This is a genomic window from Streptomyces sp. NPDC026500 (genome assembly GCF_055567635.1).
In genome coordinates, this window is sequence record NZ_JBVHQB010000021.1 from 114,890 (window position 1) to 171,848 (window position 56,959).

Below are 56,959 nucleotides of genomic sequence, written 5' to 3' on the forward strand. Positions count from 1 at the left end.
CGCTTCCCAAGGGCATCGACGAGAACCGCATCCTGGAACTGATGGACCCGGACAAGGACGCGGACGGCCTGCACCCGATGAACCTCGGGCGTCTCGTCCTCAACGAGCCCGCCCCGCTGCCCTGCACCCCCAACGGCGTCCTCACGCTCCTGCGCCGCTACGGCGTGGAGATCAAGGGTGCCGAGGTCGTGGTCGTCGGCCGCGGTGTGACCATCGGGCGTCCGATGCCGCTGCTGCTGACGCGGCGCAGCGAGAACGCCACGGTCACCCAGTGCCACACCGGTACCCGTGACCTCTCCGCGCACCTCAAGCGCGCCGACATCATCGTCGCCGCCGCGGGCTCCGCGCACCTCATCAGGGCCGAGGACGTGAAGCCGGGCGCCGCCGTCCTGGACGTCGGTGTCTCGCGCAGCGCCGAGGGCAAGATCGTCGGAGACGTCCACCCGGACGTCGCCGAGGTCGCCGCCTGGATCTCCCCGAACCCGGGCGGTGTCGGCCCGATGACCCGCGCCCAGCTGCTCGTCAACGTGGTGGAAGCGGCGGAACGCAGTGTCGGCTGACGGCAGCACCCACGAGTCCGAGGACGGCGCGGCGCGCGGCGCGCGAGGCGCCGGGACCGAGTCGGCCGTACGGGAGGCGGAGAGCGCCCTGCGCGACGCCGTCACCGGGGCGCGGGCCTCCGCGTCCACCTCTGCCTCCGCTTCCGCGGGAGCAGGGGCAGGGGGCGAGTCCGTGGCACGGGGCGCGGACGGCCGGGCCACCGAGCCCGGGGTGCGTGCCGGGGCCGCCGGGCGGACCGAGTCCGAGAAGGAGAGCGAGATCGAGGCCGAGTTGAAGACCGAGGTCGGGTCCGGGTCCGAGGCGGAAGCTGAGGTCGCGCCCGGGTCCGCGCCCGGGGCCGAGGCCGAGGCCGATGAGCTGGACGGGGCGACCGACGCGATCAGCGCGCCCGATGCCGAGGGGAGGCCGCGGCGCACCACGCGGCGCTTCCCGCTGTTCACTCGCGACACGGCACGCCCCGAAGGCGGCGGCCGGGCGGCGTCCGGGGATGCCCCGGCGCCCGCGCGTCAGTGGCCCATCCTCACCGTGCTGTCGGCCGTCGCGCTCGGCCTGCTGCTCACCGCGCTCGACGTGTTCCGCGTCGGCACGATCCTGATCGGCGCCGCGCTGCTCGCGGGTGCCGTGATGCGCTGGATGCTGCCCAGCGTGGGCATGCTCGCGGTCCGATCCCGTTTCACGGACATGGTCACGTACGGCGTCCTGGGCATCGCCATCGTGGTGCTCGCGCTGATGGCCCAGCCCAACCCGTTGCTGGAGATCCCGTTCCTCGACGACACCTTGCACTTCACGGTCCGCTGAGTCGCGGACGACCCGCGCGTGCGTGTCGGCTCGCCAACGCGTGCCGACGGCCCGTCCTCTCCTTCGGGGGAGGGCGGGCCGTGTTGTCTCACCTGACGCCCACGTGCCGGGTTCGAGTTCAGGTCGGCTTCGGCTTCGGGGATGACGGCGGCCCGTCCTCTCCCCCGAGTCAAGGACGGGCCGCTGTCGGGCGAGTGTTCCGCCCTGGGACAACCCTTGTGCACGGGAACGGGCTGTTCAACAGCCGGCAGTCCGCTGTGGCACGGAAGTGACCATTCCGCCACGGTGTGCGCGTTGTGCGACGGGAACCATCCAACTCCGGCCTGCCGACCGGTCGTTGCGGTCTGCCGTCCCGCCGTCGCCGGTGGAACACTGGACCGTGGCCCGGCGGGCGTGCAACGGTGCATGCTCCGGCTCAAATGCTCCCGTGCGCCCCCATATCGGGAACTGAGATCCTGACCGAGCGCATCCCTGTGGGTAGCCAGAACGGGGACTCGGCGGAGACGGGGGTACCCCTCCGCTCGACGCGGGGTCGAGAGCTCGGGAGCCACAACGCGGGAAACAGCTGTGCACGTACGGGGGGAAGTGAGGAAAGAATGCCTCGTTGGAAGGCGTTGCCGGATGAACTCGATCCGCAGGTCAAGGAGTTCGCCAGTCAGCTTCGACTGCTCGTCGACCGGAGCGGTTTGAGCATCGCGGCCGTGGCCGACCGCACGGGCTACAGCAAGACATCCTGGGACCGGTACCTGAACGGCCGGCTGCTCGCGCCCAAGGGCGCGATCGTCGCGCTGGCCGAGGTGACCGGGACCAGTCCCGTGCATCTGGCGACCATGTGGGAGCTGGCCGAGCGTGCCTGGAGCCGTTCGGAGATGCGCCACGACATGACGATGGAGGCGATACGAATATCCCAGGCGCGGGCTGCGCTGGGGGAGTTCGGGCCGCCTTCGACGAAGGAGAGCGGCGGGCGGCAGCGGTCGGCCCGACGGGGCGGCAGCGCGACCGCCGTGCCCGGGACCGCGGAACCGGCGGGGGGTTCGCCTCAGGCGCCGCCGTCCGGGTCTCCGTCGGTGCCGGTACAGCCGTCCGGGCGGGACGGCGGCGAAGCTTCGTCCGGAGGAGCGGCGGGCGGAACCGGCGGGGCCACCGGCCCCTCGGCCGGTGGGGCAGGACGTGCGGGCGGCAGCTGGGGGGTTGTCGCGTCGCCGTCCGACGGGGGTGGGCGGTTCGGTCCGGTGGCGCCGGTGGGGCCGCCTCGTGCGGCCGGGGGTCCCGAGCCGCAGGACGCGCGGCCCGTCGGTGCCGGGGTGGACTCCGCACGGCGGAAGCGGCGGCTGACGATGTTCCTCGCCGGGGTCGTGGGGGCGCTGGTCGTCGTCGCGGCCGCCGCCTATCTCACGCAGGGCGGGGACAAGAAGGACGCGGGCGGTACGCCGAAGACGCCGGCGGCCTCCGCCAGTGCCCAGCCCGATCTGCCGCCCGGGGTGAAGTGCAGCGGGGCCTCGTGCACCGGGAAGGACCCCGAGAAGATGGGCTGCGGCGGTCAACTGGCCAGGACCACGACCAGCGTGACGGTGCGGACCACGCTGGTGGAGGTGCGGTACAGCAAGACGTGCGGGACGGCTTGGGCCCGCATCACGCAGGCGGCCGTGGGCGACCGGGTAGAGGTGTCGTCGGGGGCCGCGGCGAAGCAGACGGCCGCCGTGGACACGGACGCGGACGCGTACACGCCGATGGTGGCGGTGAAGGACGCCGGTGACGCGAAGGCCTGCGCGACGCTGAGGTCCGGTCAGAAGGGGTGTACGACGTAGCGGGGGCGCCGGCGCTCTCCGGCGCAACTTCGGCTGCGGGGCGGGATTCAGCCCCTCCGGCGTTCGGGGAACGGGGTCCGGGGCGGCAGCCCCAGGGGTGGGAAGGGCAGGGGCGGAGGGCCGAAGAACCGCTGTGGGCGGGCCCCTGAGAAATTCCCGGCGTTGGGGGATTGAGTTGGCGCGGAGGGGGCAGGCGCAACGTACCCCCACGGGATCCGGTGCTGTCGGGGAGGGGGGAGATCCCTTTCCGGCGCCCCCGGTACCCCCTTTGGCGGTCGTCGAGTTCACCCTCTCCCGAGCCCGGCGACCGCCTTCCGGGGGGATCTGCGGGAGATCTGTGGGGTGGGCCACACGGACCCTGACGTCCGGCGTCCCGGATGCGCGATAGCCTGACGGCGGATCTCTCTTGACGCCGAGAGATCGATCATCGGAACCTTTGATCGATCATTGCGGTGGTTGCAGGGGACGATCCTGCACCCGGGGCAGGGACGCCCCACCGCCAGCTGTCATACGGAGAACGCCATGACCCGCACTCCCGTGAACGTCACCGTCACCGGCGCGGCCGGCCAGATCGGTTACGCCCTGCTCTTCCGCATCGCCTCCGGCCAGTTGCTCGGCGCGGACGTGCCGGTCAAGCTGCGCCTCCTGGAGATCACGCCGGCGCTGAAGGCCGCCGAGGGCACCGCCATGGAGCTCGACGACTGCGCCTTCCCGCTTCTTCAGGGCATCGACATCACGGACGACCCGAACGTCGCCTTCGACGGCACCAACGTCGGTCTGCTCGTCGGCGCCCGCCCCCGCACCAAGGGCATGGAGCGCGGCGACCTGCTCTCCGCCAACGGCGGCATCTTCAAGCCGCAGGGCAAGGCGATCAACGACAACGCCGCGGACGACGTCAAGATCCTGGTAGTCGGCAACCCGGCGAACACGAACGCGCTGATCGCCCAGGCCGCCGCCCCGGACGTACCCGCCGAGCGCTTCACCGCAATGACCCGTCTGGACCACAACCGCGCGCTGACCCAGCTCGCGAAGAAGACGGGCACCACGGTCGCCGACATCAAGCGTCTGACCATCTGGGGCAACCACTCCGCCACCCAGTACCCCGACATCTTCCACGCCTCGGTCGCCGGCAAGAACGCCGCCGAGGTCGTGAGCGACGAGAAGTGGCTGGCCGAGGAGTTCATCCCGACCGTCGCCAAGCGCGGCGCGGCGATCATCGAGGCCCGTGGCGCGTCCTCGGCCGCCTCGGCCGCCAACGCCGCCATCGACCACGTCTTCACCTGGGTCAACGGCACGGCGGACGGCGACTGGACCTCCATGGGTATCCCGTCGGACGGTTCGTACGGTGTGCCGGAGGGTCTCATCTCCTCCTTCCCCGTCACCACGAAGGACGGCCAGTACGAGATCGTCCAGGGCCTGGACATCAACGAGTTCTCCCGCGCCCGCATCGACGCCTCCGTCAAGGAGCTCGAGGAGGAGCGCGAGGCGGTCCGCAGCCTCGGCCTGATCTGATCCGACTGCAACCGAGCTGAGCCGGACCGACAACGGTCCGGTTCGACTCGGTCGAGTCCGTTCCGCCGCAGTACGCACCGATGCCCGGGTGGCAATCACCACCCGGGCATCGGTGCGTTCGTTCCCGGTTCGGTGGTTCGCCCGTTCCGGGTTCCGGCGCGCTTCCTGAACGAGGGCGGAGTGCCACGAGCCCGGCTCGGTGAGCGGTCATCGGGCAGGGGGGCGGCAAGGCGTACGGAAAGTACGTATCGAACGTATGTGCTTTGTCGCCATAAAGAGGGGTGCTGTTGGCGGAATTCTCACTATCGTCGTTACGTACGGTCCGCCGGGGGGGGGGCAGGGGCGCGACAGGGGTTCGGCGAGAGATGCGTCGAGATCGGGCCGTCGGGTGGGGCCGACGGGGAACGGGGGGTGACGGGATGGCGCAGAGATGGGACGCGGACCGTCGGCAATGGGTCGACGACGGTACGGGTCGGCCGGACGGCGGTGGAGTTCAGGACGGGGTCGACGCCGGCGGAGCGCCGCCGGCGGGGGAGCAGCAGTGGTGGGCGGCGGCCACGCAGGCGGGTCCACTGCGGCCTGAGTCCTATCCGCCCGGTTCCACACCACCGCAGCCGCAGGCACAGCCATTGCCGCCGCAACCGCAGGCGCAGCCATTGCCGCCGCAACCGCAGGCGCAGCCATTGCCGCCGCAACCGCAGGCGCAGCCATTGCCGCCGCAGCCGCATCCATGGCCCCAGCACCAGCAGCAGGCCCAGGCCTGGTCGCAGCCGCACCAGCAGCCGCAGACCTGGCCCGGGGGTGGCGCGACACCCGGGGGCGGTCGGGCGCCGGGGGCCGGTGACTCGCGTCGGCTGCTTCTGGTGATTGTGGCCGTGGCCGTTCTGGCGGGCGGCGTGGGCGGCGGACTGTGGGCGCTGACCAGGGATGACTCGTCGGGACACCCGAACGCGGGCACGTCCGGTCCCGCGGTGACCGTCACGGCGACGCAGCCCGGCGCGCCTCAGGACACCTCGAACGCGTCCGGCAGCGAGGGTGCCTACGCGGATCCGGCCGTGACCACCGCCCCGGCGCCGTCCCCCGGGTACAGCCGGGCGGTCGATCCGGTCGGCTACACCGTGGACGTGCCGGACGGCTGGGCGCGCGAGGAGACGCAGGGCAAGCTGGCGCCCGTCGTCACCTACACGGCACCCGGCGGCAATCGCAGGCTCATGGTGTTCGAGGTCAAGGAGACCTCCGTGACGGAGTCCTCTTCGCAGGCCGAGGGCATCGCCGAGGGGTTCAGGGGCTACCAGTACCTGGGCAGGCAGACCGGCACCGACTGGACGGAGTTCAGCTACCGCTACGACAGCAAGCAGTACGGAGCCACCCAGACCGTCGACCACCGTTTCCAGGCCGCCGACGGCACGCCGTACGCCATCATCGCGAGCGGTCCGCCGGGCGCGGACATGACCGAGCAGCTCACGACGGCCGTGAACTCCTTCTGCCCGACCGGGTTCGACTGCACGAGCCCCACCTGACGTACGAGCCCCAGCTGACGCCCGAGCTGTACTGAACGCAGGAGGCGGCCCTAGGACCTGCCCTGGTGCACGGGCGTTTCCCGCGCCCCGGCGGCGGGCAGCCGCTTCTCGAACCAGTACGCCGCGTACACGTTGTCGTCGTACCGCGGGATCTCCGTGTATCCGCACGCCCGGTACATCGCCCGGGCCTCGGAGAGCGCGGCGTGCGTGTCGAGTCGTACGACGGTGAACTCGCGCTCGGTGGCCCGTTGTTCGAGGCCGTCGAGGATGCGGCGTCCGAGGCCGAGCCGGCGGGCGGCGGGGTGCACCCACACATGGCGGATCTCGCCCACGTGAGGAGCGAGCCGGCGCAGCGCGCCGCAGCCCACGGGACGGTCCTCCTCGTAGGCGACGAGGAAGGCGCCCGCGTCCCCCGACACCTCGTGGGGCCGGACGAGGGTGCCGGGGTCGAAGCCTTCGGGGAACCGCTCGTCGATGTCGGCCGCGTAGGCGTCGAGGCAGGCGCGGGCGTCGGGGGAGGCGCCGTCGACGGTCGCGATGGTGATCGCGGCGAGCCGGAGCAGGCGGTGCGCCGTGTCGAGGGCCGCGGTCAGCTCCGCTCGCTGGGGAGCGGCGAGACCGCCGAGCAGGCCCTCGGCCAGACCGTTGGCCAGTCGGTTCTGCTCCTTGACCTCGACCTGACCGGCGGCCGTGAGGTCGGCGACCCGCAGTCTGCTGTCGCCGGGATGGACGCTCACCCGGACGAGGCCCTGTGCCTCAAGGGCCCGCATCATCCGGCTCAAGTACCCGGCGTCCAGGCCGAGTCGGGCCCTGAGTTCGCGCAGGGACGCTCCCGTCCCGCCGATCTCGAACAGCAGCCGGGCCTCGCCGAGGGGGCGGTCCTGGCCGAGGTAGTGGTCGTCGAGGACTCCGATGCGCCGGGTGAAGTAGCGGTTGAACCGCCGCAGCGCCGTCACCTGGTCCGCTGACGCTGGCTCCATTTTCCGGCTCCCTGTCCGGTGCCGTTCCATCCCGTATTCCTTTGACTTTAGTCAAAGGAAGGACGGCTGTCTATCGCCCGTTCTCGCCGCTTTTTGGCGGATTTTTCAGTGACGCGGCGCACTTTTGGTGACGGATTGTGCATGCAACCGGAGTCGGGGGGCAGGTGCTCCCGGCTCCCGGGAGTGACCCATGCGTGACACGGGGGCATCGAACAGGAACGGAAGGCAACACCGATCATGGCCGGACAGCAGGCAGAACAGACCATCCACGTGGGCGGCGAGTGGCGTGCGGCGCTCTCCGGCGCGACGCGCGAGATCATCGACCCCGCCGACGCCGAGCCGTTCGCCGTGGTCGCGGAGGGTGACGAGAAGGACGCGGACCTCGCGGTCGCCGCCGCACGGCGCGCCTTCGACGAGGGCCCCTGGCCGCACACCCCCGTCACCGGTCGTGCCGCCCTGCTGCGCCGCGTCGCCGACCTCCTCGTCCGCGACCGCGAGGAGCTCGGGCTGCTCGAAAGCCGTGACGCGGGCAAGACCCTGGAGGAAGGGCGCGTCGACATCGACTGCGTCGCCGACGCCTTCCGCTACTTCGCCGACCTCGTGGTGGGGGAGGGCGGCGGGCGCGTGGTGGACGCCGGGTCGTCCGACATCCACAGCGTCGTCGTGCACGAGCCCGTCGGCGTGTGCGCGCTGATCACGCCCTGGAACTATCCGCTCCTCCAGGCCAGTTGGAAGATCGCTCCGGCCCTCGCCGCGGGCAATACCTTCGTGGTCAAGCCGAGCGAGATCACCCCGCTGACCACCGTCGCGCTGCTCGGTCTGCTGGCCGAGGCCGGGCTGCCCGCCGGTGTCGCGGGCCTCGTCACGGGCCCCGGCCACACCGTCGGCGCCCGCCTCGCCGAGCACCCCGACGTCGACCTCGTCTCCTTCACCGGCGGCCTCGCCAGCGGTACGAAGGTGGCGCGCGCCGCCGCCGACACGGTCAAGAAGGTCGCGCTCGAACTCGGCGGCAAGAACCCCAACGTCGTCTTCGCCGACGCCTGCGCCACCGAGGAGGGCTTCGACACCGCCGTCGACCAGGCCCTCAACGCCGCCTTCATCCACAGCGGCCAGGTGTGCTCGGCCGGTTCACGGCTCATCGTCGAGGAGTCCCTGCGCGAGCGCTTCGTCGCCGAACTCGCCCGCAGGGCGGGCGCGATCCGGCTCGGCCGCGGCACCGAGGACGGCGTCGAGTGCGGCCCGCTCGTCTCCGAGCAGCAGCGCGCGAAGACCGAGGCGTACGTCGCCTCCGCGCTGGCCGAGGGCGCGGTGCTGCGCACCGGCGGCAAGCGGCCCGAGCCGTCCGGAGTCCGTCCCGCCGGCGGGTACTTCTACGAGCCGACCGTCCTCGACCAGTGCCACCGCGCCATGCGGGTCGTTCGTGAGGAGGTCTTCGGACCCGTCCTGACCGTGGAGACCTTCGCCACCGAGGACGAGGCCGTCGCCCTCGCCAACGACACCGAGTACGGCCTCGCGGGCGCCGTCTGGACCGCCGACGCCGGCCGCGCCCGCCGCGTCGCGGGCCGGCTGCGCCACGGCACCGTCTGGATCAACGACTTCCACCCCTACCTCCCGCAGGCGGAGTGGGGCGGCTTCGGCAGGAGCGGCGTCGGACGCGAACTCGGTCCGGCCGGGCTCGCCGAGTACCGCGAGACCAAGCACGTCTACCAGAACCTCGCACCGGCGCCGGTCCGTTGGTTCGCCGGCTGACTCCAGCGCCCGTCAGCCGGCCCCCCGGCTGACATCGGCACCTGTCCGTCGGTTCGCCGACCGCTTTCGGCACCTGTCCGTCGGTTCGCCGACTGCCTTCGGCGTCTGTCCCGTCGGTTCGCCGGCCGACGTCGGCACCCGTCCGTCGGTTGGCCGGCTGCCCCTCGGCGTCTGTCCGTCGGGCTTCCGCGTCGGCCCCGGCCCCTCCCCGAAACCCCATCGACCAAGGCACTTTGGAGCACCACTTCATGTCCCAGCACGAGAACACGTACGACTACGTCGTCATCGGCGGCGGCACGGCGGGCTCCGTGATCGCGTCCCGCCTCACCGAGAACCCGGATGTCACCGTCGCCGTCATCGAGGGTGGCCCCAGCGATGTCGGCCGCGACGACGTCCTCACCCTGCGCCGCTGGATGGGTCTGCTCGGCGGGGAGCTCGACTACGACTACCCGACCACCGAGCAGCCGCGCGGCAACTCGCACATCCGGCACAGCCGCGCCCGGGTGCTCGGTGGCTGCTCGTCGCACAACACGCTGATCGCCTTCAAGCCGCTCCCCTCCGACTGGGACGAGTGGGAGGCGGCCGGCGCCAAGGGCTGGGGCGCGGTGTCCATGGAGGCGTACTACGCGCGACTCCTGAACAACATCGTCCCGGTCGACGAGAAGGACCGGAACGCCATCGCGAGGGACTTCGTGGCCGCCGCGCAGTCCGCCCTCGAGGTGCCGCGTGTCGAGGGCTTCAACCGGCAGCCGTTCACCGAGGGCGCCGGCTTCTTCGACCTCGCGTACCACCCGGAGGACAACAAGCGGTCGAGCGCCTCGGTGGCGTACCTGCACCCGGTGATGGACGAGCGGCCCAACCTCACGCTCCTGCTGGAGACTTGGGCGTACAGGCTGGAGCTGGACGGAACGCGGGTCACGGGCGTGCACGTCCGCACGAAGGACGACGAAGAGGTTCTCGTCCGGGCGCGGAACGAGGTCCTGCTGTGCGCGGGCGCGGTCGACTCGCCGCGTCTGCTGCTGCACTCCGGCATCGGACCCGCCGGTGACCTGGAGGAGCTCGACATCCCGGTCGCGCACGATCTGCCGGGCGTCGGCGAGAACCTGCTCGACCACCCCGAGTCGGTGATCGTCTGGGAGACGAACGGGCCCATCCCCGAGAACTCCGCGATGGACTCCGACGCGGGCCTGTTCGTGCGCCGCGACCCGGAACAGCCGGGCCCCGACCTGATGTTCCACTTCTACCAGATCCCCTTCACGGACAACCCGGAGCGTCTCGGCTACGAACGCCCCGCGCACGGCGTCTCCATGACCCCCAACATCCCCAAGCCGCGCAGCCGCGGCCGCCTTTACCTGACCAGCGCCGACCCCGCCGTCAAACCCGCCCTCGACTTCCGGTACTTCACGGACGAGGACGACTACGACGGCCGTACCCTCGTCGACGGCATCAAGATCGCCCGTGAGATAGCCCAGGCCGAGCCACTCGCCGGCTGGCTCAAACGCGAGGTGTGCCCCGGCCCCGGCATCACGGACGAGGAGGAGCTCAGCGCGTACGCACGCCAGGTCGCGCACACCGTGTACCACCCGGCGGGCACCTGCCGGATGGGCGAACTCTCCGACGAACTCGCGGTGGTGGACCCGGAACTGCGCGTCCGCGGCCTCGACGGCATCCGGATCGCCGATGCCTCCGTCTTCCCGACCATGCCCGCCGTGAACCCGATGATCGGGGTGCTCATGGTCGGCGAGAAGGCCGCCGACCTGATCGGGGGCGGTGCGTGATGAGTACGACGACCGACGGGAGCGACGCGATGACCGACGTCACGACAACCACCGGGAACACCGGGGCCGGTACGACCGACAGCACGGCAACCACCGCCGGTGATGCGGGAGTCAACCCCGTCTTCTCCGTGCGCAACCTGTGGAAGGTCTTCGGTCCGAAGGCCGACCGCGTCCCCGGCGACCCCGAGCTCGCCTCCCTCGACGCCGCCGAGCTGCGCGCCGCCACCGGCTGCACCGCCGCCGTCCGTGACGTCGGTTTCGACGTGCACAAGGGCGAGGTCTTCGTCGTCATGGGCCTGTCCGGCTCGGGCAAGTCCACGCTCGTGCGCTGCCTCACCCGGCTGATCGAGCCCACCTCGGGCCGCCTGTCGATCGACGGCGAGGACGTCCTCGCGATGGACAAGGCCCGGCTGCGCGAACTGCGCCGCCACCGAGCCGCCATGGTCTTCCAGCACTTCGGCCTGCTGCCGCACCGCTCGGTGCTCGACAACGTCGCCTACGGCCTGGAGATCCAGGGTGTCTCGCGTGACGAACGCCGGGCGAAGGCCACCGAGGTCGTCGCCAAGGTCGGTCTGGAGGGTATGGAGCAGCGCAGGCCCGGACAGCTGTCCGGCGGTCAGCAGCAGCGCGTGGGGCTGGCCCGCGCACTCGCCGTCGACCCCGAAGTCCTGCTCTTCGACGAACCGTTCAGCGCGCTCGACCCGATGATCCGGCGCGACATGCAGGAAGAGGTCGTCCGGCTGCACCGCGAGGAGGGCCGCACGATGGTCTTCATCACCCATGACCTGACCGAGGCCCTGCGCCTCGGCGACCGCATCGCCCTGATGCGCGACGGCCGGATCGTCCAGCTCGGCACCCCCGAGGAGATCGTCGGCTCCCCGGCCGACGCCTACGTCCGCGAGTTCGTCCGCGACGTGCCCCGCGAGCAGGTCATGACGGTCCGCACGGTCATGCGGGCCGGGGACTGCGGAGGTCCGGACCACCCCGGCGCGCTCGCCCCCGACACCGTGGTCGCCGACGCCATCAAGGCCGTCGCCCGCACGGGCCGGGCCGCCTGCGTCGTACGGGACGGCCGCTGCCTCGGCGTCGTCGACCACGAGCGGCTGCTCCACGTCGTCGCCGGGTCGGACCTTCGAGACAGGTCGACCATTCGAGACGGCTCGGACCCGCGCTCCGGCTCGGACCCGCACGCAGACTCGGACCCGCGCACCGACTTGGATCCGGACCCCGACCCGGACTCGCGCAAGGAGGCGGTGTGATGGCCGCAGTCACCGCGTCCGCTCCCCGTACGGTCCTTCCCCGGCGCCTCAGGCATCCGGCCGTCGGCAAGCTCCTGCTGCTCGCGGCCGTCGCGGCGGTCCTCGTGCCCCTCGCCAACGCCCGCTGGGCCGGTGGCAGTTGGCCGCACGCGCTGACCGTCGACCTGACCGGACCGCTCGGCGGAGCCGGCGACTGGATCATCGACAACCGTGACAGCCACCCACTGTTCCTGTACTTCTTCGGTTACGTCAGCAACGCCGTCGTCCTCTCCGTACGCGCCGTCTATCTGCTGCTCCTCGCGGCCGGCTGGGCCGGAGTGACCGCCGTGGCCGCTCTCGTGGCCTGGCGGGCCGCGGGCGTACGGCTGGCCCTCGGCACCGGCGCCGCGATCCTCGCCTGTGGACTGCTCGGCATGTGGGTGCCCACCATGCAGACGCTGGCCGTCATGGTGGTCGCCGTGTTCGCCTCCGTCGTCCTGGGCGCGCTGCTCGGCCTCGCCGCCGGGCTCTCCGACCGCACCCACCGCGCGCTGCGCCCCGTCCTCGACACCATGCAGGTGCTCCCGGCGTTCGCGTATCTGCTGCCCGTCGTGCTGGTCTTCGGCATCGGCGTCCCCGCGGCCGTGCTCGCCACCGTCGTCTACGCCGCCCCACCCATGGCCCGCCTCACCGCGCTCGGCCTGCGCGACGCGGACGAGGGCGTGATGGAGGCCGTCGCCTCGCTCGGCGCCACGGCCCGCCAGCGGCTGCTCACCGCCCGCCTCCCGCTGGCCCGCAAGGAACTCCTCCTCGGCCTCAACCAGACGATCATGATGGCGCTGTCCATGGCCGTCATCGCCTCCGTGATCGGCGCCGGCGGTCTCGGCGACCGCGTCTACCAGGCCCTCGCCTCCGTGGACGTGGGTGCCGCGCTCGCCGCCGGCATTCCGATCGTCCTCCTCGCCGTCGTCCTCGACCGGGTCACGGCCGCGGCGGGCGAACGGCTCGGAGAGGCCCGCACGAACACTCCCTGGCTGTACGCGGCCGCCGCCGCCGTGGCCGTCGCGGTCGCCGGACGTCTCGTGGGTCGGCTGGACTGGCCCGACGCGTGGGTGGTGAACATCGCCGAGCCCGTGAACAGCGCCGTCGACTGGATGACCGGCCACCTCTACTCCGGCGTCCCCTACATCGGCGGCACCGCCGACTGGGCGGGCCACTTCACCACCTGGGTCCTCGACCCGCTCCGGGACGGTCTGCAGTGGCTGCCCTGGTGGGCCGTGCTGCTCGTCGTCGCCGCCCTCGCCTGGCTGATCGGCACCTGGCGCACCGCGCTCACCGCCGTCCTCGCCATGGCCGCGATCGGCGTGCTGGGCGCGTGGAAGCCGTCCCTCGACACGCTCTCCCAGGTGCTCGCCGCGGTCGCCGTGACCCTCGTGCTCGGCTTCGCCACCGGGATCGCGGCCGCGCGCAGCGAACGGTTCGAGCGTCTGCTGCGGCCCGTCCTCGACGTCTTCCAGACCATGCCGCAGTTCGTGTACCTCATTCCCGTGGTCGCGCTGTTCGGCGTCGGCCGCGCACCCGCCGTCGCCGCCGCGGTCGTCTACGCGTTGCCCGCCGTGGTCCGCATCACCACCCAGGGGCTGCGCGCCGTCGACCCGGCCGCACTGGAGGCCGCCCGCTCCCTCGGAGCGACCCCCGTGCAGCAACTGCGCCAGGTCCAACTGCCGTTGGCCCGGCCCGCGCTGCTGCTCGCCGTCAACCAGGGCGTCGTCCTGGTCCTCGCCGTCGTCATCATCGGCGGCCTGGTCGGCGGTGGCGCGCTCGGCTACGACGTCGTGTTCGGCCTCGCTCAGGGCGATCTGGCCACCGGCCTGGTCGCGGGCGCCGCGATCGTCTGCCTCGGCCTGATGCTCGACCGGGTGACCCAGCCGACCGAACGCCGTGCGAAGAAGGGAGCCTGACATGCGCGTCCGTACGACATCCGCGCTGGCCGGCGCATCGGCCCTGCTGCTGCTCACCGGCTGCGGCGCCGCCGACATGACCAAGCAGGCCTCGCCCTTCGCGAACGCCCGGGGCGCCAGGACGGTCACCCTGTCCGTGCAGTCCTGGGTCGGCGCCCAGTCGAACGTGGCCGTGGCGCAGTACCTCCTCGAACATGAGATGGGCTATCGCGTCGACACCGTCCAGGTCGACGAGGTGCCCGCCTGGGACGCGCTCAGCCAGGGCCGTGTCGACGCGATCCTGGAGGACTGGGGCCACCCCGACCAGGAGAAGCGATACGTCGAGGACAAGAAGACGATCGCGCCCGGCGGGAACCTGGGCGTGACCGGGCACATCGGCTGGTACGTCCCGACGTACTTCGCGAAGCAGCACCCCGACGTGACGGACTGGAAGCACCTCGACAAGTACGCGGGCCGACTGCGCACGCCCGAGAGCGGCGGCAAGGGCCAGCTCCTCGACGGTTCCCCGTCGTACGTCACCAACGACAAGGCGCTGGTGAACAACCTGCACCTGAACTACCAGGTCGTGTTCGCCGGTTCGGAGGCCGCACAGATCACGCAGATGAAGCAGTTCGCGAAGGAGCGGAAGCCGTTCCTCACGTACTGGTACTCCCCGCAGTGGCTCTTCGAGAAGGTCCCCATGACCGAGGTGAAGCTGCCCGCCTACAAGGACGGCTGTGACGCCGACGCGGCGAAGGTCGCGTGCGCGTACCCGCACACCCCGCTGCGGAAGTACCTCAACGCCGACTTCGCGAAGACCGGCGGCAGGGCCGCCGCCTTCCTGAAGAACTTCAAGTGGACCACCGCCGACCAGAACGAGGTCTCCTTGATGATCGCCAACGACAAGCTGACGCCTCAGGAGGCGGCGAAGAAGTGGGTGGAGCACCACGCCTCCACATGGCGGGCGTGGCTTCCGGCGTAGTCGCCGCGGCCCTGTACGGCCGTGGGGCGGATGCCGGAAGCGGCACCCGCGGCTCTGTACGGCCGTGGGGCGGATGCCAGAGGTGGCACCCGCCCCACGGGGAGCGGCAATGCGCCGACGGTCCGCGCGGGGCGGCCATGACGCCCGGGCGGCGGCGCCAAGCAACGCGCCGTCGCCGGACAGGGCGTCCGCCGACCTACCTCAGCTCCGCCGCGATGTCCCGCAGTGCCTCCGCCGCCCGGCGCTGCAAGCCGGGTCCGAACGTGACCCGGGTGGCACCGAGTTCGCCCAGTTCGGCTGCCGTTGCCCCGCCGAGCCGGGCGAACACGTTCACCGGCCCTCGGATGCCGGACCGCAGCAGCGGAAGGACCTCGGGCGGTGCCCCGATCGGATACACACAGTCCGCCCCCGCCGCGACGTACAGCGCGGCCCGCTCGATGGCCCGCCCGGGATCTCCGTCCCCGTGGGCGAAGACATCGACTCGGGCGTTCACGAAGAGCAGGTCCGCCGCCGCGCCCCGCACCTCGGCCAGCCAGTCGGCGTGCCGGGCCGCGTCCTTGAGGACACCGCCCGTGGAGTCCTCAAGGTTGCAGCCGACGGCACCTGCCTCCAGCAACCGCTCCACCAGCTCCTCGGGCGCGAGTCCGTAACCGTCCTCCACATCCGCCGACACCGGCACGTCGACGGCCCGTACGATCCGCGCGACCGCCGCGAACATCTCGTCGGCGGGCGTCTTCCCGTCCGCGTACCCGAGCGAGGCGGCGACCCCCGCGCTCGGTGTGGCGAGCGCGGGGAACCCCGCGTCCACGAACACCCGCGCGCTCGCGGCGTCCCAGGGGCCGGGCAGCACCAGCGGATCGCCCGGCACCCGCCCGTGGTGCAGCGCCCGGAACCTCTCGGCCTTGTTCACCACCGCGTACTCCCCTCCGGGACGCGCGGGGCCGTCACTTGTACTGGCCCGCCCGGTAGTGGCCGGGCACCAGGCGGCAGGTCACGCCGAACCGGTTCCAGGCGTTGATCACCGTGATCGCGGCGATCAACTGGGCCAGCTCGGTCTCCTCGAAGTGCCGAGCCGCGCGCTCGTACACCTCGTCCGGCACGAACCCTTCCGTCAGCACGGTGACGGCCTCGGTCAGCTCGATCGCCGCGAGCTCCTTCTCCGTGTAGAAGTGCCGCGATTCCTCCCACGCGCCGAGCTGCACGATCCGCTCCACGCTCTCACCCGCGGCCAGCGCGTCCTTGGTGTGCATGTCGAGGCAGAACGCGCAGTGGTTCAGCTGCGAGGCACGGATCTTCACCAGCTCCAGGAGCACGGGGTCCACCCCGCGCCGGGCCGCCGCGTCGAGCCTGACCATCGCCTTGTAGACGTCGGGGGCGAGCTCGGCCCAGTGGAGTCGCGGGGTGTGTTCCGGCGCGTACCGCTCGCTCTCGGCGTCGCTCGTCGTGTTCGGCGCCGTGCTCTTCGCGGCGCCGGTCGCGGTGTTCGGCGCGGTGCTGGTCGTGGTCGTCCGCGTGGTCGTCTCCTGTGTCGTCATGCCATCGACCCTACGAGGGGAGTAGCCCAGGAGTATGGTCCATTTCCATGGCGAGAACATGGGCCACTTTGGGCGTCGACCTTCATGTCGAGCCGACCGGATCGGGGGTCCGCAAAGGGCTGACGGACGCGTTGCGCGAGGCGGTCCGCAGCGGTCGGCTGGCCCCCGGAACCCGCCTCCCGTCCTCCCGTTCGCTCGCCACCGACCTGGGCGTCGCCCGCAACACGGTCGCCGAGGCCTACGCCGACCTCGTCGCCGAGGGCTGGCTCACCGCCCGCCAGGGCTCGGGCACGAAAGTGGCCGAGCGGAGCGTCGTACGACCGGCGCCGGAGGCCGCGCCGCGCCGCCGAGAACAGGGCCGTCCCCCGTACGACCTCGTCCCCGGCACCCCCGACCTCGCGTCCTTCCCGCGCACCGCCTGGCTCAAGGCGGCCCGCCGCGCGCTGGCCCGCGCCCCGCACGACGCCTTCGGCTACGGCGATCCACGCGGCCGCCCGGAACTGCGCGCCGCCCTCGCCGTCTATCTCTCCCGCGCCCGGGGCGTCCGCGCCGACCCGGAGCGCATCGTGATCTGCTCCGGCTTCTCGGACGGCCTGACGCTGCTCGGCGCGGTCCTGCGCCGGCGGGGTCTGCGCTCGCTGGCCGTGGAGTCGTACGGCCTGGACGTGCACTGGAATCTGCTGCACCGGTCGGGCCTGCGCACCACCCCTCTGCCCTTCGACGAACTCGGTACCGACACAAGCGACATGACGGGTGTACGAGCCGTACTGCTCACCCCCGCCCACCAGTTCCCGATGGGTGTGCCGCTGCATCCGGACCGCCGGGCCGCCGTCGTCGACTGGGCCCGCCGCACCGGCGGGCTCGTACTGGAGGACGACTACGACGGCGAGTTCCGCTACGACCGGCAGCCCATCGGCGCGTTGCAGGGCCTGGACCCCGACCACGTGGTCCATCTGGGCACCGCGAGCAAGTCGCTGGCGCCCGCGCTGCGCCTCGGCTGGCTGGTCCTGCCGCCGTCCCTCGCGGATGAGGTCATCTCCCTGAAAGGGGAGGGCGGTTGGTCCACCGGAGCGCTGGACCAGCTGACCCTGGCGGAGTTCATCACCTCCGGCGCCTACGACCGCCACGTCCGCGCCGCCCGCCTGCGCTACCGGCGCCGCCGGGACGCCCTCGTCGCCGCGCTCGCCACCCGTGCCCCCGCCGTGCACGCCACCGGCATCGCCGCCGGACTGCACGCCGTGCTCCAACTGCCGCCGGGCACCGAGCAGTCGGTCGTCCAGGCCGCCGCCTGGCAGGGCCTCGCCGTCCACGGCCTCTCCCGCCATCGCCATCCCGACGCCCTCGCCCCGCCCCAGGACGCCCTGGTCGTCGGCTACGGCACACCGCCGGATCACGCCTGGTCGGGCGCACTGGACGCACTGTGCCGAGCACTTCCCTGAAGCCGGGATCCCCGTTCGTGAGGGCTCTGGAGACTCTTGAAAGCTCTTGAAGGCTCTTGACGGTTCCTGAGGCGCGCTCCGGGTGGCCCACCACCGGGAGACCGACCCCTCGCGAACCTCTACCCCTCGCGGAACCTCTTCGCCTTCCGCGCTTCCTCCGCCTCCGCGTCTCCCTCCGCCTCCGTCGCCTCCGCCGGGGCGGACGCAGGCGTCTCCGCACCCGGTGCCTCGCCGAACCGCGCCAGGGCCAGGGCCCCCGCCACAGCCACCGCGAAACCGAGAACCGCCAGCCAGGACAATCCCTCGCGCGTACGGTCGCCCAGCCACACCACCCCCACCAGCGCGGGCCCGATGGTCTCCCCGATGACCAGCCCGGCGGTGGCCGTCGTCACCGAACCCCGTTCCAGGGCCGTGGTGAGCAGCAGGAACGCCGCCCCGCCGCCGATCAGCAGCGCGTAGGTCGCCGGATTGGCCAGCAGCCTCCCGGGATCGAGGTCCTCGATCAGCCGCACCGCCACCTCGACCACCCCGAACCCGAACCCGGCCCCGAGTCCCAGCGCGAGCGCCCGCCCCTTGTCGGGCAGCCGTCCGCCGACCAGCCCCAGCACCAGGACGGCCAAAGACGTCCCCAGCGTCGCGTACTTCAAGGCCAGGGACCCCGTCCGGTCCCCCTCCGTCCCGGACGCCAGCCCCAGCATCGCGAGCCCCGCGCACACCACCGCCACCGCGCCCCACTCGACCCGGCTCAGCCGCACATGGAGCAGCCGCGAGGCGACCACCGCGGTGACGGCCAGGCTCGCGGCGAGGGCGGCGCCGACGGCGTAGATCGGAAGCGACCGCAGCGCGATGATCTGCAGCAGGAACCCGACGCCGTCGAGGCCCAGTCCCGCCAGATAACGCCACTGCCGCAGCGCCCGCAGCAGCAGTGCCGCCGCACCGCCGGCCCCGCCGCCCGTCCCGCCCCCGCCCGCGGCCCGCGCGGCCATCGCCTGCAGAACCGTCGCCGTACCGAAACAGACCGAGGCACCAAGGGCGCACACCATTCCAAAGAGCACGAAGTGACTGTAGGGGAAGGTGCGTCGCCGGGGGTCACTGCGGGTGCGCCGTACCCGATCTCTAATCTGTTCCCCTCACCGAACGTGAACAGAACAAACGGGGGAAACGGACATGGCAGACGTACGACGCCAACTGCGCTCGGGCACGGTCGTCCTCGGCGGCATGGGACTTCTCGCGGCGGCGCTCACCGCCTGCTCCGCGGACCCCGACAAGCGCTGCGTCGACCGCGACAGCTACCACCTCGGCAAGGGCTACAAGGTCGTCGCCGACAAGAACTGCGATTCCACCAAGACCTCGGCCAACAGCGTCTGGTACTACGGCGGGCAGAAGAAGAGCGGCTGGATCGACGACGGCTCCTTCACCGAGCCCCGGAGCTCAGGCGGTTCCGGTGGCAGCCACGGCGGCGTCCACCGCGGCGGCTTCGGCGGCGGCAAGGGCAGCTCCGGCGGCTGATCCCGCGGGCGCCCTCCGACCGGACGCCGCGCCCGCACCCAGCGCGTCCGCCGCCCGTACCCGGCGCGCGCCGCCGCGCGAACGCAGCGCGTCCGCCGCGCTCGCACGCAGCGCACCAAGACCCGCCCGCCGCGCCGCTTCTCGCGCCGCGTCCGTACCTCCCGCCGCGCCCCCGAACAGAGAACGCACACCCCCATGGAACGCCGCACCATCACACCCCGCCCCGGCTGGCAGCGGACCGTCGAGCAGCAAGGGCTCGTCTACCCGCTCACCCGCCATCCCGACGACTCCCTGCGCCCCTACTGGGACGAGAGCGCCTACTACGCCTTCTCGCTGCCCGAGGTGGAGGCGCTGGAGGAGGTCGTCGAGGAACTGCACGCCATGTGCCTGACGGCGGCCGGTCACATCGTCGAGCGGGGACGTTTCGCCGACCTCGGCATCGACGATCCGCGGGTCGCGGCGGCCGTCGCCGAGGCCTGGCACCGGCGTGCCGAACTCCCGTCCGTCTACGGCCGTTTCGACCTCCGCTACGACGGCACGGGCCCGGCGAAGCTCCTTGAGTACAACGCCGACACGCCGACCTCGCTGGTCGAGGCCGCGAGCCCCCAGTGGTTCTGGATGGAGGACCGCTTCCCCGGCGCCGACCAGTGGAACTCCCTCCACGAACGCCTCGTCGCCGCCTGGAAGAAACAGGGCGCCCTCCTCCCGCCGGGCAGCCCGCTCTACTTCGCGCACTCCGCCGAGGACGAACTCGGCGAGGACCTGATGACGGTCGCCTACCTCAAGGAGACCGCGGAACAGGCCGGCCTCGACACCGACTGGATCTCCATGGAGGAGATCGGCTGGGACCCGCTCTCCGGCCGCTTCGTCGACAACAGACTCGGCTTCATCCGCAGCTGCTTCAAGCTCTACCCCTGGGAATGGCTGGCCTCCGACGAATTCGCCGACCATGTCCTGGACACCCTCGACAACGGCGGCGGCACGGGCACGACCCTGTGGATCGAGCCGGCCTGGAAGATGCTCCTCTCCAACAAGGCCCTCCTCGCCATCCTCTGGGAGCTCTACCCGGACCACCCGAACCTCCTCCCCGCCTACCTCGACGGCCCCCGCGAGCTGGCCCGTACGAACGGGTACGTCGCCAAGCCCCTTCTCGGCCGCGAGGGCGCCGGCGTGACGATCCACGAACCCGGCGCCGCGCCCGTCGTACGCGAAGAGGCCTGCTGCTACCAGGAGCTGGCACCGCTCCCGTCCTTCGACGGCAACCGTGTCGTCCTCGGCGCCTGGGTCGTCGAGGACGAGTCGGCGGGCCTCGGCATCCGGGAGTCCTCCGGTCCGATCACGGACGAGTACGCCCGCTTCCTGCCCCACGTGATCCTCTAGCGCCGGGTCCGGGCGGGTCCGGGGCGGGTCCTGGCATGTCCCCGCGGTCCCGGCAGGGCCGGGGCGGGCCCTGTGTCTACGCCCCCAGCACGGCGCGCAGCTGGGCCAGCCCCCAGTCCAGGTCCTCCTTGCCGATGACCAGGGGCGGGGCGATCCGGACGGTGACGCCGTGGGTGTCCTTCACGAGGACGCCCCGGTCCATCAGCCTCTCCGAGATCTCCCGGCCCGTGCCGTACGACGGGGCGATGTCGACGCCCGCCCACAACCCGCGCCCGCGCACCGCGGTGACATGACCGGAGTCCTTCAACAGGCCCAGCTCACGGTGCAGATGCTCACCGAGTTCGGCCGCCCGCCGCTGGTACTCGCCCGACCGCAGCATCGCGATCACCTCCAGCGCCACCGCGCAGGCCAGCGGATTCCCGCCGAACGTCGAGCCGTGCTCCCCGGGCCGGAACACCCCGAGCACCTCCGCGCTCGACACCACCGCCGACACCGGCACCACCCCGCCGCCGAGTGCCTTCCCGAGGACGTACACGTCCGGCACCACACCCTCGTGCTCGCACGCGAACGTACGGCCGGTCCGCCCCAGCCCCGACTGGATCTCGTCCGCGACGAACAGCACGTCGCGCTCCAGCGTCAGCTCGCGCACGGCCGGCAGGTAACCGGCCGGCGGCACCAGCACCCCCGCCTCCCCCTGGATCGGTTCGAGCAGGACGGCCACCGTGTTCTCCGTGACCGCCGCCCGCATGGCCGTCAGGTCCCCGTACGGCACGATCTCGAATCCCGGTGTGTACGGGCCGAAGTCGGCCCGTGCCTCCGGGTCCGTCGAGAAACTGATGACCGTCGTCGTACGCCCGTGGAAGTTGTTGCCCGCGACCACGATCTTCGCCATCTCGGCGGGGACGCCCTTGACCCGGTACCCCCACTTCCGGGCCGTCTTCACCGCTGTCTCCACCGCCTCCACCCCGGTGTTCATCGGCAGCACCATCTCCATGCCGCACAGCGCCGCCAGCTCCCGGCAGAAGTCCGCGAACCGGTCGTGGTGGAACGCCCGCGACGTCAGCGTCACCCGGTCCATCTGGGCTTTCGCCGCCTCGATCAGCCGCCGGTTGCCGTGGCCGAAATTCAGCGCCGAGTATCCGGCCAGCATGTCGAGGAAGCGGCGCCCCTCGACATCCGTCATCCAGGCTCCGTCCGCCGTCGCCACGACGACCGGCAGCGGGTGGTAGTTGTGCGCGCTGTGCGCTTCGGCCGAGGCGATGAACGCCTCCGTCGTCTCCCTGGCATCCATGGCGGTCACGGGATCTCCGTTCTCTGACGAGCGGCACCGGGGAGTGGAGCGGCCTTCTCCGGCACGCCGCACGGCGCGTTCTCCCCGGGCGCGGGGACGTGTCGCCCGCGCGGGGACGGGCTGGTGGCCTATTTCCTATCGTCGCTCGCATGGTGGACGGGGGACCCCGGTGATCCGGCGCGCCCGGTAGGCTGACCGGCGGGGCCGTGACTGGCGCGCTGGGATGGGACCGACCATCGGGGAGCGGCACCCACGCTGTGGCTTTCCCGGGGCGATCCCCGGACCTCTGAACGGAGAAGCAGACCGTCGTGAGGGGCCCGGAGTGTCCGGGCGGGGAGTCGTGGCAACCGAGTGCCGTGCGCCTGGGCCGACCCGTGAACGCTGAACGCCACGTCCGGAGGCCGTCATGCCAGAGCCCCTTTCCACCGAGTCCACCGCCTTCCGCAGCGCCCTCGACGTGATCCGGGCCGTGGAGCCCCGCGTCGCCGACGCCATCGGCCAGGAACTCGCCGACCAGCGCGACATGCTCAAACTGATCGCCTCCGAGAACTACGCCTCCCCGGCCACCCTCCTGGCCATGGGCAACTGGTTCAGCGACAAGTACGCCGAGGGCACCGTCGGCCGCCGCTTCTACGCCGGCTGCCGCAACGTGGACACCGTCGAGGCACTCGCCGCCGAGCACGCCCGCGAACTGTTCGGCGCCGAGCACGCCTACGCCCAGCCGCACTCCGGCATCGACGCCAACCTCGTCGCCTTCTGGGCCGTCCTCGCCGCCCGGGTCGAGGCCCCGGCCCTCGCCGAGGCCGGCGTCCGCAACGTCAACGACCTCTCCGAGGCCGACTGGGCCGAACTGCGACAGGCGTTCGGCAACCAGCGCATGCTCGGGATGTCCCTGGACGCCGGCGGCCATCTCACCCACGGCTTCCGCCCGAACATCTCAGGCAAGATGTTCGACCAGCGCTCCTACGGCACCGACCCCGCCACCGGTCTCATCGACTACGAGGCCCTGCGCACCTCCGCCCGCGAGTTCAAGCCGCTGATCCTTGTCGCCGGCTACTCCGCCTACCCCCGCCTGGTGAACTTCCGCATCATGCGGGAGATCGCCGACGAGGTCGGTGCCACCCTCATGGTCGACATGGCGCACTTCGCCGGTCTGGTCGCGGGCAAGGTCCTCACCGGTGACTTCGACCCGGTCCCGCACGCCCAGATCGTCACCACCACCACGCACAAGTCGCTGCGCGGCCCGCGCGGCGGCATGGTCCTGTGCGACGAGACCCTCGCCGAGCAGGTCGACCGCGGCTGCCCGATGGTGCTCGGCGGCCCCCTTCCGCACGTCATGGCGGCCAAGGCCGTCGCGCTCGCCGAGGCCCGCCGCCCCGAGTTCCGCGACTACGCCCAGGCCGTCGTCGACAACTCCCGCGCGCTGGCCGAGGGTCTGATGCGCCGCGGCGCCACCCTGGTCACCGGTGGTACCGACAACCACCTCAACCTCATCGACGTCGCCTCCTCCTACGGCCTGACCGGCCGCCAGGCCGAGTCCGCCCTGCTCGACTCGGGCATCGTCACCAACCGCAACGCCATCCCCGCCGACCCCAACGGCGCCTGGTACACCTCCGGTATCCGGATCGGCACCCCCGCGCTGACCACCCGTGGTCTCGGCCAGACCGAGATGGACGAGATCGCCGGTCTGATCGACCGCGTCCTCACCGCCGCCGAGCCCGGCACCACCGCCAAGGGCGCCCCGTCCAAGGCCCAGCACGTCCTGGACGCGAAGATCTCCGACGAGATCGCGCACCGCGCCACCGACCTGCTGGCTCCGTTCCCGCTCTACCCGGAGATCGACCTCGGCTGACGCACGGCACCGGCGCCGGACCTCACCCGGCGCCGGACCGGACCGGAGCGAGCACGGGCCGTCCGACCCGAGGCAGCTCGGGCCGGGTCGGCCGGTCACGGGAGTTCGATCAGCTCCTGGTGCGGCCCCAGCAGCGGCCCGGCATTCTCGCGCCGGGCCCGGACCGCCGCGTGGCAGATGAACCACGCGGCCCCGGCGCCGAGCGCCACGCCCGCCGCGAGTCCGGGCACCGCCCAGAACGCCGGGTCCACCTCCACCCTGGCGGCGGACCCGGCCGACCCGGAGCCGAAGAGCCTTCCGTCCTTCATCAGCTCGTCGAACACCGAGCGCGGCGCCGGATGCCAGCGGATGTCGTGGTTCATCGAGTCCGGCGACAGATTCGACCGCACCCACGGCGTACCGTCCAGGGCGAGGTACACCTGGTCCTGGCGCTCGATGATGACATCACCGTCGCGTGTCCGATGGGCGGTCTGTGTTCCGTCCCCGGGACCCGTGACCCCCCAGATCACCGTGGCCTGCGGTTCGGGGAGGTGGCCGTCCTTCCACCCGTCGGGCGCTTTCTCCGTTCCCGTGTACCGGGGCGACAGCAGCCGCCACAGCCGTCCGAAGTCCGGGTCCTCGTTGTGCAGGGTGGTCGTCCGTCCCGTGTCGCCGGCGATGGTCAGGGCGACGTCCGGGCTGTCCCCCGTGGAGCGCTGAGCGGCGCTCTCCCGGACCGCCGGTGAGACCACCGGCCGGCTCGCCGCCGGGCCGGCCACGGCGCACGGTGCCGCCGACACCACCGCCGCGGCGGTCGCCGCCAGCGCCCCCACCACCGTGACCAGTTCACGAAGCCCGCGCATGGAACCCCCAACCGGCCGGCGTAGAGCCGACCAGCACGCCGTTGTGCCGATTTCTGGGTGCACCGCTGGACACGCCGGGGTCCCCCTCGACGGCGACGTCCGAGCAGCGCTCCGCCCTGCCGAATCCGGTTACCAGGCGGTTCGGCATTCTTAAGCGCCGGTGACCTCGAAAACACCCCCTCCAGCCGGAACGTCATCTCACCGTTGCACTTCCATGACAGTGAGTGTCAGAAAGCTGCTCAGGTGAGCGAATCGGTCACCTTCTGTGCTGACGAGCCGGAGGCCCGGAAGGCGCGGTTCCCGGAACCGCAGCGCCGGCCCGCCCGGGTCCCATCTCTTTCCGGCCAGTTCCGGAGCGGGCCCCGGCACCTGAGAGAATGGTGAACATGGCCTCTGACAGTCCTCGCGTGCTCTCCGGAATCCAGCCCACGGCAGGCTCGTTCCACCTCGGCAACTACCTCGGTGCCGTCCGTCAGTGGGTGGCGCTCCAGGAGTCCCACGACGCGTTCTACATGGTCGTCGACCTGCACGCGATCACGATTCCGCAGGACCCCGCGGAACTGCGTGCCAACACCCGGCTCGCCGCGGCGCAGTTGCTCGCCGCCGGTCTCGATCCCGAGCGCTGCACGCTCTTCGTCCAGAGCCACGTCCCCGAACACGCGCAGCTCGCCTGGATCATGAACTGCCTCACCGGTTTCGGCGAGGCCGCCCGCATGACGCAGTTCAAGGACAAGTCCGCCAAGCAGGGCGCCGACCGCGCGAGCGTCGGCCTCTTCACGTACCCGGTCCTCCAGGTCGCGGACATCCTGCTGTACCAGGCCAACGAGGTCCCGGTGGGTGAGGACCAGCGCCAGCACATCGAGCTCACGCGCGACCTCGCGGAGCGTTTCAACGGCCGCTTCGGCGAGACGTTCAGGATCCCCAAGCCGTACATCCTCAAGGAGACGGCGAAGATCTTCGATCTCCAGGACCCGTCGATCAAGATGAGCAAGTCGGCGTCGACGCCGAAGGGCCTCATCAATCTGCTCGACGACCCGAAGGCGACCGCCAAGAAGGTCAAGAGCGCGGTCACCGACACGGACACCGTCATCAGGTATGACACGACCGCGAAACCGGGTATCAGCAACCTGCTGACCATCTACTCGACGCTCACGGGGACCGGGATCGGCGAACTGGAGCAGAAGTACACGGGCAAGGGCTACGGAGCGCTGAAAACCGACCTCGCCGAGGTCATGGTCGACTTCGTGACGCCGTTCCGGGAGCGCACCCAGCAGTATCTGGACGATCCGGAGACACTCGACTCGATCCTGGCCAAGGGCGCCGAGAAGGCGCGCGCCGTCGCCGCGGAGACCCTCTCCCAGGCGTACGACAGGGTCGGATTCCTGCCCGCCAAGCACTGACGGCCGAGGCCGCCACCGTATGCGTGGCCGTGCCCCGGCCGAACGGCGGCGGCACGGCCCCCTACCACAGCACCTTCGGCAGTCAGTACGAGACGAGCGCGACACTCGTGCGGCGGGCGATTGCGGGTCATACCGCCGTACAGTCGAAAGCCGGGCGGACCGAGCAACCGCCTCCGCCCGCGCAGCACCACCGAACCGAACAGCCCAGACCATCGACAACGACAGGAGACGACGTGGGGACCGTAACGATCGGCGTGTCGATCGCGGTCCCGGAGCCTCACGGCAGCCTGCTCCAGGAGCGGCGCGCGGGCTTCGGCGACCCCGCGGCTTCCGGCATTCCCACGCACGTCACCCTGCTGCCGCCGACCGAGGTCGAGGACTCGGCGCTGCCCGCGATCGAGGCGCACCTCGTCGAGGTCGCGGCCGCCGGGCGCCCGTTCCCGATGCGGCTGTGCGGCACGGGCACCTTCCGCCCCCTGTCGCCGGTCGTGTACGTACGGGTGGCCGACGGCGCCGAGGCCTGCGCCTGGCTGCAGAAGCAGGTCCGGGACGCCTCGGGACCCGTCGCCCGCGAGCTGCAGTTCCCGTACCACCCGCACGTCACCGTGGCGCACGGCATCGACGACGAGGCGATGGACCACGCCTTCGAGGCGCTCTCCGGGTACGAGGCCGGGTGGCCCTGCACCGGATTCGCGCTCTACGAACAGGGCGCCGACGGCGTGTGGCGCAAGCTCCGCGAGTTCGTCTTCGGCGGCGCCGTGGTGCCCCCGCAGGCGTCCGCGCCCGAGCGGGACACCACCCTGCCGGCGTTCTAGGACGACCGGCCCGTCCGCTCCCGGGTCCCGGTCTCCGGGATTCCCGGGCCACGGCGTCCCGGCCTCCGTGGCCCCCCGCCCTTCGGCGGAACCTCAGATCGGCAGTCGCCGGAACACCGCTCGTGGCGTGTGCCGCAGCACCGACATGACCATCTTGAGTGCCCCCGGCACCCACACGGTCTCGGACCTGCGCCGCAGCCCCAGCTCGATCGCCGCGGCCACCGCCTCCGGAGTGGTCGACAGCGGCACCTTCGCAAGACCGGCCGTCATCCGCGTACGGACGAACCCGGGGCGTACGACCATGACGTGCGCGCCCGTGCCGTACAGGGCGTCCCCGAGACCCTGCGCGAAGGCGTCCAGGCCGGCCTTGCTGGAGCCGTAGATGAAGTTCGAGCGGCGGGCGCGTTCACCCGCGACCGAGGACAGCACCACCAGGGAGCCGTGTCCCTGCGCCTGCAGCGCCCGCGCGCACACCAGGCCGGACGACACCGCGCCCGTGTAGTTGGTCTGCGCGACCCGCACCGCCGCGACCGGTTCCTTCTCGTCCACGGCCTGGTCGCCGAGCACTCCGAAGGCCATCAGCGCCATGTCGATGTCGCCCTCGGCGAAGACCTTGCCGAGCACGGCCTCGTGGGACTCGGGATCGAGGGCGTCGAAGGCGACGGTACGCGCGTCCGCCCCCAGTCGGCGCAACTGCTCGGCGGCCTCCTCCAGGGCGGGCGTCGGCCGGCCCGCGAGCCACACCGTGCGGGTGCGCCGGGTGATCAGCCGGCGCGCGGTGGCCAGCGCGATCTCGGACGTGCCGCCGAGGACCAGCAGGGACTGGGGGATACCGAAAGCGTCCTTCATGACAGCTCCTGGAGACGAGGGAACGAAGACGGGCGGCAGGGAAGGGCGCCCTACAGGCACAGGCGGCGGGACAGGTCCGAGGTGAAGACTCCCCGCGGGTCCAGCTCCTGCCGCAGGGACCGGAACGCGCCGAGCCGCGGATACATGGCGGCCAGCAGTTCGGGCCGCAGCCGCGCGTCCTTGGCGAGGTACACGCGGCCCTCGGCGCTCGCCACCTCCTCGTCCAGCTCGTCGAGGAAGGCGCCGAGGCCCGGCAGGCTCGCCGGGATGTCCAGCGCGAGCGTCCAGCCGGGCACGGGGAAGGACAGCCAGCCCGGGTCGCTCTCCCCGAAGCGCTTCAGGACGGCGAGGAAGGACGGGCAACGGCGCTCGGAGATGCGCCGCACGATCCGGCGCAGGGTCTCCTCGCGGCCGTGTCCGACGACGAACTGGTACTGGACGAAGCCACCGCGCCCGTAGACGCGGTTCCAGTGCGGTACCCCGTCGAGCGGGTGGAAGAAGGCGGGGATCCGCTGGAGTTCACCGGTCCGCGCGCGGGGCGCCTTGCGGTACCAGAGCTCGTTGAAGAGGCCCACCGTCGTCCGCCCGAGGAGTCCCTCCGGAACGAAGGCGGGAGCCGCCGGCAGGCGCGAGGGGCGGAACGCCAGCGGGTGTCTGCGCGCGCGTGGGGGCAGCGAGTCCAGTGGCGCGTGATCGCCGCGGGTCAGGACCGAACGCCCCATCCGTGCGCCGCGCGCGAGGAGATCGATCCAGGCGACCGAGTAGCGGTACCGGTGGTCGGTGGCGGTGAGACGGGCCATCAGGTCGTCCAGGTCCACCGCGCGTTCGGTGTCGACGGACATCAGAGCGGTCTCCACCGGCTGGAGGCGGACGGTCGCCGTGAGGATCACACCGGTCAGGCCCATGCCGCCCGCGGTGGCATCGAAGAGGGGGGTGCCGGGTCCGACCGTCCGGATCTCGCCGTCCGCGGTCAGCAGCTCGAAGGACAGGACGTGGCGGGCGAACGAGCCCGACCCGTGGTGGTTCTTGCCGTGGATGTCCGCGCCGATCGCGCCGCCCACGGTCACATAGCGGGTCCCCGGTGTCACCGGCACGAACCAGCCGAGCGGGAGCAGGACCTCCATGAGCCGGTGCAGGGACACCCCCGCGTCGCACAGGACGGTGCCGCCGCCCACGTCGATGGCGTGGATCCGGTCCAGGCCCGTCATGTCGAGCACCGCCCCGCCCGCGTTCTGCGCGGCATCGCCGTACGCCCGCCCGAGCCCCCGGGCGATCCCTCCGCGTGCCCCGCACTCCCGGACGGCCGTCACCGCCTCCTCGTAGGAGCGCGGGCGGACCAGACGGGCGGTGGTCGCGGCGGTGCGGCCCCAACCCGTGACGGAGACGGTGTCGGCAGGCATGACCATGACCGTAGCGCCGCCAAGGGGGCACAACGGGGCAATCTACCCAGGCCTCACGGGTCCTCACCGAAATGGGTGATTAATGGGATGTCGTTAAAGATGACCGTAGTTCTGCGATCCGTCCCTAGAAGAGTGGGATCGCGTGGCTCCTCCCTCTCGTGAACGAGGGGGCCTCTCACTCGACTCCAAGGAGTTTCATGACGGCCAAGCCCTGACCGCACTGCGCCGCTTCACGGTTCCGGCACTCAGGATGCGTTTCCCGCCCGGCCTGCAGGCCGGGATTCCCACGCAAGGAGAGAGATGGATCGCCGACTCGATGGCATGGACCGTCGACTGCTGTCCGCATTCCACGCGTACGGCAGGAACCCGCGCGTCGCGGCCGTCGCGCGCGCCCTGTCCGGGAGCGGGGAGCACGGCGCGCTGTGGCTCGCCGTGGGCCTCGCGGGGGCGGCCGCCGACCGTGAGCGGCGCGGCGCGTGGGCGCGCGCGACGGCGCTCACCGCCACCGCGCACCTCGCGAGCATGGGGGTGAAGCGGATCGTGCGCCGCCCGCGTCCCACGCATGTGGAGCCCCTGGTCCGCACGGCCGGACGGCACTCCTTCCCCAGCTCGCACGCCACCTCCGCGGCCGCCGCGGCGGTCGCCTACGGCGCGCTCGGCCTGTACGTCGTCCCGCCGCTCGCCGCCGCGATGTGCCTGTCGCGTCTCGTCGTCGGCGTCCACCACCCCACGGATGTCGCCGCGGGCGCGGTCCTGGGCGCCGCGGCGGCCGGACTGGGCGCCCGTTGGATCGGGGCCGGCCATGGCTGAGCGCACGGCGCTCCTGGAGCGCACCCCGGCCGTCGCCCCGCCGCCCAGGAGCCTGACCGGGCTCATCCGGGGCCTCGTCAGGACCGCGCGTCCCCGCCAGTGGGTGAAGAACGTGCTCGTCGTGGCCGCCCCGGCCGCCGCGGGCCGGCTCTTCGCACGGCAGGCGCTCGGCCAACTCGCGCTGGTCTTCGTCCTGTTCACGGTCGGCGCCGCCGCCGTGTACCTGATCAACGACGCCCGGGACGCCGTCGCCGACCGCGCCCACCCGGTGAAGCGCCACCGCCCGGTCGCCGCGGGCCAGGTCCCCGTCCCGGTCGCGTACGCCGTCGGGGGCACCCTCGGGGTCCTCGTGCCCGTCGCCGCCGCCTGGTTCTGCCCGCCGGCCGTCTGCGCGCTGCTGATCGCGTACATCGGCATGCAGCTGGCGTACTGCGTCAGCCTGAAGCACGTGCTCGTCGTGGACCTCGTCGTCGTCACGACCGGGTTCCTCATGCGGGCGATGATCGGCGGTCTGGCCCTCGGTATCCCGCTCTCGCGCTGGTTCCTGATCACCACCGGCTTCGGGGCGCTGTTCATGGTCTCGGCGAAGCGTTACTCCGAAGCCGTGCAGATGGCGGGGAACGCGGGCGCCACGCGCGCGTTGCTCACCGAGTACACGACCGGCTACCTGCGCTTCGTCTGGCAGCTGGCCGCCGGTGTCTCCGTCCTCGGCTACTGCCTGTGGGCCCTGGAGGAGGGCGGAGTGCCGAGCACCGGCGTGCTGCCGTGGCGCCAGCTGTCCATGGTCGCCTTCATCCTGGCCGTCCTGCGCTACGCCGTCTTCGCCGACCGGGGCACGGCGGGCGAGCCGGAGGACGTGGTCCTGCGGGACCGCCCGCTCGCCCTCATCGGCCTGGTGTGGCTGGCGATGTACGGGCTCGCGGTGGCGAACTGGTGAGCGTCGCCGGGGACCGGCCCGGCTCCGGGCTCCCCGTCGCCCGCCCGGCGGTCGTCGCGACGCCCGCCGCCCCGGGGACCGCTGTCATGGAGCCTGCTGTCATGGAACCGGTGGTGGTCCTCGGGGCCGGCCGCCTCCGGGAGCGGTTCCTGAGTGAGCTCCTCGGCTTCGCCGCGGTCGGTGTCCTCGCCTACGCCGCCGACCTCGGCCTCTTCGTCTGGCTGCGCGGCCCGGTGGGTCTTGACCCGCTGACCGCCAAGGCGCTGTCCTTCCTGGCGGGTTGTTCGGTGGCGTACGCCGGAAACGCGCTCGGCACCTACCGGCACGCGGCCGCCCGCGGCCCGCGCCCGTACGTGGTCTTCTTCGCGGTCAACATCGCGGGCGCGCTCGTGCAGCTGCTGTGCCTCGCCGTCAGTCACTACGGGCTCGGGTTCACCTCACCGCGCGCGGACACCGTCTCCGGCGCGGGAATCGGCATGGCGCTCGCCACTGTCCTGCGTTTTTGGGGTACCCGGTCACTGGTTTTCCGAGGCGAGGGCAGAGTCGGATCATGGACTGGCTGAAGAAGATTCCCGGCGTGGGGCCCCTGGTCGTGGGCCTGATGGCCACGCACGCGTGGCGGTCGTACGAGCGGCTGGACCGGGTGAAATGGACACGGCTCGCCGCGGCGATGACCTTCATCAGCTTCGTGGCGCTGTTCCCGCTGCTGACCGTGGCCGCGGCGATCGGTGCCGCGACGCTGAGCAGCCAGCAGCAGAAGGACCTTCAGAACAAGCTCGCCGACCAGGTGCCGGGCATCTCCGACCAGCTGGACATCCACAGCCTCGTCCAGAACGCCGGCACCATCGGGGTCATCGCGGGCGCCCTGCTGCTGGTCACCGGGATCGGCTGGGTCGGCTCGATGCGGGATTGCCTGCGCGCGGTCTGGGAGCTGCCCGACAGCGAGGAGAACCCCTTCGTGCGCAAGCTCAAGGACGCCGGAGTACTCGTCGGTCTGGGCGGCGCCGTGCTGCTCACCATCGTCGTCTCCACGCTCGCGTCCACGGCGATGGGCTGGTCGGCGCGGCACGTGGGCCTCGACGAGAACGGCTGGGGGAGCACGCTGCTCCAGGTCATCGCCTTCGCGGTGGCCGTGCTCGCCGACTTCCTGGTCCTGCTGTACGTGCTCACGCTGCTGCCCGGCGTCGAGCCGCCGCGCCGTCGGCTGATCGTCGCGGCGCTGATCGGCGCCGTCGGGTTCGAGCTGCTCAAGCTGCTGCTCAGCGGCTATATGCGAGGTGTGGCGTCGAAGAGCATGTACGGCGCCTTCGGGGTGCCGATCGCGTTGCTCCTGTGGATCAACTTCACGTCGAAACTGCTCCTGTACTCCGCCGCCTGGACGGCGACGCCGAGCGGGGAGTCGGCACAGGAAGCGGCGGGTCCGGACGAACCGGCGGGTCCGGACGATCCGTCCGGCTCGCGAGAACCGGACGGTCCGGAGGAACCGGCCGGTTCCTCCGGACCGTCCGGCTCGGCGGGCCGGAGGACCTCGGGGGCTCCGAAGAACGCGAAGGCTCCGGAGCCCCGGGTGGTCAGCGGCGGCGGCGCATCAGGTCCGGCAGCGGCCAGCGGCGGTTGACCAGGAAGATGCCCGCCGCGAGCAGAGCGAGGAAGCCGCCCGTGATGCCGAGCGCGACGCCGATGCCGGTCGAACCGCCCTTCGTTGCGCCGGTGGCGGCAGCCACCGGCTTCGTGGAGGCGTTCGCGGAGTTCGTGGCGGAGCCCGGGTCGGAGCTCGCGCCGCCCGATGCCTTCGCGCCCGGCTGAGCGGTGGTGTCGACGCCCTTGGGCGGGACCAGCTCGCCCACCGGCTGGATTTTGCCCGCGGCCTGGAATCCCCAGTCGAGCAGCCGCGCGGCCTCCTTGTAGACCTCGTTGTGCTCCTTCTTCTCCGGGTTCATGACCGTGACGAGCAGCACCTTGCCGCCGCGCTCGGCGACACCCGTGAAAGTGGCGCCCGCGTTGGTGGTGTTGCCGTTCTTCACGCCCGCGATGCCCTGGTACGCGGTGATGTCGCTGTCACCGGAGAGCAGCCGGTTGGTGTTCCGGATCTCGGAGGAGGCGCGGCTGGTCGTGCCCTTCTTGTTCTTGGTCGTCGCGCCGGGGAATTTCGCCTGCACCGTCGAGCAGTACTCCCGGAAATCCTTCTTCTGGAGACCCGAACGGGCGAACAGTGTCAGGTCGTACGCCGACGACACCTGGCCCCTGGCGTCGTAGCCGTCCGGGCTCACCACGTTCGTGTCGAGTGCCTGGAGGTCCTCGGCGTGCGCCTGCATGTCCTTGACCGTCTCGTCGACGCCGCCGTTCATCGCGGACAGCACATGAACGGCGTCGTTGCCGGAACGCAGGAAGACACCGAGCCACAGGTCGTGGACGGTGTACGTCTCGTTCTCCTTTATGCCCACCATGCTGGAGTCCGCCCCGATGCCCGCCAGATCGGAGGGGACCACCTTGTGCGGGGTGGTCCTCGGGAACTTGGGCAGCACCGTGTCGGCGAACAGCATCTTCAGGGTGCTCGCCGGGGGCAGCCGCCAGTGCGCGTTGTGCGCGGCCAGGACGTCGCCCGACTCCGCGTCCGCGACGATCCAGGAACGGGCGGTGATGTCCTTGGGCAGGACGGGGGCGCCGTCGCCGAGGTTCACCTGACTGCCGGGCCGGCCGAGCTGTTCACCGCCGAGGGTCGACATGTTCGCCGGGGGAGTGGCGGACGGCGAGGCCGTGGGGCTCTCCGTCGGGGTCGGGTCGTCGACGGCGTCGGCGAACGCGGGCGCGGTGAGCGAAAGGGTCAACAAGGTGGCGGAAGCGACCAACAGGGATCGCCGGATGGTCTTTTTCGAGGCAGACACGATCGAGAAATTACAGGGGTCGTGACCGGAAGTCCCATCACCATTCGGGGAAGCCGTCTCGCCCTCTCCACCCCGGCGCCGGATCACGGTGGGCGGCGGTGATACTGAACGCATGAAGCTCAGCCGCCCCGTGTCCTGGTTCCTGCTCGCCTTCGGGGTGTGGAGTTGGGTCATTTGGGTCACTTTCGTTAAGAATCTGTACGCAGACGTCAGCGGGCTCGCGTTCAATCGCGCGGGCGATCCGACGGCGTACTTCTGGGTGCATCTGACGCTCGCCGTCGTTTCGTTTGTCTTGGGGACGGTCGTCGGGCTCATTGGGTTGCGCGGCGTACGCGCTTTGCGCCAGACGTCCTAACGGGGGGATACGGCGTCATGGTCATCTTGTTCGTGTTGGCGGGCGTGGCCGCGCTGACCGTGCTGGGCGGCCTGCACCGGTACGCCTGGCGACGGCTGATCCGGGACACCACGAGCGGCCCCGGAGCGGTCCGCCGGGTGGGCACGGCCGTCTTCGTCGCCGGACCGCTGCTGATGATCGGCGCCGTCGCGAGCGAGCGTGCGGGGGCTCCCTTCTGGCTCCAGCAGACGCTGTCCTGGCCCGGGTTCCTGTGGATGGCGCTGGCCCTCTACCTCCTCCTGGCGCTGCTTGCCGGGGAGGTCGTACGGCCGCTCCTGCGGTGGGTTCTGGAGCGCCGGGCTGCCGGACGCCAGGAGGCCGACGGGACCGCGACCCCCGCCGCGGCCGAGCAGGCGGCGCCGCGCGCGACCGTACGTTCCCGCTCCGGCGTGTCGCCTTCGTCGGAGCATGCGGAACATCGGGCACCGGCGGAACGGTCGGGACCGGCGGAGTCGGCGGAGCCGGCCGGGGCGCCCGGGTCGGCGGGAGCGACCGGAGTGACCGGAGCGGCGGGGGCCGTTCGTGCGCCGTCGCGGCGGCTCTTCGTCTCGCGAGTCGTGGGTGGCGCGGCCGCGGCCGTCGCGGTGGGGACCGTGGGTTACGGGACGTACGGCGTCCTGCGCGGGCCCGCGGTGAAGCGGGTCACCGTGCCGCTCGCCAAACTGCCCCGGTCCGCCCACGGTTTCCGGATCGCCGTCGTGAGCGACATCCACCTCGGGCCGGTGCTGGGGCGCGGGTTCGCCCAGAAGGTCGTCGACACCATCAACTCCACACAGCCCGATCTGATCGCCGTCGTCGGCGACCTGGTCGACGGCAGCGTGAAGGACCTCGGTCCCGCGGCCGCACCGCTCGCTCAGCTGCGAGCCCGGCACGGGTCCTACTTCGTCACCGGGAACCACGAGTACTTCTCCGGAGCCGAGCAGTGGATCCAGGAGGTGCGGGAGCTGGGGATCCATCCACTGGAGAACGCGCGGACCGAGCTGGCCGGATTCGACCTCGCCGGCGTGAACGACCTGCAGGGCGAGAGCGAGGGGCAGGGACCCGATTTCGGCAAGGCGCTCGGGGACCGGGACATGACACGGGCCTGTGTGTTGCTCGCACATCAACCGGTGCAGATCCATGAGGCGGTACGCCACGGGGTCGACCTCCAGTTGTCCGGACACACCCATGGCGGACAGCTGTGGCCGGGGAACTTCATCGCGGCCGCGGCCAACCCGACACTGGCGGGCCTGGACCGCTACGGCGACACGCAGTTGTACGTCTCCCGGGGCGCCGGGGCCTGGGGGCCGCCGACCCGGGTCGGCGCGCCCTCGGACATCACGGTCGTCGAGCTGGCCTCGCGCGAAGCCTGAGAGGCCGCTGTGAAACGGGCCGGAAATGATCGTTTGCGCCGGTCCGGCGCACTCTTCCCGATTCCCTTCCCCGGCTGAAACTCCTGTGGTTAGGTGATCCGCGTCACTAGGGGAGTGGCGTGCGGTGGGCCTGGGGAGGGCACCGATGCGATCGGTTCGCTTATGGATTCTGGCGACGCTGCTCGTCCTGGCGGGCGTGGGTGTGGCCGGCTGGCAGCTGATGCCGGCGAAGGAGGACCGCGACCGCACCATCACGGTGGGCACGACCGACGCCGTGACGTCGCTCGACCCGGCCGGTGCCTACGACGCCGGATCCTGGGCCCTGTTCAGCAATGTCTTCCAGTCGCTGCTCACCTTCGAAGCCGGCGGCGCCAAGCCTGTTCCGGACGCCGCCAAGAGCTGCGCGTTCACCGACACGGGACTGCGCACCTATCGCTGCACACTCCGTGACGACCTGACGTTCGCGAGCGGGCGCAGGATGACCGCGAGGGACGTGAAGTTCTCCTTCGACCGCGTCAAGCGCATCAACGACGAGGTGGGGCCCGCCTCCCTCCTCTCCACCCTGGGCAGCGTGGACGCGAGCGGGCAGACCGTCACCTTCCATCTGTCCTCGCCCGACGCGACCTTCCCGTTCAAGCTGGCGACCGGCGCCGGGTCGATCGTCGACAGCACCCGCTACCCCAGGCGCAGCCTGCGCACCGACATGGGCGTCGACGGCACCGGGCCGTACGTCCTGACGGCGTATACGAAGAACACGCGGGCCGTCCTCGCCCCCAACCCCCGCTACAAAGGCGCCATCGGTGACCTCGGCAGGCCCGTCGTGCTGCGCTACTACCCCAACTCGCAGGCGCTGGAGACGGCCCGGAAGGCCAAGCAGCTGGACGTCGCGGCCCGTCAGCTGCCGCCCGCCGTGCTCGCCGCGCTCTCGCCGAGCGACCCCGCGCAGCGCGTCACGGAGGCCGACAGCGCCGAGACCCGCAACCTCGTCCTCAACGTGCGCGCGCGTTCGCCGCTGCACGACCGGCGGGTACGGCAGGCCGTCGCCTCGCTGATCGACCGCGAGGAGCTGGTCGACCGGACGTACAAGGGGACCACCGGCGCGCTGTACGGGCTGATCCCGGCGGGGATCACGGGGCACGCGACCTCGTTCTTCGACGACTATCCGAAACCGGACGCCAAGAAGGCACGGGCCCTGCTGACCGAGGCCGGGGTCTCGTTGCCGGTGCGCTTCACCTACGGGTTCGCCGAGGGGCGGGGTGCCGCGGGCGAGGAGGCCGCCGAGCTCAAGCGGCAGCTGGAGGCGGGCGGACTGTTCAAGGTCACGACCGAGGGCTTCGAGTGGACCGAGTTCCAGAAGCGCTACGCGGAGGGCGGGCTGGACGCCTGGGCGGTCGGCTGGGTCGCCGACTATCCCGATGCGGACACCTTCGGCTCGCCGCTCGTCGGCACCGGTAACAGCATGAAGAACGGCTACAGCAGCAAGGGCGTCGACCGTCTGATCCAGGAGACCCAGCAGGACGGCGACCGCAGCCGTACCACGGACGCGTTCCGGCGGCTCCAGCAAATCGTCGCCCAGGACGTTCCGTTGATTCCCCTGTGGCAGCGCAAGGACTACGTGATCAGCAGTGAGGACATCGGCGGCGGCCAGTATCTGTCCGACGGGACCGGCGTATTCCGACTCTGGCAGCTGAGCTGGCTGTGACAACTGCCTTGATCCGCACGGCCGTCGCCCGCTGACCGCGCGTTCCGAACGCGACGGTCGACGCGAGTTCTCCCGCTGGGCAACTGCCGCGGCGGCGGTCACGGCCCTCGCCGTGACCGCCGCCCGCGGATGAGCAATTGGTCCCTCTACGGGTGCGGAGTGGATCCGTACGCCGTCAGGAAGCGGTCGCGGAACGCGTCCATCTTCCACACCGGAGCGTTGTGCTCGGGCTGCAGGCCGTCCGTCCAGCCCCAGTCGGCGATCTTGTCGAGCACGTTCGGGTCCTTGGCGATGATCGAGACGGGCACGTCGCGGCTGGCGTGGTCGCCACTGACCCGGGCGATCGGCTGGTGGTCGCCGAGGAAGATCAGCACGGTGTTCTTGTTGCCGTACTTCACCAGGTAGTCGATGAGACTCGTCACCGAGTACTGGATCGACTTGCCGTACTCCACCTTCGACTTCGGCGAGCTGGTGATGATGTCCGCGGGCTTGTTGCCGGCCTTCTCGATGGCGTCGTAGATCGATCCGTCGCCGACCTGGTCCTGGGGGACCGTCTTGGGGATCGGCGCCCAGGGCTGGTGGCTCGAGGTCAGGATGATCGTCGACATCAGCGGCTTGTCGTGCTTCTTGCTGTGCACCAGGCGCTCGAACGCGGTCAGGGCGTACTGGTCCGGCATGGTCGACCAGCTGAACTTCGGTCCCTTGTAACCGAGATGGTGGGCGTCGTAGAGCTTGTCGATGCCGTAGTACTTCTGCTCGGGCCAGGCCTTCTGGATGCCCGGCATGACACCCACGGTGTCGTAGTCGCCGGTCTTCTTGAAGGCGCCGGGCAGCGTCAGGTGATTGCCCGCGGTCACGGTGCGGTACCGCTGCTGGTTGCTGATCCACAGGCCCGACATGAACGTCGAGTGGCCGAGCCAACTGCTGCCGCCGTACGTCGCCGAGGTGAGCCAGCCGCTCTTCGCCGCGAAACCGGCCTGGGTCAGCTTGTTGTTCTCCGAGGTCAGGGTCGCGTCGACGCCCGGTGCCATGACCGGGTCCTCGATGGCGCTGCGGCCGTAGCTCTCGATGAACGTGATGATCATGTCCTTGCCGCGCAGATCGGTGAGCAGCTGGCTGGGCGGCGTGTTCGCGAAGTTGTCCTTCTTGGAGATCTTGGCGAACTCGGCTTCGTCCCGCAGCGTCTTGCGCACCCCGTCCGCCCGGTTCTGGACGGCCAGTGCGACGTCCTCGGAGGCTATGGGCACCCCGGTGAACTGCAGGCCGAGCGCCGCGCAGGTGACCCAGGTGATGGCCAGGACCAGCGTGGTGCGGGTAGCCGCCTCCGTGTTCCGGGCCACCAGGTTGGCCAGCCGGACGACCGACATCGCCATGAGGACCAGTACGGCGATCACGAGCGCCACGGCGAGTCCCACGATGCCGAGCGCGCCGCCGTTGCCGAACGTGTCCTGGAGGTAGGCCTGCGCGTCGCTGAAGAGCGACCAGTCCAGGACGACGTTGAAGCCTCGCCCGAGATATTCGTTGAAGCCGATGTCGAGGAAGTTCAGGATGGTCAGGACGCCCAGAGCGAGCCCGGCGAGCACCGCCACGGCTATCCGCGGCCTGCGGGGCAGGACGATCAGCAGCGCGGCACCGAAGATCGCCTCCACCGGGAGACGCAGGAACTCGGTCGGCTGGAACTTGTCCGCCTGGTTCGGCATGAGCAGTGCGAACAGGACGAGTGCGGCGGCCAGGACGGTCGCGGTCCACGCGAGGGTGCGGGCGGCGACGGGATACCGGTCCCGCCACCCGCGCCACCGGCCGCGCGCGGGCGGCTCGTCTCCAGGAGGTTCCTCCCCGGCACCGGTCTCATCTCCGACGGCCGCGGCCGGGGCGTCGGCGCCGCTCTCCGCGGCGCCCTCGGACACGGCCGAGCCGTCGTCCGCGCCGACCGCGGCGGGTTCCTCGGTCACGGTCGCGGTGCCGGTCTCGGTGGCGGTCTCGGCCGAGACCGCTTCGGCGGAGCTGTCGGTGGGGACATCGGTGGCGGCACCCGTCTCTACCGGGCCCTCGGCCTCGGTCAGGGCGGCGTCGCTGTCGGCGTCCGTGCCGGTACCGTTCCCGGCGGCGGCCGTCGATTCAGCGGAGGCGGCTTCCGTCGGAGTCGCGTCCGGGTCCTCGGCCTCGCCCTCGGCCGAGGGAGCGTCAGGTTCGTGCTCAGCGGCGGGTATGTCTTCAGCGGAGGCTGCTTCCGCCGGAGTCCCGTCCGGGTGTTCGGGCTGGATCGAGGTGGCCCCGTCGATCGGGGTGATCTCGGGGGCCGCCTCGGCCGCTGCCTCCCCCTCGCCCGAGGCGGCGGCGTCCTCATCCGCTTCCGTGGCCGAATCCGTGGCCGCGTCCGCGAGTGGCTCCGGCGTCGGCTTGTCGCGCGGAGGCGCCTCGTCCGTGTTCGGCAGCTGTCGAGAGCTCGTTTTGAACGACAACCCGGCGGTCCTTCCGTGCGATGCGTGGTGGTGGCGTGGCGCACCGATCGGAAGAGACCGATTCGCCCTCATCGTGGTGTACGGGGCCGTGGCGGCCCGTGTTCAACCGCTTCGGTCAGCTTCTGCCCAAGTTCGTTCCCGCAGGTCACGGCGGTGCGAGCGAGGCCGTCCCGGCCTGCACGGCAGACCCGGGAGCGTCACCGGCCCGGTGTCGCCGCCCCCGCCCCGCGGGTGCCGGCATCCTCGCCCCACCAGCGCCCGAGGTGTCGCGCCACCGGCGTCGGCGGCCTCACCGCACCGCATCCGAGGCGTCGGCCCACTGGCGTCGGCGGTCTCACCTCGCTGGCGTCGGCGGTCTCACCGCACCGCGCCCGAGGTGTCGCGTCACCGGCGTCGGCGGTCTCACCGCAGCGGCGTCCGAGATGTCGCCTCACCTGCGTCGGCCATCTCACCGCACCGCATCCGAGGCGTCGGCTCACCGGCGTCGGCTCACCGGCGTCGGCAGTCTCACCGGCGTCGGCAGTCTCACCGCACTGGCAGTGTCACCGTCACCGCGAGGCCCTCACCAGGTGCCGTCCGTACCGCGACCGTGCCCCCGTGGGCCCTCACCACGCCTTGCACGATCGCCAGGCCGAGCCCGCTGCCCGCGCCGCCGCCGGCCCGGAAGAAGCGGTCGAAGACGCGCGCCGCGTCCGCTTCCGCGAGCCCGGGACCCTTGTCCGCGACACACAGCCGTATGACACCGTCCGCGCGCTCCAGACCGAGCCGCACCGGCACGTCGTCGGGCGTGTGGGTGCGTACGTTGCCCACGAGATTGCCCAGCACCTGCCGCAGCCCCGACTCGTCGGCCTGCACCAGCAGCGTGCCGTCGGCGCCCACGGTCACCGGACGGCCGGGCTGCTGGGCGCGCAGGTCCTCGGCCGCGTCCCGCACGAGCCGGCTCAGGTCGACGTTCCTGAAGCGCAGTTCGGGCCGCTGGTCGAGCCGGGCCAGGGTGAGCAGTTCGTCGACCAGCCGGCCCATGCGGTCGGCCTCCGCGTTCATCCGGTCCCAGGCCCGCTTGCGCTCGACGGGATCGGTCAGCATCCCCTTCTCGTACAGCTGGAGGTAGCCGCGTATCGCCGCCAGCGGTGTGCGCAGCTCGTGCGAGGCGTCCCCGACGAACCGCCGCAGCTGGGCGGCGCTGTCCTCACGCGTCCGGTAGGCCGACTCGACCTGGTGCAACATGGAGTTGAGCGCGAGCCGCAGCTGTTCGACCTCCTGGGTCGGATGATGGCTGGAGGGCACGCGCCGGGTCAGATCCCCCTCGGCGATGGCCGACGAGGTCTCCACCATGGCCTCCAGCGGCAGCATCCGGCGGCGCACGCTGAACATCGTCAGGCACGCGAGCAGCGCCAACAGCAGGGTGCCCACGGCGAGATCGAGTTTGAGCGCCTTCGCGACACCCTTGTGCAGCCCGTCGGTCGAGGCGGCGAACAGGACGTACGTCCCGTCGGCGAGACGTGCCCCGGTCGCCCGGTAGGCGGCGCCGCGCACGGTGATGTCGCGCGGGTCGTCGGCGCGGGCGAGCGCGCCCGGGTCGTCCACGGCGGCGGCGAACGCGCGCTGCGTGTCGGTGGGTTCGAACCCGGCCACCGCGATGGCCTCGCCGCGCCGGTCGACGGCCGCGAAGATCGAGTCGGGCTTCGGTGACTCGTCCACCGCAGGCCCGATCCGGTCACGTACGAACGCGAGGGCGCTCAGCGAGTCGATCTGGCTCATGGTGAGCTGCGAAACGCCCAGTGACTGGCGGGTCTTGGCGAGCTGGGTGTCCACCTGGTCGAGGAGATAGTGCCGCATGCCCATGAGGCTCACGGCGGTCGCCACCACGATGCCCAGGGCCAGGAGTCCCACGTTGGCGATGGTCAGTTTGCCGCGCAATGAGTGGACGCCGTGCCTGTGGCGCGGCGGGCGGCAGCCGGGCCGGGTGGGCACGTTCACGTGAGTCCGTATCCGACGCCCCGGCGGGTCTGGATCACCGGCGGCCCCAGCGGTTCGAGCTTGCGCCGCAGATAGCTGATGTACGTCTCCACGACCGTCGACTCGGCGGAGTGCTCGTACTGCCAGACATGGCGCAGGAGTTGCTCCTTGGGCACGATCCGCCCGCCGTTGCGGACGAGGAAGCGCAGCAGCGCGTACTCGGTGGGGGTGAGCTCGACCGTGGTGCCCGCGCGGTGGACGCGGTACGTCGTCTCGTCCAGCTCCAGATCGCCGTAGCGCAGCGGCGGGCGCTGCGGCAGCACGTCCTCGGGCCGCGTACGGCGAAGGACGGCGGTGATCCGGGCGACGACCTCGTCGATGTTGAACGGCTTGGTGATGTAGTCGTCGCCGAAACCGAGCGCGCCGACGATCTCGGCGGGCGCGTCCCGCGCGGTGAGGAAGACGACGGCCAGGTCGGGCTGCCGTACCCGCAGTTCACGGCCGAGCGCCCGGCCGTCGCCGTCCGGGAGCATCACGTCGAGCAGCGCCGCGTCGGGGCGGGTGCGCTCGGCGAGCGCGAGCGCCTCGCGGACGGTTCCCGCGGCCATCACCTCGAAGCGGTGGTAGCGCAGCGCGATGGTGAGGACGTCCGCGATGCTCGGCTCGTCCTCGACGACGAGGACGGTGGCTCCCTCGTGGGCGGTCATGCCCCCAGTATCGGCGGGCCCACCGACAGCGGGAGCCGTTCGCGCTTTGGAGTTCCTTGAGAGTCATGGGCGGGTCATGTCCACGCGCGCGCGTCGCCGCCAATCCTGTTGCCCAGGACCTGGGGGACCGACCGACTCAAGGAGCGTTGAACGTGGCGGTATTGGCACGGTGGTGCTATCGGCACCGGCTGGTGGTCCTGTTGCTGTGGGTGGGCGCACTGTTCGGTCTCGGCTTCGCGGCGACCACCGCGGGCACGGACTACGCGAACGTGTTCTCCCTCCCGAACACGGACTCCAAGCGTGCGTACGACCAGATGGAGAAGGCCTTCCCGAACAGCGCGGGGGACACCGACACGGTGGTGTGGAAGGTCGAGGCGGGCACGGTCAGGGACGCCTCCGTGCGCTCCCGCATCCAGCCAGTGCTGGACGAGATCGCCGGTATGAAGGGCGTCGGCAAGGTCGCGGGGCCTTATCAGGGGGAGCGGGGCGCCGCGCAGATCAGCCGCAACGGCAGGATCGCGTACGCCCAGATCACCTTCGTCGAGCAGGCGAACGCCGTACCCAAGGAACTGGTGCAGAAGGTCGTCGACACCGCGCAGGGTGCCGAACGCGGCGGACTCAAGGTGGAGTTGGGCGGCCAGGCGATCCAGCGCGTACAGGAACCGCCCACCGGGCTCGCCGAGATGGTCGGCATCCTGGCCGCGGCCGTCGTCCTCTTCCTCGCCTTCGGTTCGCTCTTCGCCATGCTGCTGCCGATCGGCATCGCGATCTTCGGAGTCGGTACGGGGCTGTTCTCCACGCAGTTGCTCAGCCACACCACGGACATCCCGGACCTGGCCCCGCTGCTGGCCACCCTGATCGGCCTCGGCGTCGGCATCGACTACGCGTTGTTCATCGTCACCCGGCACCGGCGTGGCATCCTGCGCGGCCTGGCCCCGGAGGAGTCGGCGGTCGTCGCCCTCAACACCTCCGGCCGGGCGGTGCTGTTCGCGGGCGGCACGGTGTGCATCGCGCTCGCGGGCATGCTCGTGACGAATCTCCGCTTCCTCGACGGAGTGGTCATCGGCACCTCCCTCACCGTCGTGTTCAGTGTGCTCGCGGCCACCACGCTGCTGCCGGCGCTGCTCGGACTTCTCGGCACCCGGGTGCTCAGCCGCCGCCAGCGGCGCAAACTGGCGGCGCAGGGGCCCGAACCGGAGCGGGCGAGCGGTGCCGCGGCCCGCTGGTCGATGAACGTGCAGCGTCGCCCCCGTACGATCGCCGCTCTCGCGCTGGTCGTGATGGCGATCCTCGCGATCCCGGTCCTGTCGCTGCACCTCGGTGCCACCGACCAGGGCAACGACGACGCCACGACGACGACCAGGAAGGCCTACGACCTGCTCGCCGAGGGCTTCGGGCCCGGCTTCAACGGACCCTTGCAGGTGGTCGTGACCGGCGGTGACACGGGTGCCCTGGTGAAGAGCATCGGCGGTACGTCCGGAGTCGCCGCGGTCGCCGCGCTGCCGCCCGCGAACGGTGTGACGGTGATCCAGGTGGTGCCGACGACGTCACCGCAGTCGACGAAGACCGACCAGCTCATCGACACCCTGCGGGACCGGGTGATCCCGGACGCCGGGGTGAAGGCCCATGTCGGTGGCGTCACCGCCGTGTCGAAGGACTTCGCCACCATCACCGGCGACCGGCTGCCCTACTTCGTCGCCACGATCATCGGCCTCGGCTTCCTGCTCCTGCTGATCGCCTTCCGCTCCCTGGTGGTCCCGCTGACGGCCGCGCTGATGAACCTGATCGCCGCCGCCGCGTCCTTCGGCGTCCTGGTCGCGATCTTCCAGTGGGGCTGGGGCCTGGGGCTGCTGGGCCTCGGCAAGGAGGGCCCGATCAACGCCTTCCTGCCCGTCATCATGCTCTCGCTCCTCTTCGGCCTCTCCATGGACTACCAGGTGTTCCTGGTGAGCCGTATGCACGAGGAATGGGTGCACACCAAGGACAACGCGCGCGCGGTGCGGGTCGGTCTGGCCGAGACCGGCCGGGTCATCAACTCCGCCGCCCTGATCATGGTCTGCGTCTTCCTCGCCTTCGTCCTGAGCGGCGACTCGGGAGCGGCGATGGCGGGCGTCGGCCTCGCGGCCGCGGTCGCCCTGGACGCCTTCATCCTCCGTACGGCCCTGGTCCCCGCCGCGATGCACTTGCTCGGCAACTCCAACTGGTGGCTGCCCGCGGGTCTGGACAAGCGGCTGCCGCACCTGGCGGTGGAGCCGGCCGAGGCGCCGTCCGAGGACGCGGCTCCGACCGGGGGCGGCGCGTCGGTCGTCCACGGCTTCGTCCGCGACGCGGAGGGCGTGCCCGTCGACGGAGCGGTACTCACCCTGCTGTCCAAGGGCGGCCGCCAACTGGATCGGGTGACCTCGCTGGCCGACGGTTCGTACATCGTCTCGGTGCCTGCTCCGGGGACGTATCTGCTGTCGGCGACGGCCCGTTCGTACGGGGCGCGGGCACGGCACGTGGTCGTCACGGACGAACCGCTGGTGCACGACGTGGAGCTGGCGGAGGGAGAGGTGGACGCCGACGCGGTCAACTGAGGCCGCCGTACGTCCAACCGTCACGAGGCAAGGGCTGACGTAAGGGGTGACGTAAGGGGTGTCCGCCGTGGCGGGCGCCCCTTACTCCGTCTTCTTGGCCGGGTCGGGCTTCTTGGACGGGTCGGGCAGGGCCTTCGTCATCCCCGGCAGGAAGTCCGTGAACAGCTCGTGCACCTCGTGGACGAGGGGCCGCAGAAGACGGAAACGGGACAGCGAGACGCCACGCGCGGTGAGGCGTGCGCCGCGCTCGGCGAGCCGGTAGCTGCGCTCGCGGCTCTCCGTACGGTCGAAGACCCAGTACAGGACGAGCCCCATCTGGGAGAGCCACATCAGCTCGGGCAGCACCTCGCGCAGTTCCTCCGGCACCTTGGTCTTCGCCCCGGCCAGCACCTCCTTGTGGACGCTGATGGCCTCCACGCGCGCGTGCTCCGACTCGGGGGAGAAGGGGCTGAGCGGACTGTCCGGATCGGCGGCGTTCTTGAAGAACTGCACGGCGAACTCGTGGTACGGCGTGGCGATGTCCAGCCACGCCCTCAGCACGCCGCCCAACCGGGCCTCCAGGTCCGTCTCGCGGTCCAGCACCTCCCGGACCGCCTCCCGGTGTTCGGTGGCGATCCGGTCGTAGAAGCCCTGGATCAGGTGCTCCTTGCCGGCGAAGTAGTAGTACGCGTTCCCGACGGAGACCCCGGCCTCCTGGGCGATGGCCCGCATCGTCGTCTTGTCGTACCCCCGTTCCTGGAAGAGCCGCATCGCGGTCTCCAGGATCAGGGCCCGGGTCTGCTCGCTCTTGGCCGGGCTCTTCGCCGTCTCCTTGCCCGGGGACTTGGACGGCTCGGAGGCCGCGGCGGGCTCGACCGGCTCGGGGGACCCGATGGGGCCGGGGCTGTCTGTCGGTGCTGGCACGGGACGAGCCTAACGAGTGGGGACGGTCGAGCATTCGCCGCTGTCGCAGGCGGGGGGGACGTAGGTCCATCCAGAGGTCGGGTCGTAGCTCCACCCGTCGCCCCAGTGGTACGCGCCACCGCTCCACCGCTGGGACGTCCGTGACGCCTGCGCCTCGCGCCACTTGGCGGCGGCGAGGGTCGCGCCCCTGGCCAGCTTGGCACCCGTGGGAGTGCTCAGCCGGTGGGCCAGCGCCCGGTACTCGCGCAGCGCCCACAGGGTGACGACCCACGCGGCGGCTCCCTGGTACACCTGCCCGGCGTCGCCCACCACGGTGATCTCGTCCAGGGTGGCGCGGTGGTCGAGCCCCGGGAAGCGCCGGGCGGCCTCCTCGGATCCGGCCGGTACGAACCGGAGCGGTACGAGTTGCGCCTGTCCGGCGAGCCACTGCTTCAGGAAGGCGCACAGCGAGCAGCGCGCGTCGTAGAGGACGGTGAGCCCGAGGACCGGGACGCGCGCGGCGCCCCGGTCCCGGGTGGCCGAGGTGCCGGCCACCGGTATCACGCCCCGGCCGCGGGGGCGGCCCAGTCCGTCGGCTGCACCGGCGGCATCTGCTCCCGCTCCATGACACCCCGCCGCCGGATCCTGTTGAGCACGTAGACGTTCCCCAGGTGCATGACCCCGAGCACCAGCAGGACGACACCCAGCTTGGTCGACAGGGCTTCGAAGATCTCGCGGGCGTTGGAGATCTCGTCGCTCTGGTGCAGATAGAGCGCGACGAAGCCCAGGTTGACGAGGTAGAAGCCCACCACCAGCAGATGGTTGACGGCGTCGGCGAGTTTCTCGTTGCCGTGCAGGACGTCCGCCAGGAAGATCCGTCCGTTGTGGCTCAGCGTGCGCGCCACCCAGACCGTCAGCGCGATGCTGACCAGCAGATAGATGACGTATGCGACGACCGTGAGATCCATGTCCCCACCCCTTCTTGAACGCGTTCAAAAACGCTGTCTGGGATGAATGTAGACCTGCTTTTGAACATGTTCAAGTCGGATCTCGCGTGCGCGTACGCCGGGCGCCTCCCGCACTCGGGTCGCGGTGCGTCGGCGCCGCGTCGGGGGTGGGCTGGCGAGGTGGGCCGGGGTTATCGCTGGGCCCCGCGGGCCAGTTCGGGGCGCTTGGTGTAGTCCGTCAGGCCGATGACGTTGCCCCAGGGGTCCGCGATCTCGACGGTCCAGCCGGTGGCGCCGGAGAAGGGCTCGTCGAGGGGCGCGATGCCCGCGGCGGCCAGTGAGCGGGCCGCGGCGCGGGCGTCCGGCACCTCCAGCCACAGCCGCGGCGACGCCCAGGGTGGCGGCCGGTGGCTCAACTCCTCGTCCAGCCGCAGCAGTACACCAGGCGTCTCCTTGCCCACCTTCAGCAGCGCGATCCCGGCCTCGTCGAGCCGGAAGGCCGGCGGAAACCCGGCGCGCTCGTAGAAGCTCACGGCCTCGCCGAGATTCCCGACGGGCAGCAGTACGTTGTCGAGCCCGAGCAGCTCGCACGACACGTCGTCTGACATGCCATCAGATTAGGAGCGGGCCGGAGGGAGACGGGGAAGGGCTGACCGCGGGCCGAAGATGTGATCACCCGTTGAGGCGAAGCGGCTCCTCCCTCCGACGGTTCGGCCCGGTGACCGATTGTCAGTGGTGGCTCGTAGTGTCGTCGGCATGGGAATGGTGACGTTCGTCGACGAGACGACCAGTGGGGGCCGGAGTGCCGGCTGGGGGATCGAGATCGCCGAGGAGCGCCTCGCGGTGCGCGAGTTGATCCGGCGGCGGGTCTTCCAGGAGGTCGCCGAGTACAACGCGCGCATGCCGGAGGTGTTCCAGGGCCTCGTGCAGCCCGAGGACACCGAGCGGGTGCTGAACGGCTACGCGCTGCGTACGCCCCGCCGGATGGACCCGGAGGCGCAGAGCGCACTGGCGCTCAAGGCCTTCGCGGGGAACGGCTTCCTGGTGCTCGTGGGCGAGCGCCAGGTGACCGACCTCGACGAGGAGATCGAGCTGGTCCTGGGCACCGAGGTCACCTTCCTCAAGCTCGTCGCGCTGGTGGGGGGATGACGGTGAACGGCATCGGGAAGTGGGCGCCGCGGATCCGTGAGCGGGCGGTCGAGGGCAACATGGGGGAGCTCGCGACCGACCTCCTCGAAATGGCCGTGGCCTACAAACAAACTAGCTGGGGCGGCGGTTGGGCCGAGATCCTCGACGTACTGCCGACGCTGCCTGCCGAGCAGCGGGCCCGACTGGCCGACGCGCTGGCGGAGCGCTATCACTCGGTCGGCGATGAATCGCTCTCCCGGAACAACGCGCTGATCCTGCTCGGCTTGGTCAGCCGGGGTCTCCCCGAGGACCGGCTCGCCGTCGAGCGGTTGAAGCAGCTCGACGAGATCGGCAGGCGGTACAGCTTCTGGTCGTGGTCAGGGCTGGTCGTGCTGGCCGAGACCGAGCTGGCGACCGGCCGCCGGCTGACCCCCGCCGTTGTCGCGGTCCTCCGCCGCACGGCCATGGACCCTTACGGCTCCCCGGTCGTGAGGGACCTGGCGAAGAAACTCACGGAGCCCGTCCTCAACGTCGGCGAGGAATGGGCCGAGCGGGCCATGAAGGACGGCTCCGGCCCCGACTGGCAGGCGCTGCTCACCCACCTGACGACCGCCACCGCCTCCAAGCCCTCCGCCAAGTGGGACAAGCAGGCGCGGGCCCTGATCGAGGCCCTCGGCGCCGACCGGGTCCGCGTCGCCGCCCTGTCCTGGCTCGCCCTGGTCGGCCGCCCCCGGACTCTCCCGCTGGAACGCCAGGCGTACGAGGCGGACATCAACAACACCTACGACCCCTGCAACGCCAACGCCCTGCGCGGTCTCGCCTGGCTGGTCTCCCTGCTGCCGCCCCACCCCGACACCGCCCGGGCCCTCGGCGGACTCGTCGAGACGTCCCTGAAGAAGGTCAGCGGACTGGGCCCGCGCAATCCGAAGGTCGCCAACGCCGGTGCGATCGCGCTCTCCCGTATCGACGGCGAGGCAGCCCTCGCCGAACTGGCCCGGCTGGCCACCCGGGTGACGTACAAGGCCACGGCCAAGCTCATCGACGGATTCCTCGGGGCGAAGGCCACCGCACTCGGGCTGAGCCGGGAGGAGATCGAGGAACTGGCCGTCCCGGCGTACGGGCTCGGCGAGGTGGGGCAGGCCCGTCACGAGCTGGGGGAGATCACCGCTCTCCTCGGCGTCCAGGGCTCACGCGCCGTGCTGAGCTGGCACAACGCGACCGGCAAGGCCGTCAAGAGCGTGCCCGCCGCCGTGCGGCGCGACCACGCCGAGGAACTCAAGGAGCTGAAGGCGGCGGTCAAGGACATCGACAAGATGCTGTCGGCGCAGACCGAGCGCCTGGACCGGCAGTTCCTCGCCCGGCGCACCTGGACGTACGGCACCTGGCGCGAGCGCTACCTCGACCACCCGCTCGTCGGCACCCTGGCCCGCCGCCTCCTGTGGACGGTCGACGGCACACCGGTCGGGTTCGCGAACGGCGAGCTGCGCACCCTCACCGACGATCCGGTCAAGGGCGGCGAGGAGGTCACCCTCTGGCACCCGGCCGGCCGTGAGCCCGCCGAGGTCGTCGCCTGGCGGGACTGGCTGGAGCGGCACGAGATCACCCAGCCCTTCAAGCAGGCCCACCGCGAGGTGTACCTCCTCACCGACGCCGAGCGGGCGACGGGCACGTACTCCAACCGCTTCGCCGCACACTTCGTGCGCCAGCACCAGTTCAACTCCCTCGCCGCCATCAGGGGATGGCGCAACAAGCTCCGCCTCTGCGTCGACGACGAGGCGCCCCCGGCCACCCGGGAGCTGCCCCAGTGGGGCCTGCGCGCCGAGTACTGGATCGAGGGCGACGGCGAGTACGGCGACGACACCACCGAGTCCGGCAGCTATCTGCGGCTGCGCACCGACCAGGTGCGCTTCTATCCGCTCGACGCCCCCGAGAACTCGGCGCACTGCTACGGCGGCGAGTACCGCATGCGGCTGTGGGACGGCCAGGACCCGGTGGAGCCCCTGCCCCTCACCGAGATCCCGCCGCTCGTCCTGTCCGAAGTCCTGCGGGACGTCGACCTGTTCGTCGGCGTTGCCAGTGTCGGCAACGACCCGACCTGGCAGGACGGCGGCCCCGGCGGCCGCTTCCAGGAGTACTGGACGTCGTACGGCTTCGGCGATCTGACCGAGACCGCGCAGACCCGCCGCACCCTCCTCGACCGCCTGATCCCCCGGCTGGCGATAGCCGACCGCTGCACGCTGGAGGGCCGCTTCCTGCACGTGAAGGGCGAGCGCCACACGTACAAAATCCACTTGGGCTCGGGCAACATCCTGATGAGCCCGAACGACCAGTACCTGTGCATCGTCCCGAAGTCCGCCGCGGGCGGGCCCCAGGCCGGCTATCTGCCCTTCGAGGGCGACCGGATGCTGTCGGTGATCCTCAGCAAGGCGATGCTGCTGGCGGACGATCTGCGGATCACGGATCCCACCATTCTCAGCCAGCTCTGACAGACGCGGCCGCGTCCCGCGCGGCTGACGGCACCGGACACGCCGAAGGGCCCCGCTCCCAGGAGGAGTGGGGCCCTTCGGGCGTTGGACAGGTCCTGGCGGAGCGACCGTCAGAAGCGGCGCGTGATGAGCGCGCGCTTGACTTCCTGGATCGCCTTGGTGACCTCGATACCGCGCGGGCAGGCGTCCGTGCAGTTGAACGTCGTGCGGCAGCGCCACACACCGTCCTTGTCGTTGAGGATCTCCAGGCGCTGCTCGCCCGCCTCGTCACGCGAGTCGAAGATGAAGCGGTGGGCGTTCACGATGGCGGCCGGACCGAAGTACTGGCCGTCGTTCCAGAACACCGGGCAGGACGACGTGCACGCCGCGCACAGGATGCACTTCGTGGTGTCGTCGAACCGCTCGCGGTCCTCGGCCGACTGCAGACGCTCGCGCGTCGGCTCGTTGGTGTCCTTCGTGATGAGGAAGGGCATCACGTCGCGGTACGCCTGGAAGAACGGGTCCATGTCGACCACGAGGTCCTTCAGCACCGTCAGACCCTTGATGGCCTCGACCGTGATCGGCTTCTCGGGGTTGAGGTCCTTGATCAGCGTCTTGCAGGCCAGGCGGTTCTTGCCGTTGATCCGCATGGCGTCCGAGCCGCAGATGCCGTGCGCGCAGGACCGGCGGAACGTGAGCGTGCCGTCCTGGTCCCACTTGATCTTGTGCAGCGCGTCGAGGACACGCTCCTTGGGGTCGATCTCCAGCTGGAAGTCTTCCCAGACCGACTCGGCCGAGACCTCCGGGTTGAACCGGCGGACGCGGAACGTGGCGGTGATGTACGGGGAGTCGGCGAAACCGGGCTCGGGTGCGCCGGCCGCGTCCGCCTTGTCCAGGGTGGGAGTAGCCATCAGTACTTACGCTCCATCGGCTGGTAGCGGGTCTGGACGACCGGCTTGTAGTCGAGACGGATCGACTCGGCGCCGTCGTCGCCGACCTCGCGGTACGCCATGGTGTGGCGCATGAAGTTGACGTCGTCGCGGTTCGGGTAGTCCTCGCGGTAGTGACCGCCGCGGGACTCCTTGCGGGCGAGCGCGGAGACGGCCATGACCTCGGCCAGGTCGAGCAGGTTCCCCAGCTCGACGGCCTCGAGGAGGTCCGTGTTGAACCGCCGGCCCTTGTCCTGGATCGAGACGTTCAGGTAGCGCTCACGCAGCTCCGCGATCTTCTCGACCGCCGTCTTGATCGTCTGCTCGGTGCGGAACACCATCACGTTGGCGTCCATGCACTCCTGCAGCTCCAGGCGGATCGCGGCGACCCGCTCGGTGCCCGTGGAGTTGCGCAGGCGCTCGACCTGGGCGACGACCTGGGAGGCCGGCTCCTCGGGAAGCTCGACGTAACCGGCCTTCGCCGAGTACTCCGCGGCCGCGATGCCGGCCCGGCGTCCGAAGACGTTGATGTCCAGCAGCGAGTTCGTGCCGAGACGGTTGGCGCCGTGCACGGACACACAGGCGACCTCACCGGCCGCGTACAGGCCCGGAACCACCGTGGTGTTGTCCGAGAGGACCTCACCCTGGACGTTCGTCGGGATGCCGCCCATGGCGTAGTGCGCGGTGGGCTGGATCGGGATCGGGTCCGTGTAGGGCTCGATGCCGAGGTAGGTGCGCGCGAACTCCGTGATGTCGGGCAGCTTGGCGTCCAGCTGCTCCGGCGGGAGGTGCGTGAGGTCGAGGTAGACGTGGTCGCCCTCGGGACCGCAGCCGCGGCCCTCACGGATCTCCGTGTAGATGGAGCGGGACACGACGTCACGGGACGCGAGGTCCTTCATGACCGGCGCGTACTTCTCCATGAAGCGCTCGCCGTCCTTGTTGCGGAGGATGCCGCCCTCACCGCGGGCGCCCTCCGTCAGCAGGATGCCCATGCGCCAGATGCCGGTCGGGTGGAACTGGAAGAACTCCATGTCCTCCAGCGGCAGCCCGCGACGGTAGACCGCCGCCTGGCCGTCACCCGTGAGGGTGTGCGCGTTGGAGGTCACCTTGAAGAACTTGCCGGTGCCGCCGGACGCGTAGATCACGGCCTTCGCCTGGAAGACGTGGATCTCGCCGGTCGCGAGCTCGTAGGCGACGACGCCCGCCGAGTGCTTGACCCCGTCGATCTCGGTGATCAGCTGGTCGAGGACGTAGAACTCGTTGAAGAACTCCACGCCCTCCTTGACGCAGTTCTGGTACAGCGTCTGGAGGATCATGTGACCGGTGCGGTCCGCGGCGTAGCAGGACCGGCGGACCGGGGCCTCGCCGTGGTTGCGGGAGTGACCGCCGAAGCGGCGCTGGTCGATCGTCCCCTCGGGCGTCCGGTTGAACGGCAGGCCCATCTTCTCCAGGTCGAGGACGGAGTCGATGGCCTCCTTCGCCAGGATCTCGGCGGCGTCCTGGTCGACCAGGTAGTCACCGCCCTTGATCGTGTCGAAGGTGTGCCACTCCCAGTTGTCCTCTTCCACGTTGGCGAGCGCGGCGGCCATGCCGCCCTGCGCGGCGCCCGTGTGGGAGCGGGTCGGGTAGAGCTTCGTCAGCACGGCGGTGCGGCTGCGCTTCGTCGCCTCGATGGCGGCGCGCATGCCGGCGCCGCCGGCGCCGACGATGACGGTGTCGTACTTGTGGATCTTCATGAGTGGTTGCCTCAGCCCCGTGCCTAGCGGATGTTCGGGTCGAAGGTGAAGATCACCAGCGTGCCCAGCAGAATCGTGAACACCGTGGCGGTGTACAGCAGGCCCTTCAGCCACAGGCGCGTGCCCGCGCGTTCCGCGTAGTCGTTGATGACGGTACGCAGGCCGTTGGAGCCGTGCAGCATGGCGAGCCACAGCATCGCGAGGTCCCAGGCCTGCCACCAGGGGCTCGCCCAGCGGCCGGCCACGAAGGCGAAGCCGATCTTGGAGACGCCACCGTCGAGGACGAGCTGGATCACCAGGTGGCCGATGACCAGGACGACCAGGACGATGCCGGACAGGCGCATGAAGAGCCAGCCGTACATCTCGAAGTTGCCGCGGGTCGATTTCGGGGTCTTCTTGGTGCGCTTGCGAGGGGCCTCGATGAACGGGGCCGGATTGTCGACGCTGTAGGCCGAGAAATCTCCGGCGCCCTCTACGGGGCCGATACCGGAAGCGGCGGTGTCAGTAGTGGACATCTGCGTCAGCTCCCGAATACTTCGCGGAATGCGTGACCGAGGACGGGGTAAAGAGCCCCGAACATCAGCACGACCCAGATACCGACGACGGACCAGAGCATCTGCTTCTGGTAGCGCGGGCCCTTGGACCAGAAATCGACGGCGATGACACGCAGGCCGTTGAGCGCGTGGAAGAGGATGGCGGCGACGAGGCCGTATTCCAGCAGCGCGACGATCGGCGACTTGTACGTGGCCACGACGTTGTCGTATTGCTCGGGGGAGACACGGACGAGAGCAGTGTCCAGGACGTGTACGAACAGGAAGAAGAAGATGAGGACGCCGGTGACTCGATGAGCCACCCAGGACCACATTCCTTCCCGGCCGCGGTACAGCGTTCCAGCCGGCACGGAAGAACCCTCCGGGAGCGGGGATTGGGGCCGCGCCGGCTTCTCTGTCGGTCGGGCCCGGCCGGGTACGGTCCACCGGCCCCGGCCATCGTAGCGACGTGTTGTCGGAACGCTTACAGCGGCCCTATCAATGTGATCAAACTGGCAATCAATCAGGCACGTTCGGGCTATTACGGACGCCGGATGTCGGCGGTTCGCGGCTCCTGGGCGAACTGACGGACGAGGCGGGTCAGCCGGCCGCGGGCCAGTCTGCGCAGCTCGTCGGCGGTGATGACCCGTTCCTCCTCGGGGTCGTTCGCCAGACGCGACCGGATTCCGACGAGTACGTGGTCGAGGGCTTCCCCTGGGGCAAATCCGTCCAGACAGATGACGAACACATGTCCGAATCTGCTCTCGTATGCGGCGTGTGCGGCGCTCAGCGCGGTGTGGGCGACGGAGTACGCGCCCTCCGGGAGCAGCGCGAGCGACTCGCCGGCGAGGGCTTCGGCCAGGTCGGCCGGGGTCAGGTCGTACGCCGCCTCGTCGGCCGCGGCCAGCAGGGCGCCGAGGTCCGGGTAGGGGCGGTGATCGGCCAGACGGTGGACCCAGCGCAGGCTGCGGCAGCAGGTGAGCAGGGCGCGGGTGACCTCATCGGCGGGTGCGGAGTTGAACCCGTCGAGGCGGGCCGGGGACGGCGCCGCGCTCTTCTGCTCGGGGAGGGCGACCTGGCCGGGGAGGCGTGGGAGACGGTGAGACGTCAGCGTGGATCCTCGGCGGTGGGGTGAGACGCGCGACGTCCGGTGAGCGTGACGTGCGTGCGATACGTGTGTTTCGGCAGGGGGAGAAGTGAAAGGTGTGCCGCTCACGCTATCGAGGAGTGTCGGGACCTGTCCGACGGATGCCCGGATTTCACCCGCACGAGAGAGTTTCGGAGCGTGTGGTGGACGCCCGCGGTGACGGCCGGGGCAGAGTTCGCGGAGGAGCGGAGGGGGGCTGCCGAGAGGTGGCGTGGAGAGGTGGACACCTCGATGGAGGAGTACACCTGAATGGAGGAACGGGTCCGGAAGCGACATGAGCGTGGCGGAACCGGCGGGGCGGAATGTGGAGTCCCCCAGGCGGCGACATGCGCGTTGCGGAACCGGCAGCGCGAAACGTGGTGGCGAAATGAGCGGGGTGAAGTGAGCGGAGTGAAGTGAACACGGCCTGGTGAACACGGCGTGGTGATCAGGGTGAAGTGAGCTGGGTGAAGTGGCCGTGGTGAAGTGGGTGCGGCGAAGTGAGAGCGTGAAATGAGGGTGGCGGAGTGAGTGGTGGCAGGCGGCGGGCGCCGCGGCGGCGGACATGGCGGAACGGGCAGGCCGGGCTCGCCGCGGGCGGTCTGGCGGTCGCCGGTGTCGTCGCCGTGGCCGTGGCGGTCTGGCCCGGTGGCGACGGACAGCCGGCCGGGGCGCGGGTGCCGTCCGCCGACCGGTCGCAGGCCGTGTCCGCCGGCCTGTCGCCCGCCGCCAGTCCCTCGCCGACCCGGAACTACCCCCTCTCCAAGGCCCCTCGCACCATCCCGGCCGTACGGCAGCACATCGCGGCCCGCGGCCCCGGCTGGCGCCCGGCCGCCGGTGCCCGGGTGGTCGTGGCCAACAACGGCCTCGCCGACGAGGGCAAGCTGCTCGCCGGCGAGCTCAAGCTGACGTACGCGGGGCGGACGGGCGCCAAGGCGGGCGATGTCGAGCTGGGCCTCGACAAGGGGAGCGCGGGCCCGGAGTCGTACACCCTCACCGTCAAGAACAGCCGGGTCACCATCACCGGGCCCGCCGAGGCCGGTGTCTTCTACGGCACACGCACCCTCAAGCAGGAGGTGCACGGCGGCGGTACGGCGCCGGAGGGTGTCGTACGCGACCGGCCCGCGAAGCCGTTCCGCGGGTTCATGCTCGACATCGCGCGCAAGCACTTCACGGCGGCCTGGATCGAGGACCGGGTGCGGGAGCTCGGGGACCTGAAGTACAACCAGCTCGGCCTGCACTTCTCCGACGACCAGGGCTTCCGCATCCAGTCCGACACGCACCCCGAGATCGTGTCGAAGCAGCACCTGACGAAGGCGGAGGTGCGCCAGATCCTCGCTCTCGCGGCTAGCCGGCACATCACCGTCGTGCCCGAGATCGACTCGCCGGGCCACCTCGGCGCGGTCATCGCGGCGCACCCCGATCTCCAACTGCGCAATGTGTCGGGGGTTCCCGTCCGCGGCGCCGTCGACGTCTCCAAGCCCGCTGCGGGCGCCCTCGTCGACGACCTGCTCAACGAGTACGCGAGCCTCTTCCCCGGCGCCTACTGGCACCTCGGCGGCGACGAGTACCAGGCACTGACGGTGGCGAACCCGGCGGCGTCCTTCCCGCAGCTGGCCACCGCGGCCAGGAACAAGTACGGAGCGGGCGCGAGTGTCGCCGACCTCACGACCGGCTGGCTGAACGACCGCGCCAAGCTGATCCACGGGCACGGCCGGACGGCGCGGGCCTGGAACGACGGCTTCTTCCGCGGGGGCACCGTCCAGGCGGACGGCGGTCTCCAGGTGGCGTACTGGACCGGCAAGGAGATCGGGGCCCGGCTGCCGATCGAGTATCTGAGTGCGGGCCGCAAGGTCATCAACTACAACGACGAGTACCTCTACTACGTCCTCGGCGAACCCCAGACCTTCGTCTACCCGACCGGGCAACGCATCTACGAGCAGTGGACCCCCCTCGTCCTGCGCGGTACGACGCCGGTCCCCGCGAAGTACGACCCCCAGATCCTCGGCGGGTCCTTCGCCGTCTGGTGCGATCTCGCGGGCTCGCAGACCCAGGACCAGGTCGCGGCGGGCATCCGCATGCCGCTGCGCGCCCTGACCCAGAAACTGTGGGATCCGCGCACACCGGCCCTGTCCTGGACTCAGTTCAAGGTGCTGGCGAACCAGTTGGGCTGAGGCGGTACCGGGCGCGGCAGGAACGGTCTGGACCGAGCCGGTACCGGGTGTCGCCAGGGCGTTGCCGGAATGTGCTGGAC

The 56,959-nt window shown here is 71.0% G+C and carries 48 protein-coding genes (1 of these 48 only partly in view); 27 read left to right on the plus strand and 21 right to left on the minus strand.

Translation table 11 applies throughout. The features are described from left to right. The 5 genes from ACZ4N5_RS31980 to ACZ4N5_RS32000 all read left to right on the plus strand — a co-directional run. Positions 1-560, plus strand: partial view of a bifunctional methylenetetrahydrofolate dehydrogenase/methenyltetrahydrofolate cyclohydrolase gene (locus tag ACZ4N5_RS31980; protein ID WP_081218974.1) — the 3' portion only. It extends 295 nt beyond the left edge of the window; only the last 560 of its 855 coding nucleotides appear in the window; its start codon lies beyond the left edge, outside the window; it ends in the stop codon at positions 558-560. Positions 561-918: 358 nt separating this feature from the next. After that, the gene (locus tag ACZ4N5_RS31985; RefSeq protein WP_467760568.1) at positions 919-1,359 is read left to right on the plus strand and encodes a DUF3017 domain-containing protein; all 441 of its coding nucleotides are present in this window, start codon (positions 919-921) and stop codon (positions 1,357-1,359) included. A 596-nt stretch (positions 1,360-1,955) separates the two neighbouring features. Beyond that, positions 1,956-3,167, plus strand: a complete 1,212-nt coding sequence (locus tag ACZ4N5_RS31990; RefSeq protein ID WP_467760517.1) for a helix-turn-helix domain-containing protein — start codon at positions 1,956-1,958, stop codon at positions 3,165-3,167. A gap of 522 nt (positions 3,168-3,689) precedes the next feature. Beyond that, positions 3,690-4,679, plus strand: coding sequence for a malate dehydrogenase (locus ACZ4N5_RS31995; RefSeq protein WP_467760518.1), 990 nt, complete (start codon positions 3,690-3,692; stop codon positions 4,677-4,679). Positions 4,680-5,554: 875 nt separating this feature from the next. Beyond that, entirely contained in the window at positions 5,555-6,199 is a 645-nt protein-coding gene (locus ACZ4N5_RS32000; protein ID WP_467760519.1) for a hypothetical protein, read from the plus strand. Between the two features lie 50 nt (positions 6,200-6,249). Here ACZ4N5_RS32000 and ACZ4N5_RS32005 read toward each other — a convergent pair whose 3' ends face one another. Further along, the gene (locus ACZ4N5_RS32005; protein ID WP_467760520.1) at positions 6,250-7,179 is read right to left on the minus strand and encodes a bifunctional helix-turn-helix transcriptional regulator/GNAT family N-acetyltransferase; all 930 of its coding nucleotides are present in this window, start codon (positions 7,177-7,179) and stop codon (positions 6,250-6,252) included. Positions 7,180-7,416: 237 nt separating this feature from the next. Here ACZ4N5_RS32005 and ACZ4N5_RS32010 point away from each other — a divergent pair, with 237 nt between their 5' ends. The 5 genes from ACZ4N5_RS32010 (at position 7,417) to ACZ4N5_RS32030 (ending at position 14,866) form a co-directional block, all read left to right on the plus strand. Next, positions 7,417-8,928: an aldehyde dehydrogenase family protein gene (locus tag ACZ4N5_RS32010; protein ID WP_467760521.1), complete on the plus strand. Its 1,512-nt coding sequence runs from the start codon at positions 7,417-7,419 to the stop codon at positions 8,926-8,928. 248 nt (positions 8,929-9,176) lie between these two features. Further along, positions 9,177-10,706: a GMC family oxidoreductase gene (locus ACZ4N5_RS32015; RefSeq protein ID WP_467760522.1), complete on the plus strand. Its 1,530-nt coding sequence runs from the start codon at positions 9,177-9,179 to the stop codon at positions 10,704-10,706. Between the two features lie 29 nt (positions 10,707-10,735). After that, a complete protein-coding gene (locus tag ACZ4N5_RS32020; protein ID WP_467760569.1) occupies positions 10,736-11,965 on the plus strand; it encodes a quaternary amine ABC transporter ATP-binding protein in 1,230 nt (409 codons plus the stop codon). Beyond that, complete coding sequence (locus ACZ4N5_RS32025) at positions 11,965-13,905, plus strand: ABC transporter permease (protein WP_467760523.1); 1,941 nt, start codon at positions 11,965-11,967, stop codon at positions 13,903-13,905. Before ACZ4N5_RS32020 ends, ACZ4N5_RS32025 begins: the two co-directional genes overlap by 1 nt. A gap of 1 nt (position 13,906) precedes the next feature. Next, positions 13,907-14,866, plus strand: coding sequence for an ABC transporter substrate-binding protein (locus ACZ4N5_RS32030; RefSeq protein ID WP_467760524.1), 960 nt, complete (start codon positions 13,907-13,909; stop codon positions 14,864-14,866). Positions 14,867-15,062: 196 nt separating this feature from the next. Here the strand turns inward: ACZ4N5_RS32030 and ACZ4N5_RS32035 are convergent, their stop codons facing one another. Beyond that, entirely contained in the window at positions 15,063-15,776 is a 714-nt protein-coding gene (locus ACZ4N5_RS32035) for an isocitrate lyase/PEP mutase family protein (protein ID WP_467760570.1), read from the minus strand. A 34-nt stretch (positions 15,777-15,810) separates the two neighbouring features. After that, positions 15,811-16,401, minus strand: coding sequence for a carboxymuconolactone decarboxylase family protein (locus tag ACZ4N5_RS32040; RefSeq protein ID WP_467760525.1), 591 nt, complete (start codon positions 16,399-16,401; stop codon positions 15,811-15,813). 47 nt (positions 16,402-16,448) lie between these two features. On the opposite strand from ACZ4N5_RS32040, the gene pdxR reads away from it, so the two are divergent. Continuing rightward, positions 16,449-17,840 carry a MocR-like pyridoxine biosynthesis transcription factor PdxR gene (gene pdxR / locus ACZ4N5_RS32045; protein ID WP_467760526.1) on the plus strand — a complete coding sequence of 464 codons (1,392 nt, stop codon included), beginning with the start codon at positions 16,449-16,451 and terminating at the stop codon, positions 17,838-17,840. 119 nt (positions 17,841-17,959) lie between these two features. Here pdxR and ACZ4N5_RS32050 read toward each other — a convergent pair whose 3' ends face one another. Continuing rightward, positions 17,960-18,883, minus strand: a complete 924-nt coding sequence (locus tag ACZ4N5_RS32050) for a hypothetical protein (RefSeq protein WP_467760571.1) — start codon at positions 18,881-18,883, stop codon at positions 17,960-17,962. Positions 18,884-19,007: 124 nt separating this feature from the next. Between ACZ4N5_RS32050 and ACZ4N5_RS32055 the strand changes: the two genes are divergently transcribed. Together ACZ4N5_RS32055 and ACZ4N5_RS32060 are read left to right on the plus strand one after the other, a co-directional pair. Then, positions 19,008-19,349, plus strand: coding sequence for a hypothetical protein (locus tag ACZ4N5_RS32055; protein WP_467760527.1), 342 nt, complete (start codon positions 19,008-19,010; stop codon positions 19,347-19,349). A gap of 195 nt (positions 19,350-19,544) precedes the next feature. After that, a complete protein-coding gene (locus ACZ4N5_RS32060; protein WP_467760528.1) occupies positions 19,545-20,729 on the plus strand; it encodes a glutathionylspermidine synthase family protein in 1,185 nt (394 codons plus the stop codon). A gap of 76 nt (positions 20,730-20,805) precedes the next feature. Here the strand turns inward: ACZ4N5_RS32060 and rocD are convergent, their stop codons facing one another. Further along, positions 20,806-22,020: an ornithine--oxo-acid transaminase gene (gene rocD / locus ACZ4N5_RS32065; RefSeq protein ID WP_467760572.1), complete on the minus strand. Its 1,215-nt coding sequence runs from the start codon at positions 22,018-22,020 to the stop codon at positions 20,806-20,808. A gap of 406 nt (positions 22,021-22,426) precedes the next feature. On the opposite strand from rocD, the gene ACZ4N5_RS32070 reads away from it, so the two are divergent. After that, the gene (locus ACZ4N5_RS32070; protein WP_467760529.1) at positions 22,427-23,872 is read left to right on the plus strand and encodes a glycine hydroxymethyltransferase; all 1,446 of its coding nucleotides are present in this window, start codon (positions 22,427-22,429) and stop codon (positions 23,870-23,872) included. A 95-nt stretch (positions 23,873-23,967) separates the two neighbouring features. On the opposite strand, the gene ACZ4N5_RS32075 is transcribed toward ACZ4N5_RS32070, so the two are convergent. Continuing rightward, positions 23,968-24,714: a hypothetical protein gene (locus ACZ4N5_RS32075; RefSeq protein ID WP_467760530.1), complete on the minus strand. Its 747-nt coding sequence runs from the start codon at positions 24,712-24,714 to the stop codon at positions 23,968-23,970. Between the two features lie 386 nt (positions 24,715-25,100). Here ACZ4N5_RS32075 and trpS point away from each other — a divergent pair, with 386 nt between their 5' ends. Next, positions 25,101-26,114, plus strand: a complete 1,014-nt coding sequence (gene trpS / locus ACZ4N5_RS32080; RefSeq protein ID WP_467760531.1) for a tryptophan--tRNA ligase — start codon at positions 25,101-25,103, stop codon at positions 26,112-26,114. A gap of 233 nt (positions 26,115-26,347) precedes the next feature. Continuing rightward, positions 26,348-26,929 carry a 2'-5' RNA ligase family protein gene (locus ACZ4N5_RS32085; RefSeq protein WP_467760532.1) on the plus strand — a complete coding sequence of 194 codons (582 nt, stop codon included), beginning with the start codon at positions 26,348-26,350 and terminating at the stop codon, positions 26,927-26,929. A gap of 93 nt (positions 26,930-27,022) precedes the next feature. Here the strand turns inward: ACZ4N5_RS32085 and ACZ4N5_RS32090 are convergent, their stop codons facing one another. Together ACZ4N5_RS32090 and ACZ4N5_RS32095 are read right to left on the minus strand one after the other, a co-directional pair. After that, positions 27,023-27,778, minus strand: coding sequence for a decaprenylphospho-beta-D-erythro-pentofuranosid-2-ulose 2-reductase (locus ACZ4N5_RS32090; RefSeq protein ID WP_467760533.1), 756 nt, complete (start codon positions 27,776-27,778; stop codon positions 27,023-27,025). A 50-nt stretch (positions 27,779-27,828) separates the two neighbouring features. Further along, positions 27,829-29,178: an FAD-binding protein gene (locus ACZ4N5_RS32095; protein WP_467760534.1), complete on the minus strand. Its 1,350-nt coding sequence runs from the start codon at positions 29,176-29,178 to the stop codon at positions 27,829-27,831. Between the two features lie 300 nt (positions 29,179-29,478). Here ACZ4N5_RS32095 and ACZ4N5_RS32100 point away from each other — a divergent pair, with 300 nt between their 5' ends. From ACZ4N5_RS32100 to ACZ4N5_RS32115, 4 genes are all read left to right on the plus strand, one after another. Continuing rightward, positions 29,479-29,988, plus strand: a complete 510-nt coding sequence (locus ACZ4N5_RS32100; protein WP_467760535.1) for a phosphatase PAP2 family protein — start codon at positions 29,479-29,481, stop codon at positions 29,986-29,988. Continuing rightward, positions 29,981-30,925, plus strand: a complete 945-nt coding sequence (locus ACZ4N5_RS32105; protein WP_467760536.1) for a decaprenyl-phosphate phosphoribosyltransferase — start codon at positions 29,981-29,983, stop codon at positions 30,923-30,925. Before ACZ4N5_RS32100 ends, ACZ4N5_RS32105 begins: the two co-directional genes overlap by 8 nt. Before the next feature lie 101 nt (positions 30,926-31,026). After that, positions 31,027-31,488, plus strand: a complete 462-nt coding sequence (locus tag ACZ4N5_RS32110; RefSeq protein ID WP_467760573.1) for a GtrA family protein — start codon at positions 31,027-31,029, stop codon at positions 31,486-31,488. After that, a complete protein-coding gene (locus ACZ4N5_RS32115) occupies positions 31,476-32,543 on the plus strand; it encodes a YihY/virulence factor BrkB family protein (protein WP_467760537.1) in 1,068 nt (355 codons plus the stop codon). The genes ACZ4N5_RS32110 and ACZ4N5_RS32115 overlap by 13 nt, the downstream gene beginning before the upstream one ends. On the opposite strand, the gene ACZ4N5_RS32120 is transcribed toward ACZ4N5_RS32115, so the two are convergent. Further along, a complete protein-coding gene (locus tag ACZ4N5_RS32120) occupies positions 32,497-33,810 on the minus strand; it encodes a D-alanyl-D-alanine carboxypeptidase family protein (protein WP_467760538.1) in 1,314 nt (437 codons plus the stop codon). The two genes, ACZ4N5_RS32115 and ACZ4N5_RS32120, sit on opposite strands and share 47 nt — an antisense overlap. 112 nt (positions 33,811-33,922) lie before the next feature. Between ACZ4N5_RS32120 and ACZ4N5_RS32125 the strand changes: the two genes are divergently transcribed. The 3 genes from ACZ4N5_RS32125 (at position 33,923) to ACZ4N5_RS32135 (ending at position 37,258) form a co-directional block, all read left to right on the plus strand. Beyond that, entirely contained in the window at positions 33,923-34,165 is a 243-nt protein-coding gene (locus ACZ4N5_RS32125) for an SCO4848 family membrane protein (protein WP_467760539.1), read from the plus strand. 17 nt (positions 34,166-34,182) lie between these two features. Next, positions 34,183-35,556 (plus strand): metallophosphoesterase, encoded by a 1,374-nt coding sequence (locus ACZ4N5_RS32130; RefSeq protein ID WP_467760540.1) that lies wholly within the window; start codon positions 34,183-34,185, stop codon positions 35,554-35,556. Between the two features lie 145 nt (positions 35,557-35,701). Next, positions 35,702-37,258, plus strand: coding sequence for an ABC transporter substrate-binding protein (locus ACZ4N5_RS32135; protein WP_467760541.1), 1,557 nt, complete (start codon positions 35,702-35,704; stop codon positions 37,256-37,258). A 146-nt stretch (positions 37,259-37,404) separates the two neighbouring features. On the opposite strand, the gene ACZ4N5_RS32140 is transcribed toward ACZ4N5_RS32135, so the two are convergent. The 3 genes from ACZ4N5_RS32140 to ACZ4N5_RS32150 form a co-directional block, all read right to left on the minus strand. Next, entirely contained in the window at positions 37,405-39,165 is a 1,761-nt protein-coding gene (locus ACZ4N5_RS32140) for a sulfatase-like hydrolase/transferase (protein ID WP_467760574.1), read from the minus strand. 1,080 nt (positions 39,166-40,245) lie between these two features. After that, positions 40,246-41,700, minus strand: a complete 1,455-nt coding sequence (locus ACZ4N5_RS32145; protein ID WP_467760542.1) for a sensor histidine kinase — start codon at positions 41,698-41,700, stop codon at positions 40,246-40,248. Then, positions 41,697-42,386 (minus strand): response regulator transcription factor, encoded by a 690-nt coding sequence (locus ACZ4N5_RS32150; RefSeq protein ID WP_467760543.1) that lies wholly within the window; start codon positions 42,384-42,386, stop codon positions 41,697-41,699. Before ACZ4N5_RS32150 ends, ACZ4N5_RS32145 begins: the two co-directional genes overlap by 4 nt. Before the next feature lie 161 nt (positions 42,387-42,547). Between ACZ4N5_RS32150 and ACZ4N5_RS32155 the strand changes: the two genes are divergently transcribed. After that, a complete protein-coding gene (locus ACZ4N5_RS32155; protein ID WP_467760575.1) occupies positions 42,548-44,962 on the plus strand; it encodes an MMPL family transporter in 2,415 nt (804 codons plus the stop codon). A gap of 81 nt (positions 44,963-45,043) precedes the next feature. Here the strand turns inward: ACZ4N5_RS32155 and ACZ4N5_RS32160 are convergent, their stop codons facing one another. The 4 genes from ACZ4N5_RS32160 to ACZ4N5_RS32175 form a co-directional block, all read right to left on the minus strand. Beyond that, positions 45,044-45,865, minus strand: a complete 822-nt coding sequence (locus ACZ4N5_RS32160) for a TetR/AcrR family transcriptional regulator (RefSeq protein WP_467760544.1) — start codon at positions 45,863-45,865, stop codon at positions 45,044-45,046. Positions 45,866-45,874: 9 nt separating this feature from the next. Then, the gene (locus tag ACZ4N5_RS32165; RefSeq protein WP_467760545.1) at positions 45,875-46,399 is read right to left on the minus strand and encodes a thiol-disulfide oxidoreductase DCC family protein; all 525 of its coding nucleotides are present in this window, start codon (positions 46,397-46,399) and stop codon (positions 45,875-45,877) included. Between the two features lie 5 nt (positions 46,400-46,404). Further along, on the minus strand, positions 46,405-46,812 hold the full coding sequence (locus ACZ4N5_RS32170; RefSeq protein ID WP_467760546.1) for a hypothetical protein: 408 nt from the start codon (positions 46,810-46,812) through the stop codon (positions 46,405-46,407). A 170-nt stretch (positions 46,813-46,982) separates the two neighbouring features. Next, entirely contained in the window at positions 46,983-47,399 is a 417-nt protein-coding gene (locus tag ACZ4N5_RS32175; protein WP_467760547.1) for a VOC family protein, read from the minus strand. Positions 47,400-47,547: 148 nt separating this feature from the next. On the opposite strand from ACZ4N5_RS32175, the gene ACZ4N5_RS32180 reads away from it, so the two are divergent. Beyond that, positions 47,548-47,940 carry a hypothetical protein gene (locus ACZ4N5_RS32180; RefSeq protein ID WP_467760548.1) on the plus strand — a complete coding sequence of 131 codons (393 nt, stop codon included), beginning with the start codon at positions 47,548-47,550 and terminating at the stop codon, positions 47,938-47,940. After that, the gene (locus ACZ4N5_RS32185) at positions 47,937-50,405 is read left to right on the plus strand and encodes a DUF4132 domain-containing protein (RefSeq protein WP_467760549.1); all 2,469 of its coding nucleotides are present in this window, start codon (positions 47,937-47,939) and stop codon (positions 50,403-50,405) included. The genes ACZ4N5_RS32180 and ACZ4N5_RS32185 overlap by 4 nt, the downstream gene beginning before the upstream one ends. A 110-nt stretch (positions 50,406-50,515) precedes the next feature. Here the strand turns inward: ACZ4N5_RS32185 and ACZ4N5_RS32190 are convergent, their stop codons facing one another. From ACZ4N5_RS32190 to ACZ4N5_RS32210, 5 genes are all read right to left on the minus strand, one after another. Further along, positions 50,516-51,295, minus strand: coding sequence for a succinate dehydrogenase iron-sulfur subunit (locus tag ACZ4N5_RS32190; protein WP_365870727.1), 780 nt, complete (start codon positions 51,293-51,295; stop codon positions 50,516-50,518). Next, positions 51,295-53,049 (minus strand): succinate dehydrogenase flavoprotein subunit, encoded by a 1,755-nt coding sequence (gene sdhA, locus ACZ4N5_RS32195; protein ID WP_467760550.1) that lies wholly within the window; start codon positions 53,047-53,049, stop codon positions 51,295-51,297. Before sdhA ends, ACZ4N5_RS32190 begins: the two co-directional genes overlap by 1 nt. 23 nt (positions 53,050-53,072) lie before the next feature. Next, positions 53,073-53,564: a succinate dehydrogenase hydrophobic membrane anchor subunit gene (locus ACZ4N5_RS32200; RefSeq protein WP_467760551.1), complete on the minus strand. Its 492-nt coding sequence runs from the start codon at positions 53,562-53,564 to the stop codon at positions 53,073-53,075. 5 nt (positions 53,565-53,569) lie between these two features. Continuing rightward, positions 53,570-53,950 carry a succinate dehydrogenase, cytochrome b556 subunit gene (gene sdhC, locus ACZ4N5_RS32205; protein WP_261705972.1) on the minus strand — a complete coding sequence of 127 codons (381 nt, stop codon included), beginning with the start codon at positions 53,948-53,950 and terminating at the stop codon, positions 53,570-53,572. A gap of 170 nt (positions 53,951-54,120) precedes the next feature. Continuing rightward, positions 54,121-54,690, minus strand: coding sequence for a 2-oxo-4-hydroxy-4-carboxy-5-ureidoimidazoline decarboxylase (locus ACZ4N5_RS32210; RefSeq protein WP_467760576.1), 570 nt, complete (start codon positions 54,688-54,690; stop codon positions 54,121-54,123). Positions 54,691-55,232: 542 nt separating this feature from the next. On the opposite strand from ACZ4N5_RS32210, the gene ACZ4N5_RS32215 reads away from it, so the two are divergent. Beyond that, positions 55,233-56,879, plus strand: coding sequence for a beta-N-acetylhexosaminidase (locus ACZ4N5_RS32215; protein ID WP_467760552.1), 1,647 nt, complete (start codon positions 55,233-55,235; stop codon positions 56,877-56,879). Positions 56,880-56,959: the final 80 nt, after the last annotated feature.

Excerpts from the sequence above, each read along its gene's own strand:
- ACZ4N5_RS32075 (WP_467760530.1), bottom strand. The coding sequence starts at position 24,714 with ATGCGCGGGCTTCGTGAACTGGTCACGGTGGTGGGGGCGCTGGCGGCG.
- ACZ4N5_RS32175 (WP_467760547.1), bottom strand. The coding sequence starts at position 47,399 with ATGTCAGACGACGTGTCGTGCGAGCTGCTCGGGCTCGACAACGTACTG.
- ACZ4N5_RS32005 (WP_467760520.1), bottom strand. The coding sequence starts at position 7,179 with ATGGAGCCAGCGTCAGCGGACCAGGTGACGGCGCTGCGGCGGTTCAAC.
- sdhA (WP_467760550.1), bottom strand. The coding sequence starts at position 53,049 with ATGAAGATCCACAAGTACGACACCGTCATCGTCGGCGCCGGCGGCGCC.
- ACZ4N5_RS31995 (WP_467760518.1), top strand. The coding sequence starts at position 3,690 with ATGACCCGCACTCCCGTGAACGTCACCGTCACCGGCGCGGCCGGCCAG.
- ACZ4N5_RS32125 (WP_467760539.1), top strand. The coding sequence starts at position 33,923 with ATGAAGCTCAGCCGCCCCGTGTCCTGGTTCCTGCTCGCCTTCGGGGTG.
- ACZ4N5_RS31990 (WP_467760517.1), top strand. The coding sequence starts at position 1,956 with ATGCCTCGTTGGAAGGCGTTGCCGGATGAACTCGATCCGCAGGTCAAG.
- ACZ4N5_RS32015 (WP_467760522.1), top strand. The coding sequence starts at position 9,177 with ATGTCCCAGCACGAGAACACGTACGACTACGTCGTCATCGGCGGCGGC.
- ACZ4N5_RS32020 (WP_467760569.1), top strand. The coding sequence starts at position 10,736 with ATGACCGACGTCACGACAACCACCGGGAACACCGGGGCCGGTACGACC.
- ACZ4N5_RS32055 (WP_467760527.1), top strand. The coding sequence starts at position 19,008 with ATGGCAGACGTACGACGCCAACTGCGCTCGGGCACGGTCGTCCTCGGC.
- ACZ4N5_RS32150 (WP_467760543.1), bottom strand. The coding sequence starts at position 42,386 with ATGACCGCCCACGAGGGAGCCACCGTCCTCGTCGTCGAGGACGAGCCG.
- rocD (WP_467760572.1), bottom strand. The coding sequence starts at position 22,020 with ATGGATGCCAGGGAGACGACGGAGGCGTTCATCGCCTCGGCCGAAGCG.
- ACZ4N5_RS32030 (WP_467760524.1), top strand. The coding sequence starts at position 13,907 with ATGCGCGTCCGTACGACATCCGCGCTGGCCGGCGCATCGGCCCTGCTG.
- ACZ4N5_RS32110 (WP_467760573.1), top strand. The coding sequence starts at position 31,027 with ATGGAACCGGTGGTGGTCCTCGGGGCCGGCCGCCTCCGGGAGCGGTTC.
- ACZ4N5_RS32040 (WP_467760525.1), bottom strand. The coding sequence starts at position 16,401 with ATGACGACACAGGAGACGACCACGCGGACGACCACGACCAGCACCGCG.
- trpS (WP_467760531.1), top strand. The coding sequence starts at position 25,101 with ATGGCCTCTGACAGTCCTCGCGTGCTCTCCGGAATCCAGCCCACGGCA.
- ACZ4N5_RS32180 (WP_467760548.1), top strand. The coding sequence starts at position 47,548 with ATGGGAATGGTGACGTTCGTCGACGAGACGACCAGTGGGGGCCGGAGT.
- ACZ4N5_RS32095 (WP_467760534.1), bottom strand. The coding sequence starts at position 29,178 with ATGCCTGCCGACACCGTCTCCGTCACGGGTTGGGGCCGCACCGCCGCG.
- ACZ4N5_RS32090 (WP_467760533.1), bottom strand. The coding sequence starts at position 27,778 with ATGAAGGACGCTTTCGGTATCCCCCAGTCCCTGCTGGTCCTCGGCGGC.
- ACZ4N5_RS32130 (WP_467760540.1), top strand. The coding sequence starts at position 34,183 with ATGGTCATCTTGTTCGTGTTGGCGGGCGTGGCCGCGCTGACCGTGCTG.
- ACZ4N5_RS32185 (WP_467760549.1), top strand. The coding sequence starts at position 47,937 with ATGACGGTGAACGGCATCGGGAAGTGGGCGCCGCGGATCCGTGAGCGG.
- ACZ4N5_RS32105 (WP_467760536.1), top strand. The coding sequence starts at position 29,981 with ATGGCTGAGCGCACGGCGCTCCTGGAGCGCACCCCGGCCGTCGCCCCG.
- ACZ4N5_RS32200 (WP_467760551.1), bottom strand. The coding sequence starts at position 53,564 with ATGTCCACTACTGACACCGCCGCTTCCGGTATCGGCCCCGTAGAGGGC.
- ACZ4N5_RS32070 (WP_467760529.1), top strand. The coding sequence starts at position 22,427 with ATGCCAGAGCCCCTTTCCACCGAGTCCACCGCCTTCCGCAGCGCCCTC.
- ACZ4N5_RS32190 (WP_365870727.1), bottom strand. The coding sequence starts at position 51,295 with ATGGCTACTCCCACCCTGGACAAGGCGGACGCGGCCGGCGCACCCGAG.
- ACZ4N5_RS32025 (WP_467760523.1), top strand. The coding sequence starts at position 11,965 with ATGGCCGCAGTCACCGCGTCCGCTCCCCGTACGGTCCTTCCCCGGCGC.
- ACZ4N5_RS32170 (WP_467760546.1), bottom strand. The coding sequence starts at position 46,812 with ATGGATCTCACGGTCGTCGCATACGTCATCTATCTGCTGGTCAGCATC.
- ACZ4N5_RS32050 (WP_467760571.1), bottom strand. The coding sequence starts at position 18,883 with ATGGTGTGCGCCCTTGGTGCCTCGGTCTGTTTCGGTACGGCGACGGTT.
- ACZ4N5_RS32010 (WP_467760521.1), top strand. The coding sequence starts at position 7,417 with ATGGCCGGACAGCAGGCAGAACAGACCATCCACGTGGGCGGCGAGTGG.
- ACZ4N5_RS32115 (WP_467760537.1), top strand. The coding sequence starts at position 31,476 with ATGGACTGGCTGAAGAAGATTCCCGGCGTGGGGCCCCTGGTCGTGGGC.
- ACZ4N5_RS32060 (WP_467760528.1), top strand. The coding sequence starts at position 19,545 with ATGGAACGCCGCACCATCACACCCCGCCCCGGCTGGCAGCGGACCGTC.
- pdxR (WP_467760526.1), top strand. The coding sequence starts at position 16,449 with ATGGCGAGAACATGGGCCACTTTGGGCGTCGACCTTCATGTCGAGCCG.
- ACZ4N5_RS32135 (WP_467760541.1), top strand. The coding sequence starts at position 35,702 with ATGCGATCGGTTCGCTTATGGATTCTGGCGACGCTGCTCGTCCTGGCG.
- ACZ4N5_RS32100 (WP_467760535.1), top strand. The coding sequence starts at position 29,479 with ATGGATCGCCGACTCGATGGCATGGACCGTCGACTGCTGTCCGCATTC.